At 50.1% G+C, this 56,623-nt stretch carries 61 protein-coding genes, 2 tRNA genes and 1 pseudogene (1 of these 64 cut by a window edge); 5 read left to right on the top strand and 59 right to left on the bottom strand.

What is annotated here, in order from left to right:
- The 13 genes from WC592_04125 to der form a co-directional block, all read right to left on the bottom strand.
- Positions 1-398 carry the 5' portion of a tetratricopeptide repeat protein gene (locus WC592_04125; protein MFA4981638.1) on the bottom strand. The gene continues 454 nt to the left of window position 1, outside the view, so 398 of the gene's 852 nt are visible here — the first part of the coding sequence; it begins with the start codon at positions 396-398; the stop codon falls past the left edge of the window.
- Positions 399-462: 64 nt separating this feature from the next.
- A complete protein-coding gene (locus WC592_04120; GenBank protein ID MFA4981637.1) occupies positions 463-1,791 on the bottom strand; it encodes a DNA polymerase IV in 1,329 nt (442 codons plus the stop codon).
- Complete coding sequence (gene lexA / locus WC592_04115; GenBank protein MFA4981636.1) at positions 1,772-2,353, bottom strand: transcriptional repressor LexA; 582 nt, start codon at positions 2,351-2,353, stop codon at positions 1,772-1,774. The genes WC592_04120 and lexA overlap by 20 nt, the downstream gene beginning before the upstream one ends.
- 173 nt (positions 2,354-2,526) lie before the next feature.
- A complete protein-coding gene (locus WC592_04110; GenBank protein ID MFA4981635.1) occupies positions 2,527-2,784 on the bottom strand; it encodes a hypothetical protein in 258 nt (85 codons plus the stop codon).
- Positions 2,785-2,860: 76 nt separating this feature from the next.
- A complete protein-coding gene (locus tag WC592_04105; GenBank protein MFA4981634.1) occupies positions 2,861-3,466 on the bottom strand; it encodes a GNAT family N-acetyltransferase in 606 nt (201 codons plus the stop codon).
- Between the two features lie 9 nt (positions 3,467-3,475).
- Positions 3,476-3,622 (bottom strand): hypothetical protein, encoded by a 147-nt coding sequence (locus WC592_04100; protein MFA4981633.1) that lies wholly within the window; start codon positions 3,620-3,622, stop codon positions 3,476-3,478.
- Between the two features lie 8 nt (positions 3,623-3,630).
- Positions 3,631-3,786 carry a hypothetical protein gene (locus WC592_04095; protein ID MFA4981632.1) on the bottom strand — a complete coding sequence of 52 codons (156 nt, stop codon included), beginning with the start codon at positions 3,784-3,786 and terminating at the stop codon, positions 3,631-3,633.
- A gap of 134 nt (positions 3,787-3,920) precedes the next feature.
- Positions 3,921-4,592: a hypothetical protein gene (locus WC592_04090; protein ID MFA4981631.1), complete on the bottom strand. Its 672-nt coding sequence runs from the start codon at positions 4,590-4,592 to the stop codon at positions 3,921-3,923.
- Entirely contained in the window at positions 4,589-4,954 is a 366-nt protein-coding gene (locus WC592_04085; GenBank protein MFA4981630.1) for a hypothetical protein, read from the bottom strand. The genes WC592_04090 and WC592_04085 overlap by 4 nt, the downstream gene beginning before the upstream one ends.
- A gap of 15 nt (positions 4,955-4,969) precedes the next feature.
- Entirely contained in the window at positions 4,970-5,632 is a 663-nt protein-coding gene (locus tag WC592_04080; GenBank protein MFA4981629.1) for an archaemetzincin family Zn-dependent metalloprotease, read from the bottom strand.
- Between the two features lie 25 nt (positions 5,633-5,657).
- The gene (locus WC592_04075) at positions 5,658-5,918 is read right to left on the bottom strand and encodes a hypothetical protein (protein ID MFA4981628.1); all 261 of its coding nucleotides are present in this window, start codon (positions 5,916-5,918) and stop codon (positions 5,658-5,660) included.
- 13 nt (positions 5,919-5,931) lie between these two features.
- The gene (locus tag WC592_04070) at positions 5,932-6,387 is read right to left on the bottom strand and encodes a hypothetical protein (protein ID MFA4981627.1); all 456 of its coding nucleotides are present in this window, start codon (positions 6,385-6,387) and stop codon (positions 5,932-5,934) included.
- Between the two features lie 75 nt (positions 6,388-6,462).
- Entirely contained in the window at positions 6,463-7,779 is a 1,317-nt protein-coding gene (gene der, locus WC592_04065) for a ribosome biogenesis GTPase Der (protein ID MFA4981626.1), read from the bottom strand.
- Between the two features lie 158 nt (positions 7,780-7,937).
- On the opposite strand from der, the gene WC592_04060 reads away from it, so the two are divergent.
- Positions 7,938-8,138, top strand: a complete 201-nt coding sequence (locus WC592_04060) for a cold-shock protein (protein MFA4981625.1) — start codon at positions 7,938-7,940, stop codon at positions 8,136-8,138.
- 43 nt (positions 8,139-8,181) lie between these two features.
- Here WC592_04060 and WC592_04055 read toward each other — a convergent pair whose 3' ends face one another.
- The 8 genes from WC592_04055 to WC592_04020 all read right to left on the bottom strand — a co-directional run bounded on the left by WC592_04055 (position 8,182) and on the right by WC592_04020 (position 16,824).
- The gene (locus WC592_04055) at positions 8,182-9,867 is read right to left on the bottom strand and encodes an AsmA-like C-terminal region-containing protein (protein ID MFA4981624.1); all 1,686 of its coding nucleotides are present in this window, start codon (positions 9,865-9,867) and stop codon (positions 8,182-8,184) included.
- A gap of 26 nt (positions 9,868-9,893) precedes the next feature.
- Positions 9,894-10,730, bottom strand: coding sequence for a hypothetical protein (locus WC592_04050; GenBank protein ID MFA4981623.1), 837 nt, complete (start codon positions 10,728-10,730; stop codon positions 9,894-9,896).
- Positions 10,731-11,176: 446 nt separating this feature from the next.
- Positions 11,177-11,252: transfer RNA gene (locus tag WC592_04045), tRNA-Lys, on the bottom strand.
- A gap of 110 nt (positions 11,253-11,362) precedes the next feature.
- Positions 11,363-11,920 (bottom strand): ribosome recycling factor, encoded by a 558-nt coding sequence (frr, locus tag WC592_04040; GenBank protein ID MFA4981622.1) that lies wholly within the window; start codon positions 11,918-11,920, stop codon positions 11,363-11,365.
- A gap of 17 nt (positions 11,921-11,937) precedes the next feature.
- Positions 11,938-12,654: a UMP kinase gene (gene pyrH / locus WC592_04035; protein MFA4981621.1), complete on the bottom strand. Its 717-nt coding sequence runs from the start codon at positions 12,652-12,654 to the stop codon at positions 11,938-11,940.
- 74 nt (positions 12,655-12,728) lie between these two features.
- Complete coding sequence (tsf, locus tag WC592_04030; GenBank protein MFA4981620.1) at positions 12,729-13,313, bottom strand: translation elongation factor Ts; 585 nt, start codon at positions 13,311-13,313, stop codon at positions 12,729-12,731.
- A 131-nt stretch (positions 13,314-13,444) separates the two neighbouring features.
- Positions 13,445-14,299, bottom strand: a complete 855-nt coding sequence (rpsB, locus tag WC592_04025; protein ID MFA4981619.1) for a 30S ribosomal protein S2 — start codon at positions 14,297-14,299, stop codon at positions 13,445-13,447.
- 701 nt (positions 14,300-15,000) lie between these two features.
- A complete protein-coding gene (locus WC592_04020; protein MFA4981618.1) occupies positions 15,001-16,824 on the bottom strand; it encodes an ABC transporter transmembrane domain-containing protein in 1,824 nt (607 codons plus the stop codon).
- 356 nt (positions 16,825-17,180) lie between these two features.
- Here WC592_04020 and WC592_04015 point away from each other — a divergent pair, with 356 nt between their 5' ends.
- The 3 genes from WC592_04015 (at position 17,181) to glnA (ending at position 21,554) form a co-directional block, all read left to right on the top strand.
- Positions 17,181-18,107 carry a Gfo/Idh/MocA family oxidoreductase gene (locus WC592_04015; protein MFA4981617.1) on the top strand — a complete coding sequence of 309 codons (927 nt, stop codon included), beginning with the start codon at positions 17,181-17,183 and terminating at the stop codon, positions 18,105-18,107.
- Entirely contained in the window at positions 18,104-19,231 is a 1,128-nt protein-coding gene (gene lpxB / locus WC592_04010) for a lipid-A-disaccharide synthase (GenBank protein MFA4981616.1), read from the top strand. The genes WC592_04015 and lpxB overlap by 4 nt, the downstream gene beginning before the upstream one ends.
- 988 nt (positions 19,232-20,219) lie before the next feature.
- Positions 20,220-21,554, top strand: coding sequence for a type I glutamate--ammonia ligase (gene glnA, locus WC592_04005; GenBank protein MFA4981615.1), 1,335 nt, complete (start codon positions 20,220-20,222; stop codon positions 21,552-21,554).
- On the opposite strand, the gene lpxI is transcribed toward glnA, so the two are convergent.
- The 24 genes from lpxI to hisG form a co-directional block, all read right to left on the bottom strand.
- Positions 21,551-22,354: a UDP-2,3-diacylglucosamine diphosphatase LpxI gene (gene lpxI, locus WC592_04000; GenBank protein MFA4981614.1), complete on the bottom strand. Its 804-nt coding sequence runs from the start codon at positions 22,352-22,354 to the stop codon at positions 21,551-21,553. The two genes, glnA and lpxI, sit on opposite strands and share 4 nt — an antisense overlap.
- A gap of 6 nt (positions 22,355-22,360) precedes the next feature.
- Positions 22,361-22,837 carry a 3-hydroxyacyl-ACP dehydratase FabZ gene (gene fabZ / locus WC592_03995; protein MFA4981613.1) on the bottom strand — a complete coding sequence of 159 codons (477 nt, stop codon included), beginning with the start codon at positions 22,835-22,837 and terminating at the stop codon, positions 22,361-22,363.
- 7 nt (positions 22,838-22,844) lie between these two features.
- On the bottom strand, positions 22,845-23,759 hold the full coding sequence (gene lpxC, locus WC592_03990; protein MFA4981612.1) for a UDP-3-O-acyl-N-acetylglucosamine deacetylase: 915 nt from the start codon (positions 23,757-23,759) through the stop codon (positions 22,845-22,847).
- Positions 23,756-24,784: a UDP-3-O-(3-hydroxymyristoyl)glucosamine N-acyltransferase gene (lpxD, locus tag WC592_03985; protein MFA4981611.1), complete on the bottom strand. Its 1,029-nt coding sequence runs from the start codon at positions 24,782-24,784 to the stop codon at positions 23,756-23,758. The genes lpxC and lpxD overlap by 4 nt, the downstream gene beginning before the upstream one ends.
- A 17-nt stretch (positions 24,785-24,801) precedes the next feature.
- Positions 24,802-25,308, bottom strand: coding sequence for an OmpH family outer membrane protein (locus WC592_03980; GenBank protein ID MFA4981610.1), 507 nt, complete (start codon positions 25,306-25,308; stop codon positions 24,802-24,804).
- Between the two features lie 75 nt (positions 25,309-25,383).
- Positions 25,384-27,702: an outer membrane protein assembly factor BamA gene (bamA, locus tag WC592_03975; protein MFA4981609.1), complete on the bottom strand. Its 2,319-nt coding sequence runs from the start codon at positions 27,700-27,702 to the stop codon at positions 25,384-25,386.
- Positions 27,699-29,075 carry a replicative DNA helicase gene (gene dnaB, locus WC592_03970; GenBank protein MFA4981608.1) on the bottom strand — a complete coding sequence of 459 codons (1,377 nt, stop codon included), beginning with the start codon at positions 29,073-29,075 and terminating at the stop codon, positions 27,699-27,701. Before dnaB ends, bamA begins: the two co-directional genes overlap by 4 nt.
- A gap of 164 nt (positions 29,076-29,239) precedes the next feature.
- Positions 29,240-29,683, bottom strand: a complete 444-nt coding sequence (gene rplI, locus WC592_03965; GenBank protein ID MFA4981607.1) for a 50S ribosomal protein L9 — start codon at positions 29,681-29,683, stop codon at positions 29,240-29,242.
- A 32-nt stretch (positions 29,684-29,715) separates the two neighbouring features.
- Complete coding sequence (gene rpsR, locus WC592_03960; protein MFA4981606.1) at positions 29,716-30,000, bottom strand: 30S ribosomal protein S18; 285 nt, start codon at positions 29,998-30,000, stop codon at positions 29,716-29,718.
- Between the two features lie 111 nt (positions 30,001-30,111).
- A complete protein-coding gene (locus tag WC592_03955) occupies positions 30,112-30,591 on the bottom strand; it encodes a single-stranded DNA-binding protein (GenBank protein MFA4981605.1) in 480 nt (159 codons plus the stop codon).
- 2 nt (positions 30,592-30,593) lie between these two features.
- Positions 30,594-30,875 carry a 30S ribosomal protein S6 gene (rpsF, locus tag WC592_03950; protein ID MFA4981604.1) on the bottom strand — a complete coding sequence of 94 codons (282 nt, stop codon included), beginning with the start codon at positions 30,873-30,875 and terminating at the stop codon, positions 30,594-30,596.
- 86 nt (positions 30,876-30,961) lie between these two features.
- On the bottom strand, positions 30,962-31,540 hold the full coding sequence (gene pth / locus WC592_03945) for an aminoacyl-tRNA hydrolase (protein ID MFA4981603.1): 579 nt from the start codon (positions 31,538-31,540) through the stop codon (positions 30,962-30,964).
- Between the two features lie 11 nt (positions 31,541-31,551).
- Positions 31,552-32,271: a 50S ribosomal protein L25 gene (locus WC592_03940; protein ID MFA4981602.1), complete on the bottom strand. Its 720-nt coding sequence runs from the start codon at positions 32,269-32,271 to the stop codon at positions 31,552-31,554.
- A 36-nt stretch (positions 32,272-32,307) separates the two neighbouring features.
- Complete coding sequence (locus WC592_03935; GenBank protein ID MFA4981601.1) at positions 32,308-33,249, bottom strand: ribose-phosphate pyrophosphokinase; 942 nt, start codon at positions 33,247-33,249, stop codon at positions 32,308-32,310.
- Positions 33,250-33,348: 99 nt separating this feature from the next.
- The gene (locus tag WC592_03930; GenBank protein ID MFA4981600.1) at positions 33,349-34,617 is read right to left on the bottom strand and encodes a sugar phosphate nucleotidyltransferase; all 1,269 of its coding nucleotides are present in this window, start codon (positions 34,615-34,617) and stop codon (positions 33,349-33,351) included.
- Positions 34,618-34,739: 122 nt separating this feature from the next.
- Positions 34,740-34,813: transfer RNA gene (locus WC592_03925), tRNA-Gln, on the bottom strand.
- 508 nt (positions 34,814-35,321) lie between these two features.
- Positions 35,322-35,816, bottom strand: coding sequence for a septation protein SpoVG family protein (locus tag WC592_03920; protein ID MFA4981599.1), 495 nt, complete (start codon positions 35,814-35,816; stop codon positions 35,322-35,324).
- Positions 35,817-35,911: 95 nt separating this feature from the next.
- Positions 35,912-36,850: a 4-(cytidine 5'-diphospho)-2-C-methyl-D-erythritol kinase gene (gene ispE / locus WC592_03915; protein MFA4981598.1), complete on the bottom strand. Its 939-nt coding sequence runs from the start codon at positions 36,848-36,850 to the stop codon at positions 35,912-35,914.
- A 10-nt stretch (positions 36,851-36,860) separates the two neighbouring features.
- Positions 36,861-37,814, bottom strand: a complete 954-nt coding sequence (locus WC592_03910; GenBank protein ID MFA4981597.1) for a transketolase family protein — start codon at positions 37,812-37,814, stop codon at positions 36,861-36,863.
- 20 nt (positions 37,815-37,834) lie between these two features.
- A complete protein-coding gene (locus WC592_03905; protein MFA4981596.1) occupies positions 37,835-38,839 on the bottom strand; it encodes a hypothetical protein in 1,005 nt (334 codons plus the stop codon).
- A gap of 18 nt (positions 38,840-38,857) precedes the next feature.
- On the bottom strand, positions 38,858-40,510 hold the full coding sequence (locus WC592_03900; GenBank protein ID MFA4981595.1) for an AAA family ATPase: 1,653 nt from the start codon (positions 40,508-40,510) through the stop codon (positions 38,858-38,860).
- A 95-nt stretch (positions 40,511-40,605) separates the two neighbouring features.
- Positions 40,606-41,439, bottom strand: coding sequence for a transketolase (locus tag WC592_03895; protein ID MFA4981594.1), 834 nt, complete (start codon positions 41,437-41,439; stop codon positions 40,606-40,608).
- Between the two features lie 118 nt (positions 41,440-41,557).
- Positions 41,558-43,093, bottom strand: coding sequence for a tetratricopeptide repeat protein (locus tag WC592_03890; GenBank protein ID MFA4981593.1), 1,536 nt, complete (start codon positions 43,091-43,093; stop codon positions 41,558-41,560).
- Between the two features lie 339 nt (positions 43,094-43,432).
- The gene (gene hisG / locus WC592_03885; GenBank protein MFA4981592.1) at positions 43,433-44,317 is read right to left on the bottom strand and encodes an ATP phosphoribosyltransferase; all 885 of its coding nucleotides are present in this window, start codon (positions 44,315-44,317) and stop codon (positions 43,433-43,435) included.
- A gap of 156 nt (positions 44,318-44,473) precedes the next feature.
- Between hisG and WC592_03880 the strand changes: the two genes are divergently transcribed.
- On the top strand, positions 44,474-45,679 hold the full coding sequence (locus WC592_03880) for a peptidylprolyl isomerase (GenBank protein MFA4981591.1): 1,206 nt from the start codon (positions 44,474-44,476) through the stop codon (positions 45,677-45,679).
- Positions 45,680-45,685: 6 nt separating this feature from the next.
- Here WC592_03880 and amrS read toward each other — a convergent pair whose 3' ends face one another.
- The 14 genes and pseudogenes from amrS to purB form a co-directional block, all read right to left on the bottom strand.
- Positions 45,686-46,537 carry an AmmeMemoRadiSam system radical SAM enzyme gene (gene amrS / locus WC592_03875; protein ID MFA4981590.1) on the bottom strand — a complete coding sequence of 284 codons (852 nt, stop codon included), beginning with the start codon at positions 46,535-46,537 and terminating at the stop codon, positions 45,686-45,688.
- 12 nt (positions 46,538-46,549) lie between these two features.
- Positions 46,550-46,999, bottom strand: a complete 450-nt coding sequence (gene nrdR, locus WC592_03870) for a transcriptional regulator NrdR (protein MFA4981589.1) — start codon at positions 46,997-46,999, stop codon at positions 46,550-46,552.
- Between the two features lie 11 nt (positions 47,000-47,010).
- Complete coding sequence (locus WC592_03865; protein MFA4981588.1) at positions 47,011-47,553, bottom strand: peptidylprolyl isomerase; 543 nt, start codon at positions 47,551-47,553, stop codon at positions 47,011-47,013.
- A gap of 14 nt (positions 47,554-47,567) precedes the next feature.
- On the bottom strand, positions 47,568-47,717 hold the full coding sequence (locus tag WC592_03860; GenBank protein ID MFA4981587.1) for a hypothetical protein: 150 nt from the start codon (positions 47,715-47,717) through the stop codon (positions 47,568-47,570).
- Between the two features lie 389 nt (positions 47,718-48,106).
- A pseudogene (locus tag WC592_03855) lies at positions 48,107-48,544 on the bottom strand (cytidine/deoxycytidylate deaminase family protein).
- Positions 48,545-48,547: 3 nt separating this feature from the next.
- Positions 48,548-49,810 carry a serine hydroxymethyltransferase gene (glyA, locus tag WC592_03850; GenBank protein ID MFA4981586.1) on the bottom strand — a complete coding sequence of 421 codons (1,263 nt, stop codon included), beginning with the start codon at positions 49,808-49,810 and terminating at the stop codon, positions 48,548-48,550.
- A 102-nt stretch (positions 49,811-49,912) separates the two neighbouring features.
- Positions 49,913-50,386: a ribose 5-phosphate isomerase B gene (rpiB, locus tag WC592_03845; GenBank protein MFA4981585.1), complete on the bottom strand. Its 474-nt coding sequence runs from the start codon at positions 50,384-50,386 to the stop codon at positions 49,913-49,915.
- Positions 50,383-50,859, bottom strand: a complete 477-nt coding sequence (locus tag WC592_03840) for a low molecular weight protein arginine phosphatase (protein ID MFA4981584.1) — start codon at positions 50,857-50,859, stop codon at positions 50,383-50,385. Before WC592_03840 ends, rpiB begins: the two co-directional genes overlap by 4 nt.
- On the bottom strand, positions 50,856-51,452 hold the full coding sequence (locus WC592_03835) for an L-threonylcarbamoyladenylate synthase (GenBank protein MFA4981583.1): 597 nt from the start codon (positions 51,450-51,452) through the stop codon (positions 50,856-50,858). Before WC592_03835 ends, WC592_03840 begins: the two co-directional genes overlap by 4 nt.
- A gap of 7 nt (positions 51,453-51,459) precedes the next feature.
- Positions 51,460-51,951 carry a 5-(carboxyamino)imidazole ribonucleotide mutase gene (gene purE / locus WC592_03830; protein ID MFA4981582.1) on the bottom strand — a complete coding sequence of 164 codons (492 nt, stop codon included), beginning with the start codon at positions 51,949-51,951 and terminating at the stop codon, positions 51,460-51,462.
- A gap of 19 nt (positions 51,952-51,970) precedes the next feature.
- Complete coding sequence (purD, locus tag WC592_03825) at positions 51,971-53,266, bottom strand: phosphoribosylamine--glycine ligase (GenBank protein ID MFA4981581.1); 1,296 nt, start codon at positions 53,264-53,266, stop codon at positions 51,971-51,973.
- Positions 53,263-54,261, bottom strand: coding sequence for a phosphoribosylformylglycinamidine cyclo-ligase (purM, locus tag WC592_03820; protein ID MFA4981580.1), 999 nt, complete (start codon positions 54,259-54,261; stop codon positions 53,263-53,265). Before purM ends, purD begins: the two co-directional genes overlap by 4 nt.
- A 311-nt stretch (positions 54,262-54,572) precedes the next feature.
- The gene (purC, locus tag WC592_03815) at positions 54,573-55,277 is read right to left on the bottom strand and encodes a phosphoribosylaminoimidazolesuccinocarboxamide synthase (GenBank protein ID MFA4981579.1); all 705 of its coding nucleotides are present in this window, start codon (positions 55,275-55,277) and stop codon (positions 54,573-54,575) included.
- A 106-nt stretch (positions 55,278-55,383) separates the two neighbouring features.
- On the bottom strand, positions 55,384-56,623 hold a 1,240-nt coding region (purB, locus tag WC592_03810; protein ID MFA4981578.1), incomplete at its 5' end, for an adenylosuccinate lyase.

Genomic DNA, 56,623 nt, shown 5'->3' with positions numbered 1-56,623 from the left:
TAAGGTATGAAAAATCCGGGATTTATGCTTATTGCTTTTTCAAACGACGCAATCGCGAGTTCCCTGTTTCCCATGGAATAGTATGCCTCGCCCATGGCCTGGTACGCGGCCGAAAAACCCGGATTTAATTCGATCGCCTTCTTAAAATAGTCGACCGCCTCCTGGAACCGGTTCAGTATCACATATACGCATCCCGTCTTAAAGTAAGCGGGGGCATAGCCCGGATCCTGTTTTATGGCCTTTTCGAACTCTGTCAGGGCGTCTCCGAACCTGTTATGATCATACAACTCTACTCCTGACTTGTAATAATCTTCGGGGGTTTCGCAATACGCTTTGTTTGTCAAGACCGTTGCAACGGCCAATAGAAAAACAGCCGCACATATCATAGTCTTTTTCATGCTACACCTCCTGGCAAGGATTATACCTCTTAAAAGCGCAAATCTAAAGCAAAATGTGCGCGGGTCACACAGCCGTTTTCAGAAGAGGGAGCCTGAGCCTGCGGCGGAATGTCTCGCCTTTTAGGAGCGTTGTCTTGCGCCACGCGGTATCGTTCCGTGAATGCGGACGTTTTACAGAGAGCGCCTGATCGGAAGACGCGAGATGAACGGCGTATTTTCCGTATTGCCCGTTTATTTCGTCGACAGCTTTCGATAGGCCCGATATCCTGGCTATCTTAACAGGATCGTCAAAGAGCGTCATCGAGTCTGCGCCCTCAAGGACTATATCTGACAGAACAACTCCTGTGGCTCTATAAACGACCCCTTCCTCAAAGACCTTGTCGAACATGCGGCCGCACAACTGGGTAAAATCGAGCGTCGAAAACGAATGCCTGTCGAGCTCGCCGCTTAAGCCCATACCTTTAAAATCCCTCGTCCTCAGATATATCGACAGCGCCTTGGCGCTCAACTTATGCCGTCTCAATTTTATGAACGCGGATTCGAGGTTGCGCATGAGGTGCGCCTTTACAAGGGCTCTGTCGCTTGAGGCGGGGCTGAAAGTCTTCGTCTTGCTTATGGAGAGATACTTCTCCTTCTTCTCTGCCGATATGCCGTATACCTGTATGCCGCGCAGTTCCTGCCAGAGCTCGCGGCCGACCTTGCCGAGCAGCCTGTCCGCGAAATCGAACGATTTTTCCGCGTAACCAAAGACATCGCATATACCGCATTTATTAAGGAGACTGACCGTGTTCGGCCCGAATCCGCAGACACGGTCCAGCGGTATGCCCTTAAGGAAGCTGTGGAGCTCGCAGCCGGGCGCTGGCGTAAAGCCATCCGGCTTCTTATGCCTGGAGCATATCTTGGCGAGAGTCTTAGTGAGACTAAGACCTACGGAAACCGTTATATCGAGCTCTTTATGTATGGCGTCCTTTATCCGCAGGGCTATCTCCTGATATGACGTTCTGTATAGCCGCCTCAAGCCCGTCAGGTCGCAGAACGCTTCGTCTATGGAAAATTCTTCCACGGTTGGCGTAAAACGCCTTATTATCTCGAACATCCTTTCGGAATATACGCTATACATCTCGTAGTCGCCGGGCAATATCACGAGCTCCGGGCATAAGAGCTTAGCGTCGCGCAGACTCACCCCCCGTTTTATCCCCAGGGCCTTGGCCTTGTAATTCGCGCACGCTATTATTCCCCGCTCTTTGCCTGTAACGACAGGCCTCCCGCGGAGAGACGGGTCGCGCGCCTCTTCACATGAAGCAAAGAAGGCGTCGCAATCTATATGGGCTATGGCTTTGGGATATGAGTGGAGAGTAAAGAATTCTTCCGCCTTATCTGTATTTCCTGACATTGGCTATGACCACTCCGGCTATCGTAAGTTCCTGTTTAGGCGTTATTACAGGATATTTCTTATTGGCCGCTTTCAAAACGACCCGGCCGCCTTTTTTTTCAAAATATTTTAACGTCCATTCATTATCTACATGCGCCACGACTATATCCCCTGTTTTCGGAGTCAGGTTCCTCTGGACCAGGACCAGATCTCCCGGATGCACGCCGGCGTCGATCATAGAGTCGCCGTCCACCTTCAACAGGTAAGTGGCCTGGGGATTCGATATCAGGTACTCGTCAAGGCTCATCGTGTCCGCGAGCTCCTCCTCCGCGGGGCTCGGGAACCCGGCGGCTACGGTTCCTAAAAGGCGCGCGGGCTTGACAAGGCTTCTCGGGATGAGGCGGCCCTTAGCGTCTTTATCGATAAATCCGTTCTTCATAAGCGCCTGGACTCTTTTAAATACCGCGTTCTTCGAGGCGAACCCGAAGATGGACTGCATCTCGGAGTAAGACGGCATCCTCCTGTTCTTCATATAAAAATTATTTATCTTATGCGCGTAGAGTTCCGCGTCTCTTTTAATCATGATAGAGCCCCTTGTTTATGTTACGTAATGTTAGGGAAGGTTAATTAAGGTTACGTAACCTTTTATACATACTATTATAGTGAACAATCGTTCACTATGCAAGTAAAAAAACGGATCCTGGGCAAAATGCGCCCGGGATCCGCATAACAGGTTACTATTATTTTATGATTTCTCTATTTCGTCTTTGCGGTCCTCAAAGACTGGGTACGCGCTTTGGCTGAACCCTCTTCGATCCTGGTTGCCATGTCCTGAAACATACTAACTTTAATCGGCGGAATCTTTACCCTGTTCTTTTCCTTTGCCGGGGGGAACTTAATCGTGCCCTGGATTATCTTAAACAGGTTTTGTTCTTTCTGCGGCTGTTCGGCAAACGCCAGCGTCACGCTTGACGCGAATAACACAGCCATCGCCATTATCGCTATACGCTTCATGCCCGCCTCCTTTTTTATTAAAACCCGTCTTTTAATTATATCATACATTGAAAAAAATGCAAATTCCGGGAACACCTTAAATAATATCCTTCACCAGCTGCAGATGCTTAAAAACACCGTTCTCAAGATCGAGCGGCGGCAGTTCCATCTCCACTTTATAGCCGAGCTTCTTGCGTAAAGAGAGCGCGGCGATATTGTCGTACTTCACGCTCACGACTATCCTCCTGAAGCCTTCGCGCCTGGCCTTCTCCTCGGCTATCCCGAAAAGCCTTTCGCCTAAGCCCTGAGCTCTGAACTTCGGATAGAGGGCGCTGTTGCTGGAATGCAGGTCCCCTTCTCTTGAACCGTTCAATACGCGGCCGGCCCTAAGCAGCGGAATAATATAGCGGAAGAAACTTAATTTCATATATTTAAATATTAAAAATCCGAAACGGAAGAACTCGGTTTTTGTAGTTTTATAATCGTATAACAACGTCATTCCCGCAACCTCGCCGTCCATCTCCATGAAATACGAGTGTTCGTAGCTGAAGTAATTCCTTTTTTCCTTAAATAACCTGCCCAGGACGATCCCGGCATCCTTACCCAGGATCCCTGTATATAGGTCTTCTCCCGTCAACAGCATAAGCCGCGAAAAATCTTCCGAATCTTCGGGGGCGCCGCGGCGTATTACCACGTTATGCATTGCTTAACATCACCTTTTGAGCCGGCCTACTATGGACTCTTTTATTAAATGAAGCGGATACCCGATAACTATCGAAAGCAAACTGAGGATGAGGAGCGGAGTCACGACGATCAGCGTCAGGATCAATAACACCCTGTCATAAATATACGCGGCCATACTATACCTCAGGACTGTTTCATCAGGATAATCAATACAGCGGAAATCATTATGGCTATATTTATGTATAAAAGCCATCTCACATTCGACACCTGCCTGTCCGTATGGGCAAGCGAGCTATGCATCTCCTTTAACTGATGTATTATATGTTCTTCGTGACTCATCGCACACCCCCGATTTGTTGTAGCCTGACTCTGACAAATCGTCCCGTGATTTGCCGTTATTTTGCTCAGGCAAATCATCCCGAGACGCTGTTATCTCACTCCCCCGGCGAGGGAATACCTTAATATATCTAACTCTAAATTTTTGCTACTTCACCCCTCATCTTTAATATCTTTTCGCCTTCCGGATATTTCTCTATTAATAATTCAAATATCTCCGGAATGTAATCCAGGTATTTTCCCCCGATCTCTATGATGGCCTCCTTGAAACTCGTCTCCCTGAACATCTCACTGTATTGATAATCCGACCTTGTGCCTTCTTCTACCATATTGATCCACAATAGCTCGGAGACCTTCCGGTTCGCCTCAAAAGCGGTCTTCCTGTTCTTCTTCAAAGCGGCTATCTGGTCAACGGTCACGCGGCCTTTCATGCGCGCCCATGCCGTATCGGCGCCGGCGCCGTCCTTTTCGGGAAAATCGAATCCGAGGTTTATCTGGTTATCATAAGTCTCATCGTCTACCTTGACTATATCCACCTCGAAGACTATGGAACCCAGGACCTGCTTATTTTCCGGCTTGCTGAACGCGCTCTTCCTGCTGGCATAGGTGATATCTCCCTTGTTTATGAGCGCCAGTTTCAGTTTGCCGGTCTCGTATAATCTGCCGTCGGGCCTCTGGATCAACTCCGAAGCTCCGCGCATATCTCCGGTCAGCCCTTCGATCTCATAGCGGTCCCTTTCCTCCGGCAATGCCGCGGCGCAGGATACGATAACGCAGGATATTGCGATACTGATGAGGGCGCGTATCATGCCGAATACAGTATGGCCGCGCCGATAGCCGCCGGCGCAAGGCCGAGGAGGCGTACAAATAACGGCGGCTTCTGTTCCCACCATCCTAATATAGCCTTTATCCTGGCCGGCCCAAGCGCGAAGACTAGAGCGGCGCCTATGATCATCAATATACCCAGTGCGGTAATGACGACCGGATGCCTGCAGCTCGAGGCGGCCATAAGGAATATGACCCCAAAGATAAGCCTCGCGGCGCCTGCGCCGTATATCCTGTTACCCTCCTTCCAGAAGTTTATCACTATATTTAACACACGCGGATCCGCCGTAATGGTAAGCCCCATCCCTAAAACTATCAGCCCTATAGCCCTTACAAGTGTCAACATCTTCGATACCTCCTTTCACCACCTCTGCATTAACGCCTTCGTATCGACCAATGCCTTTTCATACCTGAGGCGCAGTTTATCCCGGCAGGCATGGCAAAACTCATCTCTCTGTTTATCGATGTCGGCAAGAGTATTTGAAAGGCACATTACACATTTCGGGTTCGTGCAATGCCCGAGGTCCCAGGAATGGCCAAGTTCATGCGCTGCCTCTTTCAGGGCCCTGTTATAATATGCTCTTTTATTCGGTTTCAGGCCGTAGAATTCGTCCTTAAGACGGGCCGAAGATATTACGCAGATCCCTCTTTTCGCGTCGGCGAGCCCGAAGACGAAGTCCGTCTCCGGCATATACAGGTCTACGTCCGTAATAAGGAGCACCCTTTCATTCGCGGTATCGACGGTCACGCGCCGCGAGATCTCTTTTAAAAGGACCCGGGCGTTATACTGCTTTCTCGAGGAATCGTAAGCGGACTCGGGCAGATCCTTCCCGGGGTCCACCAGCGTATTTGAACTCATGGAAAGGAATGAGGGAAGTTTGTCCTTAATCTCGGCTACGACTTTGCTGTCCGCGTCCCCGACAGGGACGATATATATATGTTCGGCTACGGCCTTAGCATGGCCTTCGCACGCGAAATACGCCGACAATGCGATAAGAGCGATCGTTAGCGCCGGTTTAAACATAGGATCGACTTTCAAGAGGTCCTCGTTACCTTCCGCCCGCCTTCATCTTATTTATCTCGTCGGCCGTGGCCTGCAATATTCCCACCTTTTTGAGCGGCTTGCCGTTGACGTCGTAATCTCCGGTTATGAAATCCCCTACCTTCTGGAATATCGTATCCGGCTTCATAGTCATCTGCTCCCTGGACTCGACCCTGTCTTCTTTCACGCTTCCGCATCCAGGGCCTCCGGCAAAAACCGATATTGAGGTAAAGATCAGGAATACCGCCAGCAACAACGCTTTTTTCATCTCACGCCTCCTCTTATTTTTCCTTTAATGGCGCTATGGTCAGGGATATATCTTTCCCCGGCTTAAATGTCATCCCGCGTATCTTTTCGCCGTCACGGTCCCAATCCCCGGCGCGCCCCCACCCGGCGAATTTACCGTCGACAAAATAGAACCAGTAATTATCCCTGTCCCCCGATGAAAGAAGTATCGGCGCCCCGGCGCCTGCTGTCATCGCCGTGAAGAACGATTCCGTCGTCACCTGTTCGAAAGACTTGGCCTTCCCGACCCTATACTCCCAGACTTCGATATTTTCGCCTGCGGTGTTCTTAATATACCCCTTTACAAGCGCGGGGGGGCCTACCCTTTTTATAACATCCGCTTTCGACATGCCTATCGAAGCGCTCTCAAACGCCTTCTCCGACTTCATGGTCGCGCATCCTCCCGCGGCAAGACAACCTATAAGTAAGAATAATACCGTCTTTCTAAGCATAACCGGCTCCTTTGCTAAAATTATACATCCTAAAGCGTCAAATCCCAAGCAAAAAGCACATGATGAACGGCGGTATCAATGTTTCGACGGTTTCTCGATCGCCAGCCTCAAGGGGACGCCTTCGAAATCATAAGCCATCCTTAAAAAATTCTCCGCGAAGCGTTTCAGGTTAGCGTTCATCATCCTGAAATCTTTGGGCCGCGTCATCAGAACGAACGCCGGCGGACGCTGTCCTGTCTGAGCGAGAAAGATAAATTTGACCCGCCTGTTCCTTATCTCCGGCGCGCTGTTCAGCGATTCCAGGATGCCGTGAAGCATACCGGGCCTGATGGTCATACCTGCCTTCTCGTAGATCGGCCATATGAGATCGAGGCTCGATCTGACATTCCTGCCGGATTTGCATGAGATGAATGTCACCGGATAGTTCCTGATGGCGCTCATCTTTTTTATCAGCATATTTTTATATTCCGGCATACCGGCGCCGCGGACCAGGTCCCATTTATTCACCGCGATTATGAGCCCTTTGCCCTCTTCTATTATGAACTCTAATATACGCGCGTCGTCCTCCCTTAAGCCGTCGCAACCGTCTATTATAGCTATGGCCACATCGGAACGCCTTATCGCCTCTTTCGAACGGACGCTCCCGTAGAAATCCGCCGCCTCATTCAGCTTGGTGTTGTGCCTGATGCCCGCGGTATCTATGAGCACATAATCGCGGTCCTTATAATTGAAATCCGTGTCAACGGCGTCCCTGGTGGTCCCTGCTGTAGGATGGACGATTACCCTATCCTCGCTCAGGATGAAATTGATATATGAAGACTTGCCGACGTTAGGCCTCCCGACAATGGCGACCTTCACTCCTTTAGCCGCGCTGACAGCGTCGCTTTTCTCCGTATAACCCGAAAGCTCTTCGAGAAATCTGTCTACACCTGCGCCATTCGCCGCGGAAACGGCGTAAGGCTCGCCCAACCCCAGCTCAAAGAATTCGAGCGCGGATGACATTTTCGAATCATCGTCTATCTTATTCACGACAAGGTATATCTTTTTTGAGGTCTTCCTCAAAGCGGCCGCAAGATCCCTGTCCTGAGGCAATATGCCGGCTGCGCCGTCGGTAACAAAGGCTATTATGTCGGCCTCCTGGATCGCTTTTTCAAGCTGTTTCAGGATGAGCCCGGCCATCTCTCCGGGCTTCGCCTTCTCAAACCCGCCCGTATCTATAAGCGTAAAGGACCTGTCCTTCAACCTGATATCCGCATACAGCCTGTCGCGCGTCGTTCCGCTCTTAGACTCGACTATGGCGGTCCTGGCGCCGACTATCCTGTTAAAGAGAGAGGATTTCCCGACATTAGGCCTGCCGACTATCGCTATTTTCGGTAATTTTGCTTTGACCATAGGGTATATTCTACCACAATACGTCAAATTGGCCTACTTCCATATTTTTTAACATATTACTGGACAACGAATTAAAAAAAGGATATAATATCCGACGATAGTAAATTAGGTAGCACCTGTTATTTACTATTAGTTCGATGGAAGGGAGGTAGTAAATAATGGTAAAAGGGAAAGTGAAATGGTTCAATGACGCCAAAGGCTATGGTTTCATCACGCCTGAGAATGGTAAGGATGTCTTCGTACATCACAGCGCTATTCAGGGTGATGGATTTAAGTCTTTAAAAGAAGGTCAGGATGTCGAGTTCGAGATAACCCAGGGACCTAAGGGCGAACAGGCCACAAACGTAGTGAAGCTGTAAGAAGTATAGCTGCAAAAAAATAAGACCCGGTATAAACCGGGTCTTATTTTTTCATCATCTTGCCGAGGGCTTCGGTCACAACCTCCCGGGCCTTTGCCGCCGCGTACTTTTTGGCTACATACTGCAGATCCGGGATGATATTCACCTCGGGAAGATACCCTTTTACTTTTATCGGTATCTCCAACTGCCCTGATCTATTCATAAGATACTGGAGATCGTTTATGCTCCTCATGAACGCGTTCGAAAGGTCGCTGTTTATCTGCAAGATAACATTTGCGCCTATCGACCGGTCAAATCCGGCCTCGCCGACACCGAAGATATTAAAATGGTCGGTCTTTAGCGACAGTTTTGGGAATTTCAAGAACCTTCCCTCGCATATAAACGGCACTTCAATAGGATATAGGACGGTGTCTTTGGATCGTATCTTAGCGTTATAGGCGTCCGACATCCTGTCCTCGAACAGCTCGACAAGGCCCGGTATCATCGAAATCTGCCGGAAAACGTCACGCACAACATTCATATTAACGATAACTCCGTCGTTGACCGACAGGCTGCCCCGGCCGGTGAGAGAGTCCTGCAGCTCCTCAGCGGTAAACCCACGCGAGCCTCCTTCAAAGACTAGATTCACATGGCCCGACAGGAACGGCTGTCCCTGTGTAGGCTGCGGCAGCATTTTGGCGAGGGCAAGGTCTTTGAGTGACAGCTTTAAAGCCGACCTCTTGGCCCCGGACAGGTCCGAGACGTTGCTCGACCCGGAAATGGCGCCGTCCGCAAATCCCGCTGAGAAGCTATCGACCTTAAGCGTGTCGTTCTTAAGGGCGCCTTTTACCGTAATATTGTTCAGCGCGTCCGGCAGATGGGAAACAGCGATCCTGCCGTTCTTATATTGAAAGGTGAGATCCGATCTTTTAAGAGGCGATGTGAAAGAAAACTTTTTTACATCTAAGCCTATAATGCCTTTCGGGTTCTCCCTGAACCCGGCATTTTTGGCCTCCGGAAAAGCTTTTACGACTTCATAGATATCGATCGCGCCCATATCGATCTTTACATTCCCGTTTATCATATCTATGGGCGACCCTGCCTGCGAGAAATTTACCGACCCTCTTATCTCTACATTCTGCCGCCGGGCGAACAACGCCATTGCGGCGCTAAAAGGGGCCGAGGCGCCCAGGGATACTCCATTTACACGGACATCAATGTGCCGTACGGATACAACTGAAAGCGGCGTTTTCGACATATCGGTAAATATAACCTCACCGTCTTTCAACTCTATCGTCTTTACGAAGAATAGCGGTATGGCCGCCTCACTGCCTCCGGCCTTCTTGGCTGCGGCATCGATCTGCGGTTTCATGCCGGCTATGACTATCGCGCCGTCTGGATTTCGCTGTATCTCGATATGAGGCTTTGAGAGCGCCACAACTCCGAATCTGAACTCTTTTTTCAAGAGCGGCATGAGCTCAACCGAAAAAGACCCTGATTTCGCGCGCGCGCCGGCCTTCTCCTGCTTACCAACGGCGGAATAGATGACAAAGTCTTCAGCCTTGATCGATATCCCGTCTTTCCAGACAAGAGATAGTTTTCCTATTTCCACCCGCGCGCCAATTGCCTTACCTATAGCCTTTGCAAGTGCGGCCCTGTATGAGTCAATATTAAATGTCGCAATAAACAGCGTAACTCCGGCAACAAGCAGGATTATAATAATAAGACTCGCCGCAATGATCCGCTTCATTTTTACTATGCCGATCATGTTGGATCTTACTCACCGAAAGGATTCTTAAAGACGTTCTTTACCGTATCCGCGGTCTGCTTTGCGACATCCTGCGCCTTCGCCGCGGCTTCGGTCGCCGCTTTAGCGGCCTGTTTTGCCGTTTCCTGTGAGGCAGCGACATTCTCCATAACGTTGGCGGCCATCTTATGCGCGGAAGCCAGCGTATCTCCTATAGTGCCCTGCATCCCCCTTAGGTCAAAATTCGTTAGAGACGCTATAGACGTGTTCATCAGGGCCTTTACGACGATCAGGCTTGCCAGCGAATATGGATCATCGACGTTGGTATAACTCTCATTGATATTGACATTGAACTCTTTTACTATCGGCGCGCCGCCTTTTGAGTAATCCCTGTATACGACTTTACCTATACTGAGATTAAGGGAGTCTATCTGTATTTCGGGGGCCTTGCCGGGCGTTTCTTCGGAGGGTGCCTTGCCTTCTTTCTGCGCCCGGACCATCCTTAAGGAATCGAGATTAAGTTTACCGTTGGCGTTCTTCACTACGACAAATTCTCTTAACGCCAGACGGACCTCGGGAAGGTGTATCTTGCCTCCCATAATTGCGGGAAGGTCATAATTTACATATATCTCCGGCATATCTATCATAGTCCTGTCATGGAAACCCGGGGGGTTCAGTAATTTGAGGTTTTTGATATGGACTATTGGCCTGAGGATCCCTACGCTAAGGCCTCCGATATTAAGTTTAAGGCCCATCACGAGCTCAACGCCCTTTTCGACAGACATCTTTATTACAGCGTCTTTGGTAAACGCCGCGACAAAGACCACGACTAAAACAACTGCAGCGATGGTGATAATTTTCTTCATTGTGCCGCCTCCATTTCTTGTACCTTATTATTTACCGTAAATCCATAGGTTTGTCAATTGTTAATAGCTGGATTTTTAAAAAGATAAGCCACGAGGACCCTCACGTCGCGCTTACAGTGAAAAGAAAAATCGATTAAGGTCGCCGAAGGCGACACAACTTTTGGAGGATATGGGTTAGTAAGGGAAAAGGAGGACATTCTCCTCCTTTTCCCTTCTATAGGTTAAGTTTGGTTGTGGCGAGATATTCCTATAAGGAAAAGGGATACAGAGAGCGAGCTATAGATATTGGGTCGGCGAGCGAACGTCATAAGGGGAAAACTACGTTTTCCCCTTTGAACATTTTTTGCCCGGGCTGGCGTCCTTTAGTAGGTAGTCCCTCGTCGCCTCAGTTTAACTACATCTCCTCGGGATCATTTTTTGCCATGACGAAGGTTACAGGCAAAAAATGGTGGGCCACGTTGGACTCGAACCAACCGCAACCACATTAAAAGTGTGGTGCTCTGCCAGATGAGCTAGTGGCCCTAGTGAGTCAAATTGAGTCAGTAATTAAGCGATTATATACTTAAATTGACTTTGGCGATTAAGTTATTAAGTTTAAGGATAAGCTACTTAATCACTTAATTGCTTAATCGCTATCCTTGGATTTCCTTCTCTTTACCGGCGAGGAGGTTATCTATATCTTTAATGTACTTATCGGTGAGCTTCTGGATGTCTTCCTGCCCCTTAAACTTCTCGTCTTCGGTGATCAACTTGTCTTTTTCCGCTTTCCTCACGTGCTCTACCGCGCTGTGCCTTCCGGTGCGGAGCGATACCCTGCCGTCCTCGGCTATCTTCTTCAATATCTTATCCAATTCCTGCTTACGCTCCTGTGTAAGCGACGGGACCGTGAGCCTTAAGACCTTGCCGTCATTTGTTGGAACGATGCCTATTTCCGATTTAAGTATGGCCTTTTCGATCTCCCCCAGCGCGTTCTTGTCCCAGGCCTGTATGACTATATTCTTGGCGTCGGGTGTCGATATCGCGGCCAGCTGTCTTATAGGCGTCAACGTGCCGTAATAATCCACCCTTATGCCTTCTACAAGAGCTGTTGACGCCCTGCCTGTCCTTATTACAGAGAATTCTCTCTGCGTGGCCTCAACGGTCTTCTTCATCTTCATTTCCGTATCGTGAACAATCTCTTTAAGCGTCATATCTTCACCCCGTTAGTTCATCCTTTTACTACAGTCCCTATTTTTTCCCCGAGTAAAACCCTTTTTATGTTCCCTTCCCTGAGAAGATTGAAGACTATTATGGGAAGTTTGTTGTCCATGCACAGGCTTGTGGCCGTCGCGTCCATGACCTTCAATCCTTTTTTCAGGACATCGATATACCTTAAGCTCTCGAATTTCCGGGCCTTCTTGTTCTTGACCGGGTCGGACGAATATATCCCGTCTACTTTAGTGGCTTTCAATATGACATCAGCGCCTATCTCTATCGCTCGCAGCGCCGCCGTAGTATCGGTAGTGAAATAAGGGTTACCGGTGCCGCCGACAAATATCACTACCCTGTTCTTTTCGAGATGTCTTATGGCGCGCCGTCTTATATACGGCTCAGCGAGGGCCTGCATCGCTATAGCGGTCTGTACCCTCGTAAATACCCCGACTTTTTCGAGCGCGTCCTGCAGGGCGAGGCCGTTTATCACCGTCGCGAGCATACCCATATAATCGGCGCTGACCCTGTCTATGCCTTTAACGTTGCCGGAGACCCCGCGGAATATATTGCCGCCGCCGATAACTATAGCTATGTCTACGCCGAGCTTCCTGGCCTCTTTGATCTGGCTGGCGATCGAGGCGATGACTTCGTAATCGATGCCGGAACCCATGCGTCCCTGAAGCGCCTCGCCCGAAAGTTTCAGAACTACACGTTTAAATACTGGCTTGGACATAGTTAGTTGTAAGTCGTAAGTTTTAAGTTGTAAGACAAAAATTTATGACTTACAACTTATAGCTTACAACTGTTTTATAGCTCTTCCCCAACCTGAAATCTCGTGAACCTGCGCACTATGATATTCTCGCCTATCTTGGCGATCATCGACGTCAAGACATCCTTGACCTTCAGGCTTGGGTCCTTTATGAAAGGCTGCTCAAGAAGGCAGACCTCTTCGTAGAATTTAGTCAGCTTGCCGTCTATTATCTTATCCGCGGCGGCGGCCGGTTTACCCACCAGCTGCGCCTTTATTATCTCTGTTTCTTTCTTTATGGCGGCGTCCGACACATCCTCTCTCTTCACATATATCGGATTGGACGCGGCGACCTGCATGGCCAGGTTCTTCACGAATGTCTTGAAGTCGTCGTTCCTCGCTACGAAGTCCGATTCGCAATCTACTTCGACCAGGACCCCTATCTTACCGCCGAGGTGGATATAGCTCTCTATCCGTCCCTCTTTAGCCGCGCGCCCGATCTTCTTGGATGCCAGGGCCACTCCCTGCTTTCTCAATACCTCAACCGCTTTATCGATATCCCCGCCCGATTCGCGGAGCGCCTTTTTGCAATCCACAACGCCGGCGTTCGTCTTTTCCCTGAGTTTCTTTATCGCGTCTATCATCGTTTCTCCTCGTAAAGTTGACTTGGTAATTAAGCGATTCTATGCTTTATATCCTCTCAGCGATTAAGTGATTAAGTAAAACTTAATCGCTTAATAACTTAATTGCTTAATCACTACCTCAGTCATCACGCTTATTTAACTTTCTTCTTCTTCTTTATGGGAACGTCTTTAGGCAGAGACTCGTCTTCTTTTAATTTGAGGTCTCCTTCGACAAGTTCCTCTATCTTCTCATCAACGACCTTTATCCCATCTTCAGCCTCTTCTTCAGCCTCTTCCTTTGCCTTGGCCTCGCTCGCCGCAAAAGCCCGTTTACCTTCCATAAGGCTGTCGGCTATGATGCCGGTGACAAGCTTTATCGAGCGGATCGCGTCGTCATTGCCGGGTATGATGTAATTGACCATATCCGGATCGGAGTTCGTATCGACGAGCGCTATTATAGGGATCTTCAATAACTTCGCCTCTTTTACCGCTATGTCCTCTTTTTTAGAGTCCACGACAAATACGGCCTTTGGCAATTTATCCATGGCCCTGACGCCCTCGAGGTTCTTATTCAGTTTGAACATCTCTTTATTCAGCTTGGAAGCCTCTTTCTTCGACAGCTTGGCAAGGGTGCCATCCTCTTTGAGCCTTTCAATCTCAGTCAGACGCTTGATGCTCTTCTTTATCGTCTGGAAATTGGTCAGCATACCGCCGAGCCACCTCTGGTTCACAAAGAACATGCCGCATCTCGACGCGTCCTCTTTGATTATATCCTGGGCCTGTTTCTTCGTTCCGATAAACAGGACGTAGCCGCCGCTCGTGGCGATGGATCTCAGGAAATCGCATGCCTTCCTTATGCATTCTTCGGTCTTGGAAAGGTCTATGATGTAGATGCCGTTCTTTTCGCCGAATATATACTTCTTCATCTTGGGGTTCCACCTCTTCGTCTCATGACCGAAGTGCACCCCCGCCTCTAATAAGTTCTTCATCAACGCAGATTCTACCATATTTTACTTTCTTTCTCCTTCCTTCTCATTGTGTTATGTCCATTGTATATACTACTTTATGCGATTTTAAGTCTCGATATTATACGCTGTCCGACCCTATTTTGCAAGGATATTTGTGAATGAAATTTTTACAGATACTGCTCTAACCTAAGCCTAGTTATGTGAGCACTGAAAATATTCCCCCTTCAGTATAGCTATAGGGTCGGTCTTTGTTCAGTCGAAAAACGGGAGCCTGCGGCAACTCGGCCGGCGTCCCGCTTTCGGCGGGACGATGATCCGGCCTCGAACAGCCTTGGCTCTTTTAATATGCAAAAATGCTTATATATAACCGTTTTTCTCCATCACAAAGACCTAATATTTTCAATGTGCTCATCATAACGTCGGCTTAGGTTTTAATCTGTTCCCAAGCTAAAATTTTTCGCTACTCAGGTGGCAGAACTTTTGGGCGATTGCCGGAGCGGCTTTTAACCTGCCCCCTCAGCAAAATTTCTTCGCTCTTAACTGCAAGGGCAGATAACGGCAGGTTGCCCTTGAGGCGTTATATTTTGTCGACACCGCACTACACCCAAATTCCTTAAAGCCGTTGTCTGCATAACAGCAAAATAAAAATTAATTACAAACATTGACCTATATACTCTTGACGGCAAAATTAGCCGAAAGGGCGCCTGCCGTTAAGCTGCCCTGTGGCGAGGCGAAAAATTTTACCTCAACACATTATCCCTGAACTGCATGTCATAAAGGCGCTTATAGAGGCCCTCTTTCGCGATAAGCTCCTCATGCGAGCCCTTGTCGACCACCCTGCCGGCGTCCAATACATATATTGATGTGGCGTGTTTTATCGTGCTCAGGCGGTGGGCGATGACGAAGACCGTCCTGCCCTTCATCATCCTGTCTATGGCCTCCTGGACCAGTATCTCGGACTCCGTATCGAGCTGGGAGGTCGCCTCATCGAGTATCAGGATCGGCGGGTCTTTGAAGACGGCCCTGGCTATGGCAAGCCTCTGCTTCTCGCCGCCTGAAAGCCTGAACCCGCGCTCGCCGATCATCGTCTCGTAACCCTTTGGCATCCTCATTATAAAATCGTGGGCGTTAGCTATCTTGGCGGCCCTCATCACGCCGTCCTTATCGAAACTCCTGGTGCCGTAGGCTATGTTCGAGGCGACCGTATCATTAAATAATATCGTCTCCTGCGTAACGATGCCTATCTGGCCCATGAGCGATTTCAGCGTACAATCCCGGACATCTATGCCGTCGACCAGGATTTGCCCCTCAGTAACATCATAAAAACGCGGGACCAGATTGACCAGCGTAGTCTTGCCGACGCCGCTTGGGCCCACAAACGCCGCGATCTCGCCGACCTTCACCTCAATATTTATATCTTTTAATATATCCTTATCCTCGTACCTGAAATAGACGTGTCTCAATGCCACGCGCTCTCTTATCCTTGGCAATTCTACGGCCCCGGGCTTCTCCATTACTGAAGGGTTCGCGTCGAGAGTCTCGAATATCCTGTCGGCGGCCGCAAGCGCTTGCTGGTTTATATTGTATACGTTCGTGAGACGCTTGATTGGCTTCAATATGGAGAGCATGCATGCGAGGAACGTGACAAAAGCGCCCGCAGACAACGCACCCGAGACTATCTCCTTACCCGCTATCCACAGGATCACCGCAACGCAGATCATCCCGACGAATTCCGTCAACGGGCTGACAACGGCCATCCTCTTCACCGATTTCATTTCAAGCTTATAGAAGTAGTTATTCTGGTCGGCGAATTTTTTCGCTTCATAATCTTCCATGGAGAAGGCCTTTACGACACGCACGCCCGATATCGTCTCGTGCAGGGTCGTGGTTATATCCCCCATCTTCTCCTGAGATTTCTTGGATATGGCTTTAAGTTTCTTGCCTATCAGCATCACCGGGTATACCACCAGCAGGAATATCCCTATGCTTATGACTATAAGCACCCAGGATATGGAGAAGTATACCTTTATCCCTATCAACATCGACATGTAGATGATGAGCTGGATAGGCTGGTAAAAAAGGTCCGTGAGGCCCGAGGATATGGAATCCCTTATTATAGCGGCGTCGTATGTCACTCTGGACATCAATTTGCCGGTAGAGTTCCTTGAATAAAAATCCATGGAAAGGGTGAGAAATTTCTTGTATATGGTGTTCTTGACATCCCTTATGACGCGCTGGGATACGTCGTTCATCAGATATGTCTGGTAGAATCCGAAGAAGTTCTTTAATAGCCACAGCACCGTGACAATTATCATCATGCTGTTCAACAACTCCATGGCTGACATAGAGTTAGCTGCATCTAAAAGGTACTGGATCGGGGCAGGCAAAGGCACGTTTCCCGGCACCATTATCTTCTTGCCGGCTATTACCTTATCCACAAGCGGTATTATCATGCTTATGGATACGCCGCCGAATGCGGATGTGATGACCATGCAGACAGCGGCCAGCACAAGCTCCCATGCGTGCGGTATAACGAACCTTACGAGCCTCGCGTATTTATTCATATTTTATCCAATCAGGGGATTCATCCCGCCAATTCAGACCGCAGTCTTTAGGATGCAGGTATTAGGGGCGGGATTTCGCCAGTGCGAATGAAAATTCCAAACTTAGACCACAACGGCTTCATATATTAACACAATGGCACCGGGTTGTCGAGGCAAATTTGAAGATGACCTATCACCTACGAGGTGTGACGAGCCTAAGTAATCCCCGCCCGGAATAAGACTCGGGGCGGGATCCCGCCCCGAGTGAAAGAATCGGCGGGGCACTCCTCGTAGGTCTAACATAGATTATTGGTTAACTTCTTGCAAAAGCGGTACATTAGTGATATAATCCACCCTTGTGTACCTGAGGAAATAGCATGGAAAAGATAAAAATCGGAGTAGTAGGTGTCGGCCGTCTGGGCACATTCCACACCAAGGTCTATTCGAGGCTCGACAACGTAAAACTGGTAGGCATATGCGACTGCAACCTGGAGCAGGCCCTGGAGGCCGGTAAGAAGTACCATACTTCCAGTTATGCCGATTATGAAGAGCTTTTTGATAAGGTCCAAGCCGTAAGTATAGCCGTCCCCACGAGTCTGCATTACAACATAGCCAAAGAGTTCCTGAACCACGACATTCACGTCTTAATAGAAAAACCGATCACAAAGACCCTTTCGGAAGCTGAAGAGCTGGTCCAGATAGCCAGGGACAGGAACCTCATAATCCAGGTGGGCCATATCGAAAGGTTCAATTCGGCGGTCCTCGCGATAGAGCCTTATCTCAAGAAACCGAAATTCATAGAATGCCAGAGGCTTGGGCCGTTTCACAAGAGGGTGAAGGACGTGGGCGTGGTCCTGGACCTCATGATACACGATATAGACATAGTCCTGGGACTGATGGAGCAGGATGTAGTCAATATAGAGGCTGTGGGGCTTAGCACAATATCGGACCATGAAGACGTCGCGAACGTCCGACTGACATTCGAAGACGGGACGATCGCCGACATAACGGCGAGCCGCGTCACAAAAGACGTCGTCAGGAAGATGCGCATATTCCAGGAAGACTCCTACGTTTCGCTGGACTACGTCACCCAGGACGCCGCGATATTCAAAAAGACCGATGATAGGATAATAAAAGAGAAGATAAAGATAAAGAAGAAAGAGGCGTTGAAGCGGGAGTTGAAGTCGTTCATCGAATGCGTAAGGACCGGCAAGCGGCCTAAGGTTTCCGGCGTAGAAGGAAAGCGCGCCCTTCAGGTAGCGCTTCAAATAACGGAAAAGATACTACCTTCCAAGAAACCATGAATATCCTCATAGTGGCCGGAGAACCGTCCGGCGACCTACATGCTTCCAATCTCGTAAAAGACTTAAGATCTATGCGGCAGGGCTTGCGTTTTTTCGGGCCCGGCGGCGAACTCTCCAAAGAGGCCGGCGTTGAAGTCATCTTCGACATATCGAAACTGGCGTTGGTCGGCGCGGTCGAGGTGGTAAAGAACATAGCTACCGTCGGAAAAGCCTATAAGGCGGTCATGTCGAAGATAGAAGCCCAAAAGCCGGACCTGGCCATACTGGTCGACTACCCCGGCTTTAACCTGAGACTGGCAAAAGCCCTGAAGAAGAGGTCGATACCCGTCGTATACTACATAAGCCCGCAGATATGGGCGTGGGGGCTCGACAGGATCGAGATAATTAAGAGATGCGTAAAGAAGATGATCGTATTTTTCAAGTTCGAGGAGGAGCTGTACAAGAGATACGGAGTGGACGCGGAATTTGTGGGCCATCCCCTAGTCGATATAGTTAAGATGACTCTGCCCAAGGATGACGTAATGAAGGCGTACGATCTTTTAAAAGGAAAGAAGACGATCGCCCTCCTGCCCGGCTCGCGCTCTCTCGAGGTAAGGTCTTTCCTTCCGGTGATGCTGTCCGCCGCAGGCATCCTGAACGACAAACTGAAAGGCGCGCAATTCATAATAGCGCGCCATCCCGGCCTTCCCTTACGTTTCTACGAAGAAGCGGTCGGCAATTCAGGCCTCGACGTCAGGATCGCTACAAGCGATACATATAATATCGTGGGCGCCTCCGACTTCGCAATAGTAGCGTCGGGGACGGCAACTCTTGAGACCGCCATAATAGGGACGCCTTTTGTCATGATGTATAAGACAAGCTTCCTGACATATATATTATATAAGGCCGTCATGAAGTCTCCCTTCGTGGGTCTCGTCAATGTCATCGCCGGAAAAGAAGTGGTGCCGGAACTCTTGCAGTACGACGCAACGCCGGCTAATATAGCCGCCAAGTCCGTCGAGATAATGGAAAACGCCGGCAAGATGGCCGCCATGCTAAGCGACCTGCAGGCCGTCAAGGTTTCTTTAGGCGGACCCGGCGCGCGCCTCCGCGCCGCCAAATCCATCCTTCCTCTGCTTCAATAATTCGCTACTATGAAATTTTTACGTATTTAGCTCAAACCTAAGCCTCGTTATGTGAGCACTGAAAATATTCGCTCCTTATGAAATTTTTACACCCTATCCCCAATGGCCATCTCGGCCGTGGGCTTCGCCTAATTTTGCTTTCAAGAATGATCAGTTTTGTAGAAATTAATCCGCTTTATTCAGTTCTTATGGGTGCCCTGCTTCAATATGCTTTGGGTAATAGCTATAATCTTAGCAAAATTTACGGCTCAACCCACATGGCCTCGTGGCCATACAGCATTACCCAGCTGTAAAAATTTCCAACTCGCTCCACCTGGAAAATTTTTCGCTCCCCAGGTGGCAGTGCTTTCGGGCGCTAGCCGAAGCAACTTTTAACCTGCCCCCCAGTAAAATTTCTTCACCCCTGTCTCAGATGGCGCCCGCCTGCCCGACTTAGATTCATGCCGGCGGGCAGGGAACTTTTGGGCGATTGCCGAAGATGCTTCTAACCTGCCACCTCAATAAAATTTCTTCGCTCCGACTGCAGGGGCAGATAACGGCAGGTAGCCCTTGAGGCGTTATATTTTGCCGAGGCCGCACCGCAACACAAACTCTTTTTAAGCCGCTGTCTCCATAACAGCAAGGTGAAAAATTTATTATTAATACTAAACCCAAATACTCTTGACGGCAAAATTAGCCGAAAGGGCGCCTGCCGTTAAGCTGCCCTGTGGTGGAGCAGAAAAATTTTCCCCACTTTACACTTGACAAGTGACAAGCTGTATGATAGACTTGACAATTGTCAAGCAAAGGAGATATTATGGCACAAGGATACATAAGCCCTACACAATTGGCCAAGGTGATGGGTATATCGAGACAGGCCGTCATAGACAGGATAAATAAGGGCACGATAAAAGCTACCAGGGCGGGCAGGCAATATATCATCGACAACGATGAGGCAGCAAAACTTAAAAAGGGCGAAAGCCACCATAAAGAGGCTGATATGAAGAAGATGCTGCGCGGAAAAGGAAGCGAAGCCAAAGTCCTTAAGATGGTAAAGGACAATAACATCAACACCATACAATTATGGTTCGTCGATATCCTCGGCATATTGAAGTGCGTTTCTATAACGCCGAGGGACCTCGAGGAGGCGCTCTACCACGGCAAGGGATTCGACGGCTCTTCGGTGACGGGCTTTGCCGAGGCGCAGGAATCCGATATCATAGCGATGCCTGACCCGGCGACGTTCCAGATACTGCCGTGGGAGGGATCGGCCGAACCGGTAGCAAGGTTATTCTGCGACATACTGAACCCCGATAGGACGCCTTATGCCGGCGACTCCAGATACGCGCTGAAAAGGCAGCTTGATAGGGCCGAAAAGATGGGGCTGACCCTTTACATAGGCCCGGAGCTTGAATATTTCTACTTTAAATCCGAGAAAGCTCCTGAGACCCTGGACGAAGGGACATATTTTGAGCTCATCCCTAATGATATCGCGGACGTCTTGAGGAACAAGACCGTCGGGATACTGGAAAAGATGGGCATACCCATGGAGGCGAGCCACCACGAAGTCGCCCCGTCCCAGCACGAGATAGACTTAAGGTACAGCAAGGCTTTAACTATGGCCGATAATATCATAACGGCCAGATACTGCATAAAGGAAGTGGCAAAGGCTCATGGCGTCTACGCTACCTTCATGCCTAAGCCCATATACGGCGTGGCCGGGAGCGGTATGCACGTCCATCAATCCTTGTTCAAAGGCGACAAGAACGCTTTTTATGACAGAGACGACAAGCACCACCTGTCGGCCATCGCGAAACATTTCATAGCCGGGCAGATAAAACACTCCAGAGAGATATGCGCCCTTACCGCGCAATGGGTCAATTCTTATAAGAGGCTTGTCGCGGGATATGAGGCGCCGGTATACTCGTCATGGGCGCAAAAGAACAGGACGGCGCTTATAAGGGTGCCGGTATACAGGCCCGGGAACGAGAAGGCAACGAGGGCTGAGCTGCGGTGCCCGGACCCGTCAGCCAATCCGTATCTGGCCTTCGCCGTCATGCTGGCCGCCGGACTCGACGGCATAGAGAAACAATATAAGGCGCCTGAGCCGGTCGAGCCGAACATATACAAGATGGAGATGTCCGAGCGGGAACACAGGGGCCTCGTAGCGTTGCCGGGGAATCTCTATCAAGCCATAGCGGAGACTGAAAAGAGCGCCCTGGTAAAAGAGGCGCTCGGAGAGCATATATTCACAAGGTTCCTGATAAATAAGAAGAAGGAGTGGGAGGACTACAGGACGCAGATAACGGGCTACGAGATCAAGAAGTACCTGCCGCTGCTCTAAATTATTACGACGGATATTCCGTTTTCGTCGGCGAGCTTTACAAGACCATCCTTATCCATAAGGATGGTCTTTTTTTCCTCAAGGGCGAGAACGCTGCCGCCTGCCTTTATAAGAGTCATAAGAGTATCCGGCCCGATAAGCGGCACATCGAGCCGCATATCCTGGTTAGGACGCGCGACTTTCACTACGACGAATCCGCCCTTGACAAGGGAGCCGGAGCGGAGGATCGTCTCATCCGTCCCCTCAGCGGCTTCCACGGCGATGACAGACCTGTCTTTCACGGCGATCGTCTGGCCTATATCGAACATGGACATCGTTCTTGCGACAGAACTACCGTATTCTATATCTTCCAGCTCCTTTTTTGTAGGCTCTCTCCTGGTAAGAAGGCCCTTAGAGGGTATAAGGTCTTTAAGATATGTGGTGGAATCGAGGACCTCAACGCCGAATTTACCCAGAAAATCGGCTATCCCGTTAAGTATCTGGTAGTCCTGCTTTCCGTCGATCTTATTCAGGATCGACTTTGCGTCGGCGTCAAGATTCTTGTCGTCTTTAAAGACCGTCTCTTTCTTTACCTTGCCCAGCATTACGATCTTCCTTATCCTCTCGGCAGCCAGCAATAGGACAGCCTTCTTGAGATCGCCCCATTCGAACCAGTGTATCTTGTGGACGTGCTCTTCCAGACCCGAATCGGTCACCCCTTTAAGGGCGAACGCTATCACAATATCCCCTTTGTCTTTCGCCACGCGGGCAAAAACAGAAGGAAGCTTACCTGAACCTGCGACCAGACCTATTCTTGTCATTTTATATTATTTCTTCTCTTCTTCAGACGACCTGATGAACGCGAACATGAGGTCTGCCTCGGCAACCACATCATCACCGACCTTTGCCACCGCATGTACCTGCATGACGCTAAGCTTTGTCTTCAGGAGATCGACCTCTATCCTCAAGACGTCTCCGGGCAGCACCGGCTTCCGAAATCTGGCGTTATTTATGCTTAAAAAATACGCAAGCTTTCCCAGGTTATCTCTCATATTGAGCGCGCCGACGCCGCCTACCTGGGCCATCGCCTCTATGATAAGGACTCCCGGCATTATCGGATGCCCCGGAAAGTGGCCCTGAAAGAAAGGTTCGTTTATAGTGACATTCTTAATGCCGACGACCTTTTTTTCGCTTACTTCGACTATCTTGTCGACGAACAGGAACGGATACCTGTGGGGCAATATCTGCTGTATCTGGTTTATATCCAGCGTCTTCCCTAATATATCAAGCGCTTTTTCACCCATCTATAGCTCACTCCTTTTTAAGTTTCTTCACAAGTTCCATATTCAATTTATGGCCGCTCTTTACAGCTACTACATGACCGATAAGCGGCATACCCAGTATATAGAGGTCTCCTATGAGATCGAGCACTTTATGCCTGACAGGTTCATCGGCGAACCTCAGTTTATTCTTCACCGGGCCCTCTTTACTTATTACAAGGGTGTTATCGTAATTGGCTCCCTTGCCCAACCCCATCTTCAAAAGTATGAGGGCCTCTTCTTTCAGGCAGAACGTCCTTGCCGGCGCTATCTCCTTTTCAAAGGACTTTTCGTTCACGGCTATCTCAAAAAAATGGGTCCCGAGAGACGGGTTCTTGTAAGACATCGTGTACGAGATCTTGAATTCATCGCTCGGAAAGACAGCCAATATATTGTCATCGCCCCTGACCCAAACAGCGTTCTCCGCTTTCAATACCTTCCGGGGCTCGTCCTGCTCCCGCATCCCGGCCTTCTTCAACGCCTCGACAAAGCCTAATGCGCTTCCGTCCAGGCCGGGCAGTTCTACATTATCCAATTCGGCGGTTATATTATCTATACCGAGGCCTGAAAGAGCGGCGAGAAAATGTTCCGTTGTCTGTATCTGGAGTGGGCCTGTGCCCAGAGTAGTCCTGCGTTCCGGGGCCTTGCCATGAACCAGAACTTCGTTCGGTTCATGGCAACTATGAACCGAACCCCCGGAGTGTTTGGGGAGAATGTTCTGGTTCATAGTTGGGCCTAAAGATCGTATGTTTAAAAGGGGTTTATTTGGAAGATCGGTCCTTATGAAATTTACGCCTGAATTTGCGGGGGCGCTGTTAAGCTTTAATGTTATCGGCTTGCCTGTCTGGAGGCCGACGCCTTCCACCACAACCTGATCTTTTATCGTCCTTTGTCTAATAGGGATCACTTCTCTAATTCTTTTATCCTGGATTCCAGCGCGCGGACGCGTTCATAGAGTTTGGGCAAGAGCCCGATAGACGCTATGATATCTCTCGCCTTATCTACCGGTTTTGCCGGATACCAGAACAAAGTAGTGTTGGCGGGAAAAGATTTAGATATGCCGGTCTTGGCGCCGGCGCGGACAAAGTCACCTATCTTAAGATGGTCCGCCACTCCTACCTGGCCCCCGAATATCACGTTCCTGCCAAGTTCGGTGCTCCCGGATATACCTGTTTGAGCCGCTATAACGCAATTCGGGCCCAGGATGACATTGTGCGCTATCTGGACCAGATTGTCTATCTTGGACCCCTTACCTATTACAGTCTTATTAAATCTGGCGCGGTCTATCGTTACGCAGGCGCCCAATTCGACGTCATCTTCCAGGACGACGGTTCCTACCTGCGGTATCTTAAAAAAGGTCCCATCCGGCTGGACATCGTAACCGAACCCGTCGCTTCCGACTATCGTGCCGGAATGTATTATGACTCTATTCCCGATGATCACCTCTTCCCTGACGGTGACATTGGGATATATAATACAGTCTTTACCTACTTTGGCATTTTTGCCTACATAGCAGAATGGATAAATCGCGGTATTATCGCCTATCTCGGCGCCGTCCTCGATGACAGCATACGGCCCCACAGCGGCGTTGCGGGAGAGCCTGGCGCTCTTCGATATCACCGCCGTAGGATGGACACCTTTCGGATGCGGGATCCTTTCCGGGAACAGGACATCGATTATCTTAGAGAAAGCGGTCGACGGGTCATCGACCTTGATAAGAGGTTTCTGACAACTCTTCTTTATGGTCTTCGGCACCACTACGCAGCTGGCGCACGTCTTCTCCAGCAGACCGTCGCATTTAATGTTCAGCAGGAAAGAGAGGTCCCCTTCGCGCGCCTCATTAATGCCGTTTATGCCTTTTATCAAAATCTCGCCGTCGCCGACGACTTCGCCGCCGATGAACCGCGCTATTTCCTTTACTTTTTTAGACATATATTTATCGATGCGGTTTACTTATTCAGCCTTTTGAGTACCTCAGCCGTCACGTCGTACTGTTCTCCGCCGTATAACAGCATGCGCGAATTGAGCACTATGTCGTAACCCGCTTCTTTAGCGTAGTCGCCGATGACCTTTTCTATGTCCTTCATGATGCCGCCAAGAAGATCGTTCCTCTCCTTCATGAGCTCGGCCTGGGCCTTACTATCGAATGCCTGCAGAACTTTTATCTTCTCATCTATGACCTTCTGCTTATCGGCCTTGCCTTTTTCCGAAAGAAGAGCCTGCTCATCCTTGAGTTTCCTCAATTCATCTACCATCTTATTCCGTTCGGCCTCTTTCGCCTTGCCTTTTTCTTCTAGGTTTTTTTCCGAATCCTTAGTCTTCTTATATTCATCAAATACTTTCGCCAGGTCTACATAAGCGAGCTTGTATTCCTTAGCGTAAACCTCTCCCGCCACGCCGGTGAAAAGGCCAAATGCAAAAACTGCCGCTACCGCTAAAACCATCAGCTTCTTCATCTTCTCCCCCTTTTTTAAATTTCGCATCTATTTTTTTATCTTACAACTTAAAACTTACGACTTATAACTACGCCCCTAAAACCCCCTCGACATACTGAAATAGAACTCTCCGGTCCTTTCGTCCTGATAATTCTTATTCAGCGGATAACCGTAATCCACCTTCACGGGACCGACCGGGGTCTTAACCCTTAAGCCGACTCCCGCGCCGGAACGAAATTCCCCGCCTCTGACAAAATCTCCCATCTTACCCCATACATTACCTACGTCATAGAATACCGCCCCTTTTATCACCCTCTCGTATATAGGGAAGGTAAGTTCCGCGTTGCCTATAAGCATGCTCTCGCCTCCTATGGGCTCATTGGACCCGGTATCTCTCGGGCCCACGCGTCTTTCCTTATATCCGCGTATTGTATTCGCTCCGCCGGCGTAGAACCGTTCGTATATGGGCACCTTTGCCGTATCGCTATACGCGCTCTCGAGACCGAGCCTTCCCTTTACCTCGAGGACTATTTTTTGGAAGAATGTATGGTAATACGCCGCCGAGGCGCCGCCTTTTACGAAATCCTTATCGCCCATTATGATGCCGCCGGCGTTCTCTACGTAACCGTTGGCTACGTAACCTCTCATAGGATTGAATATGTTATCCCGGGTATCTACTGTAAGGTCGAACGTCAATTTCGATATCCAATTCTTTCCCGCTTCGTCTTTGAAGTCCTGGGACGCGTTATCGATGACATCCGATATCTGTACTTCCTCTATCCTGTAGTTAAGATCGGCCCTGATATAATCCGTAAACTCTTTTCCCAGCCTCATGTTGAATCCCGTCCTGGACTCATCATACGCCCATCCCAGCTCGCCTTTCTGGTAATGGGTCGTCCTGTAAACGTCGAACCCGAAAAGGTAGGGATATCCGAATATCCACGGCTCTGTCCATGCCAGATCGAAATTATTCCTGACCATGCCTATCTCGGCCTTGATCGACAGGTTCTGTCCGGCGCCGGTAAATGAAGGGAAATTCAAGAGATCGAAATTCCTCTGCGTTATCTCCACGAAGCCCAATAACATATCCACCGAACTATACCCGCCGCCGAAGGAGAATTCGCCGGTCTTCGTCTCTTTGACGTTCACTACGAGATCCTGGACATTCGGATTCCCGGTCGCCTCGGTATCGAAACCGACGTTCTCGAAAAATCCGAGGTTATATATCCTCTCCTTCGAACGCCTTATCTTGTCTCCGTCGAACTTATCTCCGGGGTACAGCCTGACTTCCCTCCTGACCACGACATCCCTGGTCTTCGTATTGCCCTTAACCTCTATCTTGCCGACATACACGATCTCTTTGGCGTCGACATTATATACGATATCGATATCACCCGTATCCTGGTTCAGCTGCCGATCCACATCGACAATGACGTTCATATACCCATATTTATAATAATATTGCCTTACGGCCGAGGAATCATCGCGCAGCATCCTGGTAGAAAAAGGTTTCCCCTTCTTCATCGTTATCCTGCCGTTAACGTCTTTTTCGGGCAGGACGAGGTTGCCTTTTACCGATATGTCGCCGACCTTATACTGCTTGCCTTCTATCACATCCACATTGATGTTGAGTTTAGTGCCGTTCTCTATGTAATCCAATCTCGGCACGGCGTCAACGTCAAGATACCCTATATCGTCGTACATAGCCCTTATCTTGTCGAGGTCCTCCTGTAAAACTTCTTCTTTAAATACTCCCGGGTTGAAGAGCCATGCGGGCTTCGTCCCCAATATCTTCTTTATCTTGTTTGTAGGTACGGCCTTATTGCCGGAGATGTTGATGCTCGCCACCTTTATATGCGTCTTTTCGTCTACCGCGATGTTAATGGTCGCCTTATTGGTCTCTTTATCCACACCAAGCGTATACGCGACCTCCGCGAGCGGATAACCTTTCTTTATATATTGTTCTTTTATTTCGGCTATATCCTGGGCCAGCAAAGTGAGATTAAGCATTTCATTGGGTTTCGATTTCATCGTCGATTTAAGCTTCTGGCTCCGCAGGGCCGTATTGCCCTTAAAAACGATATCTTCGATGACCGGTTTCTCTTCCACAAGGAACGTCACGGCCACGCCGTCGTCGCGCTCTTCCACGTCTATTGATATATCGGTAAAGAACTGCATCGCATAAAGTCTTTTTATATCGTCGTTAACGACATCCTGACTGAATTTTTCCTGCGCCCTCGTCTTTATCTTGGCTAATATGGTCTCGGTGCTGATGACCCTGTTATTCTTTACATTTACGCTTGCAATGGTCCTTCCCTCGTTCCCGGCGGCGCCTTGTGAATAAGAAACGGCCGTAAAAACGCCGCACAGCATCACAGGCAATATAAGGATCGCGATTATTTTGTAGCGTCTCACACTCTCTCCATCTTTTCCATATCCACGTCGACAAAATCTTCCGACTTCTGGGCAATGTTCTCAAAACGCATATACTCTCCGAGAAACGCGAGGTTCAGGCTCCCTACTGGGCCGTTCCTCTGCTTAGCTATTATGACCTCCGCAATACCCTTGTTCTCATCGGTCGGGTTGTAATACTCCTCTCTCAAGAGAAGCAGCACCAGGTCGGCATCCTGTTCAATAGCGCCCGACTCCCTCAAGTCGGAAAGCTGGGGCCTGTGGTCGGACCTTTGCTCCACAGCGCGCGACAACTGGCTTATAGCGATGAGCGGCACCTTCAACTCTTTGGCTATAGCCTTCAGCGACCTGGATATCTCGGATATCTCCTGCTGCCTCGATTCGGATCTAGCGGGCCCCTGCATAAGCTGGAGATAATCGAGCACTATCAATTTAATATCGAACTGGGCCTTTAGCCGCCGTGCCTTAGCCCTCAGCTCCAGGACCGTTATGCCCGGTGAATCATCTATGTAGATAGGCGCTTCCGATAACTTTCCGGCCGCGCTGACGAGCCTCGGCCAATCCGCCTGGGACAGAAAACCCGTCCTGACCTTATGCGCGTCGACTCTCGCGTGCGAACATAGCATCCTCTGGACGAGCTGTTCTTTGGACATTTCAAGGCTGAAGAACGCGACCGGCTCTTTTTCGATAACGCCCGCATGCTCCACTATGCATGAAGCCAGCGCGCTTTTACCCATCGAAGGACGGCCCGCTATAACCACCAGGTCAGAGGGCTGCAGCCCGGCGGTCCTCATATCGAGTTCCCTGTAGCCGGTAGCTATGCCGGTAATATTCTCTTTTCTCTGGTAAAGGTTGTCTATGGTCTCTATGGAATCTTTTATGACTTCTCTAAGGGAGACGAACCTGGATTCCACTTTCTTGGATGTAACGTCGAATATGCGCTGTTCCGCCTTGTCCACAAGCGTATCGGCGTCCATGGTGGTATCATAACATTCGGTGACTATCTGGGTGGCTGTATTAATGAGGTTTCTGAGAAGGGCCTTTTCCTTGACTATCTTAGCGTAATGGACAAAATTTGCTGTGGTAGGGACGGCCGACGCGAGGCTCGATATGTAGGCCGGGCCGCCTGCGTCATCAAGTGAGTTTGTCTTCTTGAGCTCTTCCATGACCGTTATGATGTCGACGGCCTTGTTCTCGTCGAAGAGCCTTAACATCGCGGAGTATAATTTCCTGTGGGATTCTTTATAGAAATAATCCGAATTCAATATCTCTACGGCCTGCGAAATAGCGTCGTGATCTAAGAGCATGGATCCGATGACCGCTATCTCGGCTTCTACGTTTTGCGGCGGGACCTTTTCTATCGACTCTTGAGCCATAGCACTCTCTAACAATTTTGTGTAATGTTAAATGTGTAATGTGTAAAGCGAGTTTAATGGGTTATTGTTTAATGTAAAAAGATTAGACAGAGCGAATTTTCCATTACACATAGCTACATTACACCAACATTACACATTACACATAAAACTTTACACAAAGCTGTCTACTTTTTAACTACCCACACTCTAAGGTTCGCCTTCACTTCCGGATGGACCTTGACTATGACCTGATATACTCCAAGCTTCTTTATGGGCTCTTCCAGCTGGATGCCCCTCTTATCCACCTCTATGCCTTCTCCGGCGAGAGCGGAGGCGATATCGTCATTCGACACAGATCCGAATAATTTTTCTTCTTCGCCCGCCTGCGCGGCTATAGTAAGCGAGAGGTTGGAGATCTTATCGGCTATCTTTTTGGCCGCGTCTATTATCTTAGCCTCTTCCGAGGCTTTCTTCTTCTTCAAAAGATCGAGTATCTTCATGTTCCCCGGAGTGGCTTCTTTTGCCTTGTTACTTGGGATTAGAAAGTTCCTGGCGAAGCCCTCTTTAACCGTAACGACGTCCCCTATAGAACCGATCCTATCGACGTTCTGTGTAAGTATAACTTTCATGTTCTCCTCATTGTATCTATGCTCTAACTCTACTATTCAGCCACAAAAGGCAGCAGCGCCATGATGCGGGCTTTCCTGATGGCCTTCGCAAGCTGTCTCTGGTGTTTTGCGCAGTTTCCCGAGATCCTCGAAGGCATGATCTTGCCTCTCTCAGTCAGGAATTTCTGGAACCTCATATATTCGAGATAATCGAGGTTCTCTACCTTATCATTGCAGAATCTGCACGGCCTCTTCTTAAATATCTTTTTCTTCTTAGGGTCCTTCTTGACGCGCTTACCGTCCCTACCCGTTTTCGGCTTATTGAAAGGTTTAAACATTTTTTCTCCTCGTTATATCCTTGTTAGTTTATTGTGTTCGTTGCGTTTTTTGCGTTCATTGCGTTAACCCAACAAACCCAATAAACGCAATTAACTAAACTCGGTCTGACTCTAAAACGGCACTTCATCGCTTGGGCTTGAATTAGCCTGGCTGGAGGGTTTCCCGTTCGCCTGCGGTTCAGCCTCTTCGCTGAGGTTGATGGTGGCGATATCCTCCGGCATAGGTCCGGGCGCCTCTGAAGTCCCCTGACCCGCGGTTTTGCCCATCCTTAAGAATTGTATATTATCTGCGACGACCTCAACGGTATTCCGCTTCTGGCCGTCCTGCGTTTGCCAATCCCTCGACTGCAGCCGCCCCTCCACGAATACGGGGCTTCCTTTCGACAGATACTCGCCGCACACCTCCGCGCGGCGCCCCCATACTACGACCCTGAGAAAAGAGGTCTGCTCTTTCTTTTCGCCTGTCTGGCTTTTGAATACCCTATTTACGGCTACGGTAAACGTAGCTACGGCCGATCCGCTGGGTATGTAGCGGAGCTCCGGATCCCTTGTTAAATTCCCTATCAGAAAGACCTTATTGAGATTTGCCATAACTATCTCCGCGTTATCATCGTCCTTAATATATCGTCGTTAAGCTTACATACGCCTTCCAGCTTTGAGACAGCGCTTGCGGGAGCCTCAAAATCGAGCTTGTAATAGTAGCCTTCCTTGAGTTTTTTAACCGGATAGACGAGCTGCCGCTTGCCCCAGCTTTCTTCTTTCTTTACATTGCCGCCGTTCTTTACCACGGCGTCGCCTATTGCCTTAAATACGTTCTTGACGTCTTCTTCTTTAAGCTCGGGTTTTATTATGAAAAGCCCTTCGTAATTATTCATTACCTATCCTCTCCTTATTGATCATTCAATGATACTACCACAACATAAACAAGAAATCAAAGACATTCTGCTTCGCTCTTCAACTTCTATGACGTGCCGACTTTCCTTTTATTGAACTTATTCATAGCTATATCGATACCCTTCCCGACAAGGCAGGTAATGGCGTCGGATGCCAACGATATCACATGCGTCACATTACGCATCTCCTTGCGTTTGAAAGGACTAAGGACGTAGTTCGTTATATCGCCTTTGTGAACTTCCGTGGCTATTCCTACGCGCAGGCGCGGAAAATCGTCGCGGCGCAGAGTGGCCACTATCGATTCCAGTCCTTTATGCCCTCCGGAGGATCCGTGCGTCTTAAGCCTTATCTTACCCAACTCCAGGTTTATGTCGTCGCATATGATAATGAGGTCGTTCACGTCTTTTACCTCGCATCTGAAGAGCTCGCCGACAGCATGGCCCGATAGGTTCATGTATGTCTCGGGAAGGACCAGCACTGCATCCTCTCCGGATATTTTTCCTCTGCCCACAAGCGAAAAGTGGAGTTTCTGGTTTATCCTGATATGGTTCTCTTTCGCCAGGGCCTTTACTACCGCAGAACCCATATTGTGTTTTGTGGAACGGTACTCCATCCCCGGATTACCGAGGCCGACTATGAATTTCATACACTTAACCTCTATTTCTTCTCTTCTTTAGCCGGGCCTTTTTCGCCTTCTTTCGGAGCGGCCCCTTCCTCGCCTTCACCGGCTTCTTCCTCTTTCTTCTTGCGGATAAGCTCCGGTTCCGCCGCGCCTTCAGCGGCGACTTCCTCTTTCGGAGCCTCTACCTTAGGAGGCTTCACTATCATGACTATCAATTCCGGATCATTAAGGACCTTGACGCCATCAGGCACCTTTACGCTCTTCACGTACACGGCGTCCCCTATCTTCAACGACGAGATCTCCACCTCTATCTTCTCGGGTATATCTGTAGGCAGACATTCCACCTGCAGTTCTCTCATAACGTGTTCCAGGATACCGCCGTCCACTTTTACGCCGACAGGCTCGCCATGGGCGGTAATGGGAACGTCAACCTTCAACGTCTCTGTCAACGATATCTCATTGAAATCGACATGAAGGACACTGTCCTTTATAGGCTCACGCTGTATCTCCTTTATCAACACGGTCTTATCCTTAATAGTGACCGCGCCTCCGGATATCTTCAGCGTTATGATAACGTTCTCTCCGGCCGACGTATGCAGGACATCCTTCAACTCGACGTTGGCGACCTGGAGGCTCAGCGCCGCCTTGCCTTGCCTGTAAACATTTGCCGGTATAAGGCCTTTTGCCCTAAGGTCTTTCGCTATTCTCTTGCCTGTTTCAGTCCTGACTTCCGCTTTCAGTATCACCTTTTCCATGTGTAACTCTCTCCTTTTTACCCATCAGTGGTAATTTCAGTTAAACAACACGCTTATCGATTCTTCTTCATGTATCCTCTTTATCGCCTCCCCCAGAAGCGGGGCGACAGACAGGACTTTAATGTTCTTAATCGCCTTCTCTTTGCCTATAGGTATGGTATCGGTAACGATCAATTCTTTAAGCGCCGATCTCTTAAGTCTCTCTATTGCCGGGCCGCAAAGGACCGGATGGGTAATAGCCGCGTAAACATCATTGGCCCCTTCCTTCTTCAGCGCTTCGACGGCCTCAACGAGAGAACCTGCGGTAGCCACCATGTCATCCACAAGCACAACGTCCTTACCCTTGACGTCTCCCATTATATGCATCACTTCCGCCTCTTTATCATTGACGCGCCTTTTATCGACGATGGCGAGGTTGCGTTTAAGCCCTTTGGCGTAGGCCCTGGCAGTCTTTATGCCGCCGACGTCGGGCGAGACTACTACGATATTCTTATCCAATTTCATCTTTTTAATATGGTCGGTCATTAATTTAAAAGCGAAGAGGTGGTCGAGCGGTATGTCAAAGAAGCCCTGGATCTGCCCGGCGTGCAGGTCTATCGTAAGCACCCTGTCGGCGCCGGCCTGGGTGAGCAGGTTAGCGACGAGCTTCGCCGTTATCGGGACGCGCGGCTGGTCTTTCCTGTCCTGTCTGGCGTAACCGAAATACGGCAATACCGCGGTTATGCGCCGGGCCGAAGACCGTTTGAGCGCGTCTATCATGATTAGGAGCTCCATGAGATAATCATTCGTCGGGGAACACGTCGACTGGACCACGAATACATCATGTCCGCGGACGTTCTCGTTTATCTTGAATCGGATCTCTCCGTCGGAGAAAGTGTCGAGCGACGCGTCGCCCAGCTCCACCCCCAGATATTTACAGATGTCGACGGTAAGCTTCTTGTTTGAATTACCGCTGAATATTAGCAGGTGATTTTTCATGGTCAAACCCCTTTTTATGTTACGTAATGGTAGTGAAAGTTAATTAAGGTTATGTAAGGTTGCTTGAGTTTTATTAACGTTACGTAACCTTCGCTAACCTTACGTAACGTTATGTAACCTTTTTTTTAATATCCTCGCCGGCACGCCCAACACCGTCGCGCCTTTCGGGACATCGTGGTTCTTAGGCACGACTGCCCCTGCTCCGACGACTGCGCCTTTGCCGATCGACAGGGGCGCTATCAGCCTGGCCCCGACGCCTATGAAAGCTCCGTCTTCTATAATGGTCCTATTCTTATTCTTCCCGTCGTAGTTTGCCGTAATGACGCCGGCGCCGATATTGGCTGACTTCCCTAACTTAGTATCTCCAAGATAAGTATGATGTTTTACCTTTGTATCGTCGCCCACTTCTGTCCTGACAAGCTCCACAAAATTCCCCACCTCAACACGGTTGCCTATACGCACGCCTTTTCTTAGCCGCGTAAAAGGGCCTATAAGGCAGGAGGCGCCTATCTCCACATCCGATTCTATATATGTATTTGCGTAAATGACCGTATCGCGGCCGATCTTCGCGCCCGGATATATTACGGTCGATAGCGGGTCTTCTATCGTAACGCCTGCGTCCATAAGCTCGTTCAATATCCTGCTCTTGACTGTAGCCGTAGCAACAGCCAGGTCTTTTCTCGTATTTATGCCTATCATCTCGCTCGCGTCTTTGGCCGAAACCGCTTCTACCGGCAAACCTTTTTTACCCAGAATTTCTATTACGTCGGTCAGGAAAAATTCTTTCTTCCTGTTATTGGGCCTTATACCGGATAGCGCTTCAAAAAGGTCTTTTGCCTTAAAACAATAAGTGCCGACGTTAATTTCGTTAACAACTTCGCCGTAAGAATGGGCGTCTTCCTCTTCCATGATCTTTACTATCTTGCCGGCGTTCGACCGTATTATCCTGCCGTAGCCTGCGGGATCTTTTAACCTGACCGTCAGAAGGGTGGCGCTTGCCCCGGCGGCCTTATGCCTTTCGATGATATCCTTTATCGTCCGGGGCTTGATAAGCGGCGTATCTCCGCAGATAACGAGGATATCGCCGGGATGTTTCCCAAGGACCCTCTTTGCCGTCTTGACCGCGTCGCCGCTGCCGAGGAGCTTCCTCTGGATAACGACTTTAGTCTCTTCCCCTAACAACTCTTTAAGTCTGTCGATACCGAATCCGGCGACGGTCACCGTCTTGGAAATACCGGCGTCCCCGACAGCGTCAAGCACATAAGAGATGATAGGACGCCCCAGTATCTTATGAAGGACCTTAGGTACGTCGGACTTCATCCTCGTCCCTCTTCCCGCCGCAAGTATAATCGCTGTTATGTTTTTCATAAAATGTTCTTTATTGTTCTTCGACTTCAACAGTTACTCATGAACTGATCAGGTCCTTCGAACGCTCCTATTCGTCGCGTTCTCAGGATCAAATTTCGTCGTAGTCTAACTCAGGCGAAATTTGGTTGCCCAGCCTGGATTCGAACCAGGACCCACAGCTCCAAAGGCTGGTGTGCTACCATTACACCACCGGGCAATCCCATCCAACTTGTTCCTCCGATATAATTTTTCGGCCCGTCAGATGGCAGAACTTTTGGGTCGTTGCTGGAGCGAAATTTTCCTTGTCCTCCCAGACAAAATTTTTTCGCTCTATTATGGCGACGACGGCAACCGGCCACGTGGGTTGCCTGCCCGCCTGAAGCAGTCTCTCGCTGGCAGGCGGGAGCCGTAAATTTTGATAACGTCTTACCAGCCGCCCCGCCTCTCCAGTAAAATTTCTTCACTCTGACTGCAAGGGCAGATAACGGCAGGTAGCCCTTGAGGCGTCATATTTTGCCGAGGCTGCACCATAATCTAAACTCTTTAAACCGTTGTATCCATAACGGCAAGATAAAAAAATATATAACTACTATCAAACTCAAATACTCTTGACGGCAAAATTAGCCGAAAGGGCGCCTGCCGTTAAGCTGCCCTGTGGTGGAGCGAAAAATTTTATCCCTCGGCCATAGGCCTCGGGATGTTGCAAACTGACTTGCTGAACTGTCTTATAACTCTATATCGTTATCCTCCTCGACGTCTCCGATAGCGTGAGGGCCCCTGTGCTGCGGGGCGCTCTGTGGAACGGTTGACGGAGCGCTCGGTCGAGTCGAAGGACCTTTCGTTTTTTCATTCTCGTAAGCATCCAGGACTTTCTTCTGTATGTAGTCCCTGCATTCCGCGGTTATCGGATGCGCGATATCCTTGTGCTCCGACTGTCTTGCCATATCTTCTCCCGGCTGAACCGGCCTGGGCTCGTGGCTCTGCGGGAGGCTACCGCCGCACTGGTTGCAGTATTTGCTCCTCACCGCATTCCTGAAACCGCACTTAGGGCAAGGCTCTTTTATCTTCCTGGAAGGCATAGCGACGAAGAGGCCTTTTGTGCCTTCTATGACCTTCACGTTCCTGACGACGAACGCGTTATCGAGCGTAAGCGTCGCGTAAGCCTTTAGCTTCTTGTCCTGCCCTTCTTTCATAAAAATCTTTATCTCCGTGATCTCCATGGTGTATAAGCTCCTAAATTTTTCGAAGAAAAATTTATGCCGAGGCAATATTTTGATTGCCGAGGCGCAAATTCCTCAAATTAACATTACTTACCTTATTTCTCTGTTTTCGCGACAAATACCTGCCAGCTTGCCCGTTCAGGCGCCGGCAGGCTACCCAAAAGCCTTCTTTTAGCGGCGAGCGCCTCCTTTCCGTCCCTATAGAGACAAAATACGCTTGGCCCGCTTCCCGATACAATCGCTTTCTTGTTTAGAGAAGAAGCCAAGCGTTCTATTACCTTACCGATCGTCTCTTTTTTAGCTATAACCGTCTCTTCAAGGTCGTTGTAAAGCATAGATTCGATCTCGCCAAAGTCCATAGAACCCGCCGATTGACGGATTATTCTATCACCGCAATGGCGTGTTGTCAAGGCCTTCGGCAAATGCTCAGGCCTTGATCCCGAGCCCCGGCGAGGGACCAAGGCCTCTTGATGGGCGTCAAAAGCCTCGTAAACATCCTTTGTGGATACCTTGAAACCGGGATAGATTATCAAGTGCCAGAGGCGTTTTCTTACATCAGCCTTCTCCAGACGCTCTCCCCGGCCCCTGCCGACGGCAAACGGTACGTCCAGGATAAAGAACGGGACGTCGGAACCCAGCCTGGCGGCAAGACTTAACAATCCGGCTCTGCCTATCTTCAACCCGAACAGCCTGTCCATTCCCATAAGGACACTTGCGGCGTCCGAACTGCCTCCGCCAAGGCCGCCCGCTATCGGTATCTTCTTCTTAATGTCTATCTTTACGCCGTATTTCAGCTTATGGCGCCCCAGAAACAGCTTGGCGGCTTTATACACCAGGTTATCTTTAGGGCTACGCGTAATAAATCTATCCGAAGAGACGATAATGCCTTCCCGAATCTTTGTTATCCGTATACGGTCGCAAAGGGATATCTTCTCAAATAGAGTATAGATATTGTGATAGGAGTCTTTTCGCTTGCCGAGGATCTTTAGGACGAGGTTTACTTTAGCAGGCGCAGTTAATTCTATGGATGTCATATCGATCTGTCTACCGCTTTTTTGCGAGGACCTCTCTCGCGGATGATACAATATGTTTCGCCGTAAGGCCGAAGTATTCGAACAGCTCGTCCGGCTCGCCGGATGTGCCGAATTTATCCTTAACGCCGACCATCTTCATCGGTACAGGGCATTCCTGGACCACGATCTCCGCTATGGCGCTGCCCATACCGCCGGCGATCAAATGCTCTTCCGCCGTGACTATGGCCCCCGTATCGCGTGCTGCCTTAATGACGGCGTCCTTGTCTATCGGTTTCGGGGTGTGCAGATTTATAAGCCGCGCGCCTATGCCGTCTTTTTCCAGCATATCGCACGCCAGCATCGACTCGTATACCATCTGGCCGCAGGCAAATATGGTCAGGTCTTTGCCATCCCTCATCATGACCGACTTGCCTATCTTGAATACATCGTCGGGACGCGTAATGACGGGCATCCCGCTTCTGCCCAGCCTTATATATACAGGCCCCCTGGTCCCGGCGGCTTCTATCGTCGCCTTCTTAGCTTCAAGCGCGTCGCACGGGACGATCACGGTCATATTAGGCAGGATCCGCATAAGCGCTATCTCCTCAAGCGCCTGGTGAGTGGCGCCGTCCGGTCCGACGGAGATGCCGCCGTGGGTGCCGGCTATCTTCACGTTAATGTTCATATAAGCGGCCGATATCCTTATCTGGTCCCACGCCCTGCCCGACGCGAAAACCCCGAATGTGCACGCGAACGGGATCTTTCCCATTAGCGCTAATCCGGCCGCGGTTCCGATCATGTCCTGTTCGGCAACACCCATACCGAAGAACCTCTCCGGGAACTGTTTTTTGAACCAGGCCGCCCTTGTCGAATCGGTCAGGTCGGCCGACAGGACGACGACATCCTTATTCCGTTTCCCCAGTTCTATCAGGCCCTCGCCGAAACCGTCTCTCGTCGGGACCATCTTAAAGTTGCCTGCGCTCACATTAGACTCCCCTGTATGCCCTACGCGATACCTTCTATAAGTATATCCTTGAATTTTATCTTTTTCGTCCTGAATCTCTCCGCGTCTTCCCGGGAAACCCTTATCATCTTCTTATCGGCCTGATTGACTATCTCTATGTAATCATAATCTTCGAAGAAGTAACCGCGGAGCACGTTTACGGCGATCTTAAGGGCTTCCTCGAGTATCCTGCCCGGGTAATTTTCATCCACCAACGCTTCGGGCGAACCGGGCCCTATCGACAGGTCGAACTGGAAATAACGTTTGCCGTTTTTGTCCAGATACCGCCCCTTGGACGACTTGACCGAAAACGCGTCCGATAATTTCTTGTCCTCCCTGAAATCTATTTTGATCCTGGAGGCTACCTGTTCCGCCAGGAATTCGGTCATCGCGATATCTTTAACATAAAACCTGTTATTCCAGTACCCGATATCGCTAAGCGCCGTCGGCTCGGCCCTGAAGAAGTCGTTCATCACGTCTTCCTGCCACTTCTTATCGAGGTTCATCTTCTGGAATATCTCTTTTACGGCGCGTTCTTTCTGCGCCTGGGGATTCATGCGCAGGTCTATGAGCATCCTCTTGCCGTATTCTCCCCTGGATATATCGTTCAACATGAACCTCTTCACATCGTCCACGGACTTGATAATAACTATCTGTATCTCCGGGATACGGATATCATGGGCGATGATAACATAAAAGTCATAGTCCGCGTCCGTCGACAACGAGACGCGCGATACGCTAAGCAGCACGTCGTTTATATGCTCGCTCGCCTCTTTTGTTATGGCGAATGTGAAATCGAGCAGATTCTCAAGCGGCAGGTATATCGCCACCGTCTTGCCGGCCGCGCCGACCTTGACGTCTACCTTATATTCCTTTTTACATACCTCAAGTATGCATTCCTTAAATTTCTCTTTAGGGTATGTCGGGGTGCAACCGTTTAAAAAAGTAACCAGTAACCAGTAACCAGTAACCAGTAAAATTAAAGAACAGGTCCGCTTTGTTTTCATTCCCAAGATGCCCGCCTCTTATTTCTTCTGCCATTCGCTGTTCGTGTGCGTCTTGCCGTATTCCTTGAAGATCGCCTCTATATCGTCGTAATCCAGCTCATCTTTCGCGAGGAGTTCTTTGGCAAATCTCTCCGCGATGGTCCATTCGTTCTTCAGCAGCTCTTCGACGCTCTTTACGCATGCCTGCATAATCTTGTCGGTCTCTTTATTCAGGGCGTCTTTCGTATTTTCGGACAATTGTGTTTCCGGGATGAGCGTGTAATCGCCGACGAGGCCGGCGTCGTTCATGCCCCATCTCCAGACCATATTATGGGCTATAGTCATGGCCTGTTTGAAATCCATGTCCACACCGTTCGAGGTCGTATTGAACTTCATCTTCTCTATCACATAACTCGCCAGGCATATCTTGATATCGGCGATAAGCACTTCTCTGGTGTCCACATGCCATTCTTCCCTTAAATTCGAGTGGACGACGCCAAGCGACGATTTCCGCCCTATGATCGAAGCTTTGAAGACATCCTTAGTCGGATGCAGGAGATACGTAGTGACGAGGTGCCCGGTCTCGTGCCAGGCTACCATCTCGCGCTCCCGCGGGGGCATGGTCCGCTTATGTTTCATGCCCATGTCGACCCTCTCGATCGCCTCCGAGATGTCTTCCAGCTTTATGACGTCGCGATTATCTCTTGTGGCGATGAGCGCCGCTTCCTTGATTATATTTTCAATATCTGCCGGAGATTTATATACGGCTTTTCGAGCAAGCCGCGCTACGTCTATCGAAGGATCATGCTGTATCTTATCGAGATAAAACTTGAAGAGCTTCTCCCTATCCTCCAGCCCCGGCTTATCTATATAAAGTTTTCTGTCGAACCTGCCGGGCCTCAAGAGCGCCCGGTCGAGGTTGTCTTCAGGGGCGTTGGTAGCGCCGATGATGATGACGTTCTGCTCAGACGACGGATTTCCGTCTTTATCCTTTATCTCCTGCAGGCCGTCCATCTCGGCGAGAAGCTGGTTCTGCGTGGAGTTCGTCTCTTCCGTCCCGCCGAATACCGAGAATACTCTTTTTCTCGCGATGGCATCGAGTTCGTCTATAAAAACAATGCAGCCGCCGTAACCGTACGCGAGCTCCCTGGCTTTTTTGAACAGCCTTCTCACCCTGGAGGCTCCGACCCCGACAAATATCTCGACGAATTCGCTGCCCGACATCGCCAGGAACGGCAGGCCCGTCTCGGTCGCTATCGCCTTGGCCATATAGGTCTTTCCGCACCCCGGAGGCCCTATCATAAGGATGCCGCGCAGTATCTTCCCGCCTATCTTCTTCAGGCGCGCCCTGTCCGATATGAGCTGGACGACTTCCCTGGCCTCCACCTTTACATCTTCCATGCCGACGACGTCGTCCCATTTCACATTGACGCGCTCGCCCTTTATCGTCGACTTCGACACCTTGGCAAGCCCGCCCTGCATGAACATCATGTACATGAACACGAATATGGTGGCGTTCAGCGCTACCATTATAAGGTTGATCGGCATCGTCGCGAGCGTGATCTTCCTGTAGAAAGACTCGAGCGACATGAGCCCCCACACCGCCAGGAATCCCACCAGGACCACGGCAAGTATGATGACGATCCTCACCCAATACATCTTGATATACATCTTCATTTTTCTGGATAACATAATTAACTCCTTGTAAATTGACTATGGTTTATTGCGTTCATTGAGTTCATTGCGTTTATTGCGTTGAACGCAACAAACGCAAATAACTCAAGAAACTAGAGCCCTTTTAACTGCTTATCCAACTCTTCAATGGCCCGTTCATACTGATCCCTCGACGGGGCTACGCCGTGCCATTCCGCCTTGTTCTCTACAAATGAAACGCCTTTACCTTTTATGGTATGGGCTATGATTATAGTCGGTTTGCCTTTTACGCCGGAGGCCTCATCGAGCGCGTCCATCAGCTTGGCAATATCATGGCCGTCTGTTTCGATGGCATGCCAGCCGAAGTCTTTCCATTTATGGATATACGGCCCCATGTCCATCACGTCGCAGCAAAAACCGTCTATCTGCAGCTTGTTGAAATCTATTATAGCGCATACGTTATCGAGCTTGTAGTGGGCTGACGTCATGGCCGCTTCCCATACCTGGCCCTCGTTCGTCTCGCCGTCGCCCATCAGGCAATACACCCTCATGCCTGTCTTGTCGAGGCGGGAGGCGAGCGCCATACCGTTCGCTATCGACAGCCCCTGCCCCAGAGAACCACTCGACACTTCCACTCCCGGCAGGCCTATCTGGGGGTGGCCCTGCAGTTTACTGCCGAATTTGCGAAGCGTCCAGAGCATATCTTTAGGGAAATATCCTAGATCGGCCAGGACGGCGTAGTGCGCCGGGCATCCGTGCCCTTTTGACAAAAGAAATCTGTCCCGCCCTTGCCAGCCGGGATCTTTTGGATTATGTTTTAATTTATAATAGTATAACGAGATCAATATCTCGACGATGGAAAGGCTGCCGCCAGTATGACCCGAACCGGCAATCATCAACATCTTCAGGATGTCTTTGCGTATATCTACTGCTTTCTTTTTCAGAGTTAATATGTTGGGTTTATTCATGTGGTCTCGCTATTAAAAGGTTACATAAGGCTAGTGAAGGTTAATTAAGGTTACGTAAGGTTAGTAGACTTTTGTAACCTTACGTAACATTCACTAACTTTACGTAACATTACGTAACCTACCTTGCCTTTCTCAGCTTCTCTCTAATTTTATCCTGCATATCCTTGCTGGGTTTAAGTTCGAGCGCCTTCTTCCACTCTTCCCTTGCCCTACCCTTCATACCTTTCTTAAGGTACGCCTCACCGAGATGGTCCCTTATTTCGGGATCGCCCGGTTCCAGCTTTAACGCCTTCTCCAATTCCGTAAGCGCCTCATCCGTCATGCCATTCTTAAAATACGCCCATCCGAGAGAATCTATATAAGCGGCATTATCGGGATCTGTCTCCAGCGCCTTCTTTATAAGGAGGATGGCCTCGTCCAAGGCTCCCCCCTTTTCTACCAGCATGTACCCAAGGTAATTACAGGCGTCCGCGAAATCCGGGTCTAATCTTATCGCTTCCCTGAGTTCTCCGGCGGCCAATTCTTTGTCGCCTCTCTTTTCATAAAGGACTCCGAGATAAAAATGGACTTTCGGGTCATCTCTATCTATCTCAAGCGCCGTGTTATAGAACTTCAGCGCCTCATCGTATCTCTCCAGGACAGTATACGTAAATCCCAGGGCTATATACAGGCTCGCTTCCTTCGAACCCCTCTCCAACGCGGCGTCGAGCGCCTTTATCGCGTCCTGCGGCCTCTTTTCGCCCAGATATATATTCGAAAGCTCTATGTAAGCGTCGAGATCGTTGGGATTATTCTTCAGCAAGAGCTCGTATTTCTTTATCGCCCTGTCTACCTTCTTATCTTTATAGTATAAGATGCCGATGTGGTGATATAGCTTCGTATTCAGAGGATCTTTCTCAAGAGCCGTTTCGAAATTACGGATGGCGCCGGGGAGGTCTTTTTTCATCTCATATAATATGCCGAGCCCTATATACGCCTCGACGTATTCGCCGTCTACCGAGACCGCCTCTTTAAGCATCTCTATGGCCTCGTCGGTCCTCTCCATCCTCGAGTAGATGACCGCAAGGTTGAAATACAGGACGGCGGAGTCTTTCTTATCCTCGAGAAGCTTCTCGTATACAGCGGCAGCCTCAGCCATCTTCTTCTGTAATACAAATATGTCCGCCAAAGAACTTAGCGCCCATATGGAGTTCGGGTCGAGCCGCGCTATCTCTTCGTACTCTCTGCGCGCCTCTTCAAGCATACCCAGCGACGTATATGTCAACGCCAGGAGGAACTTCGGCCTCACGTCGGAGGGGTCAAGCGATTTGGCCGTCTTCAATTCTTCGACGGCGTCGTCTTCTTTCTTAAGAAGTATATAATCTATGGCGAGCCTCGTATGCAGGTAGCTTACGCCGGGCTCGGACTCTATCGCCTCTTTGTATTCCCGGATAGCGTCTTCGGGCTTGGACTCGTTATCGTTGATAACGCCCATCGTGAAATGGGCTAGCGACCTGGAAAACGCATTCGTCGGGCGGACCTTCTGGACGACCGTTTCCCATAACGAGAGCGGATTTTTTTTGGCGGAAATGTCTATTACAGCATCTAAATCGACCGTGGATATTAGAAGTGTAATGAGAACTGCCAGGGAAAATATATATTTTGTCGCGCGCACTATAGTGACTCTTAAACAGAGGTTTAGTTATAAGCTGTAAGTCGTAAGTTGTAAGCTTTTAACTTAAAACTTACAACTTACAGCTTACGACTTATTTCTTTTTATGGCGGTCTCTTCTCATCCTTTTTTTTCTTTTATGCTTCGCCATCTTCGCTCTTTTACGCTTACGTCCGCAAGGCATTGGATATCACCTCCTAGTAAACTATAAATCCGAAATACGAATATCGAAATACGAAACAACATCAAATAACCAAAATTCAAACGACCAAAACAGCAGTTTTGAAAATTCGAAAGATTGAATTTGTTTCGAATTTCGGATTTCGTGCTTAGAATTTATGACTAATAAATCACCTTGTTTAAAGGGTACTCGATGATTCCCTCGGCGCCTGCTTTTTTCAATTTCGGTATCAGGTCCTTCACTACCTTCTCGTCTATTATCGTATCTATATCGACCCAGTCGGAGTCTACAAGGTTCGATATCGTCGGTTTCTTCATCGCCGGCAGAAGCCCCAGAACGACCTTCAGGTCTTTCTTCGCGACGTTCATCTTAAGCCCCACCTTCTCTTCGGCCAGTATCGCGCCCTTCAGGAGCATCGCCAGGTTCTCTATCTTGTCCCTCTTCCACGGTATCATCCAGCTCTTCCTGTTGACGATGAGCTGAGTCGTCGACTCGCACACCGTAGCGATCTCCCTTAATTTGTTCGCCCGAAGCGATGACCCCGTCTCCGTGACCTCTACGATAGCGTCCACTCCGACAATGGCCTTGACTTCGGTCGCGCCCCAGCTGAATTCGACATTCGCCTTCACTTTATTCTTCTTCAAATAGGATTTCGTCACATTGACAAGTTCTGTGGCGATAGATTTGCCCTTAAGGTCTTTTACGCTTTTTATTTTGGAATCCTGGGGGACCGCAAGCACCCATCTCACCGGCCTCATGCTCTGTTTCGCGTATATCAGTTCCGCGACCCTCACGACATTGGAAGAGTTCTCCAGTATCCAGTCGTTGCCCGTTATGCCTACGTCGAGTATGCCATCCTCGACATAGCGGGACATCTCCTGCGCCCTGAAGAGTATGCACTCTATCCGGTCGTCGTCTATTGACGGGAAATAAGACCGTTCGCTTATGCCGACATAGAAGCCGGCCTTGCGGAACATCCTTACGGTAGCCTCCTGGAGGCTACCCTTGGGCAGGCCCAATTTAAGTTTTAAGCTCTTCTCTTTCATATTGAATTATTTTACATAATATGGGTATAAAAGTCAAGGTAAGTTTGGGGACAGAACGGGCAGAAAAATTAGTTATTGAACAAAAAGGTATTATGCCATATAATCGGATGATGTAGATGTAGTTCTATCAAAAACTGTAGCAAATCGGGGGAAGCGATGCTTAAGATATTGAGACAAAAACACATATCGAAGATAGTATTCTGGGCGCTCGTGATACTGATAATGCCGGCATTCGTCCTGTGGGGAACGGGCAACCTTGGCGGCGGGAAAAGTAAAGGGCCGAAATACGCCGGCCTTGTAGACAATAAGAAAGTGACCTTTGATGAGTTCGCCCAAAGTCTCAACTGCGTAAAGGCGCAGATACTTATGAATTACTTCAACCAGCCGCAGGCTCTTGATATGTTCATGAAGGACAAGGATCTGATGGGAAGGCTGGCATGGGACAGGATATTGATGGCCGGGGAAGCGCGGAAGAATAAGATAAAGGTAACAGACGCGGAGGTGATAAAGGCCATAAAGACGCATCCCATGTTCGTCAGGAACGGCAAGTTTGACGACAGGCTGTACGAATATGTCCTGCGTAATAATCTGGGCCTTTACCCTAGGAATTTCGAAGAGGTCATGCGGGAGAACCTCACCATACAGAAGATGCACGACATCGTCGCGAAAGATATTAAGGTGGCCGACGCGGAAGCGCTGGATGACTACCGGAAAAATAACGAAAAATACGCGCTTGTTTACGTCATCATTCCCGCGGAGAATTTCATGGACAAGTCAAAGGTAGAAGACAGCGAGATAAACGATTACTATGAAAAACACGGATCTGAGTTCCTGATGCCGGCGAAGGATCCGGAGACGAAGCAGATCACGTTGAAGACCGCGGAACTCAAGGACGTATACGAAAGCGTAAAGACGCGCCTGGCGCTGGATCGGGCCAAACCTCTTGCGACGGATTACGCGTGGGAACTCCGCGAGAAGATAGTAGAAGAGATGAACATGGATTTTTTGAGCTTCGAGGACGCGGTATCCGAGCTTGGCTTTTCGCTCGAGCAGACGAAACTGTTTTCCAGACCGGACTATGTCGAAGGCATCGGAGAAGGCTCTGCCCTGGTAGACGCCGCGTTTAAATTGAAAAAGAATGAGATATCGGAGGTCGTCGACGCCAGGAAAGGCGCCGTAATATTCAAGATCCTCGAGATAGCACCGTATGACGCTGAAAAATTCGATAAGGAGAAGGAAGAGTATAAGAATAAGCTCATCAACGAAAAGAGGATAGAGGTTTTGGAGGGCTGGATAAATTCACTGAAAAAGAAGGCCAAATTGAATATAGACCTGAGCGATTACGAGAAGTACTACCGATAAAAAGCGTCAGACGTTCCCCACATACACATACTTCAATTTCTTCTTCGCTATCGATTCCGCCCTGCTCAGTGACGTTAAAGACGTCGGCGGCAGGTTCATCCTGTAGCACGGGAAATAACGGGACAGGTGAAGGGGCACATCGCTCCCCAGGTTTGTATATATCCAGTCGACCATCTTCGCGACATCCGCTTCGGAATCGTTAAGGGTAGGTATCAGAAGGTTGGTAAGTTCTACATGGCAACGTTTAGCCGAGGCCTTTATTACATCCAGGACCGGCTTGAGGCTCCCCCTGCATATCTTAGAATAGAACTTCTCGTCGATCGACTTCAGGTCTATGTTCATCGCGTCTATGACCGGAAGCATGCCCTCGAGAGGCCCCATATTGACATACCCGTTCGTCACAAGCACGTTCTTTAATCCGTCCTTCTTCGCCAGGCGCGCGGTGTCGAGGACAAATTCATACCATATGAACGGCTCATTATAGGTATAGGCTATGCCGAACGAGCCGAGGGCCTTAGCCTTCGCGATCACTTCTTCGGATGTGATATTCTGCGTGGGGCTGTCGACCTCCTGCGATATGTGCCAGTTCTGGCAGAAATCGCAGTGGAGATTGCAGCCTTTTGTGCCCAGCGATAGTATATGTTCGCCGGGATGGTAGCGGTACAGCGGTTTCTTTTCTATCGGGTCGAGGGCGACGCCCGTCGTCTTCCCGTATACTTCGGTATACAGCGCGCCTGACTTGTTCATCCTGACGCCGCATGCCCCTCTCCCACCCGGCGGGATCGCACACTCATTGGGGCACAGGTGGCAGTGGACGCGCCGCGCATCGAGCTTTTCGTAATAAAGGGCTTCGCGCATAGTGTCCGCCTCTCACCTCAAAAATTTCTTCAGCTCCTTGACGAACTGGCCCGCATCCCTGAACTGCCTGTACACGGAGGCGAACCTCACATAGGCTATCTCATCCAGCGTTCGCAGCGCCTTCATGACAAGCTCGCCGACCTCTTTAGATCCGGCTTCTCTGTCGTGGTTCTTCTCCAGGTCGCGCTCGATCTCATCCACAAGCTTTTCTATGCGTTTAATGCTTACGGGCCTCTTTTCGCAGGCGACGATGATGCCGTTCATCAGCTTTTCCCTGGAAAAAGGCTCGCGGCGGCCGTCTTTCTTTATTACCATGAGCGGGATATGCTCGACGTGTTCATACGTCGTGAACCGCCTTTTGCACTTAAGGCAATGCCTGCGGCGACGGACATTCAAGCCGTCCTTCGCGGTGCGCGAATCGATAACGCAGTCTCTCCTGCTCCCGCAGTACGGGCAACGCATATGCCCCTCGTCTATTTTAGGTAAGCTTTTATTATCTTCTGTTCGCTGACGGGCTTGTTTACGGCGCCGTTTGTGCGCGTATTCTCTATCTTCTGGACTACGTCATAACCCGAAACGACCTCGCCGAAGATCGTGTGGCGCATGTTAAGCCACGGGGTCTTCGCGGTGGTGATGAAGAACTGGCTGCCGTTCGTGTTAGGCCCGGAATTGGCCATCGCGACCAGCCCCGGCCTGTCGAAAACGACGTCCTTACGCACCTCATCCTGAAATGGTATGCCCCAGATAGACGCGCCGTTCCTGCCGGTCCCTGTAGGGTCGCCGCCCTGTATCATGAATTCCTTGATGACCCTGTGAAAGACCGTCCCGTTGTAATATCCTTTCTCCGCAAGGCCGGCGAAATTTTCACAGGCCTTCGGCGCTACCTCCGGCATAAGTTTTATCTCTATGTTCCCCTGGTTCGTCTCCAGGACGACTGTCTTGTTATCCACGGCAAAGGCTCCTCCTATAAAAAGGTTGGTGACGCATAAGATAAGCATGATCTTGAATATCTTCATCCGTTCTTCCTTTCTCAAAAATGGTTCGTGACTCTGGCTACAGCGTCTCCATCCAGGGTGGCGGTGGTATTTTTATTTAACTCAAGTCCGCCTTCATTCAGCGGGATACCGGAGCATCCTGCCAGGAGCGCGCAAGCAATTAAGAGGAGGGCAAGCCTCTTCATATCGAGGTCACTTCTTTTCGTCTTTCTTTTTTTTCCACGATTTGGGTATCTTCCAGGTTCCCTGCGGCGTCGAATATCAGGTAGATCTTCATTCCGTCAAAAAAAGTGCCGGCAGCGTCCTTATATACCCATTTCTCCTTCCCGGCGTTCGCGTCATTAAATTCTATTACCGGATCCCCGTAAAGCTTGCGTATGCTGTCTTTAGGCATGCCTTTTTTCAGGGCGCCGCGTTCTATCGCGGCCTTAACGCTTTCGTAGTTCCTGGTCTCCTGGGCATGGGACCTGGCTATCTCCCCCTGGCTTTTCCCGACCGCTATAAGCGCGTCCAGGCCGTCCGCTGAGGTCGATTGGCAGAACGCCAGGAAAACTAACGCGGCCCCCAGCATCCTGACCTTTATCTTCGCTTCGCGTAAAAGGCGTTTAGACATCTTATCGGGGTAATCGCCTTTTATGGCTATCTCTTTTATGCCGGCGTTTATTATCATCTTCGCGCATATCACGCACGGCTGGGTGGTGCAATAAAGGGTCGAATCCTTCAGGCTCGTCCCGTGCAGGGCCGCCTGCAGAAACGCGTTTTGCTCCGCGTGGAGCCCGCGGCACAGTTCGTGGCGCTCGCCCGACGGTACCTTCAGTTTCTCCCTGATACATCCAGTCTTATCGCAATGCTCTATCGAACTTGGCGCACCGTTATAGCCGGTCGCGAGTATCCTCTTGTCCTTGACGAGGACCGCGCCTACCCTGCGGCGCAGGCACGTCGATCGTTTTGATACAAGCTCCGCGATGCTCAGAAAATATTCATCCCAGGAAGGCCGTAAATTTTTAGCCATAGGTCATTCCTTCTCCAGTTTTTTTATGAGATCACTATAGAGCGGGAATCTTTTTACGAGCGAGGCCACTTCATCCCTGACGCCCTGCAGTTTCTTCCCGTCTTCCGGAGCCTTCAGGACGGTATCTATAAGGCGCGCTATCTGCCTCATCTCGTCCTCTTTCATGCCGCGCGCCGTAACGGCGGGCGTGCCTATCCTGATCCCGCTCGCCACTGCCGCAGGTTTAGGATCGTACGGTATGAGGTTCTTATTTACGGTGATGCGCGCGCGATCCAGCGCGCCGGCGGCGTCCTTACCGGTCATATCCTTATCCGTAAGATCGACCAGGAAGAGGTGTGTATCGGTACCGCCTGTGCATATCCTGTATCCGAGCTTCGCCATCTCGCCGGCGAAAACCCTGGCATTGGCGACGATCTGTTTTTGATAGACCTTGAATTCCGGCCGCATCGCCTCTTTAAAACATACGGCCTTGGCGGCTATTATATGCATGAGCGGCCCGCCCTGCGCGCCGGGGAAGACCCCGATATCTATGGCCCTGGCGAACTTCTCTTTGCACATTATAAAAGCGCCTCTTGGGCCGCGCAGTGTCTTGTGCGTCGTGGAGGTGACGAACTCCGCGTACGGGACCGGGCTCTGGTGGACGCCTCCGGCGACGAGCCCGGCTATGTGGGCGATGTCGACGAAGAGGAGCGCGCCGACGGAATCGGCTATTGCCCTGAACTTCTTGAAATCTATCTCCCTGGCGTAAGCCGACGCGCCCGCGACTATCATCTTCGGCTTGTGCTCTTTGGCCAGTTCCGCGATCCGGTCGTAATCGAGCATCTCGGTCTTCTTATCGACGCCGTACGGCACGATATTGTAGAGCTTGCCTGAGAAATTGTGCGGGTTGCCGTGCGAAAGGTGCCCGCCGCAGGCCAGATCCATGGCAAGCACGGTATCGCCTACATTAAGCGCAGCGAAATAGACAACCATGTTGGCCGGCGTGCCGGCGTGCGGCTGGACATTGACATGCTCCGCGCCGAAGAGCGACTTCGCCCTCGCTATCGCCAGGTCTTCGACCGTGTCCGCGTTAACGCATCCGTTGTACCATCTCGCGCGCGGATAACCCTCGGCGTATTTATTGGTGAGGACCGAACCTTGCGCCTCCAGCACCTCCTCGCTTACAAAATTCTCGCTCGCGATGAGCTCGAGGTTGCCCGCCTCGCGCCTGGCTTCCTCCAGTATCGCGTCGTATATCTCTTTATCGGACTTCTTTAAATTACCCATTTCAGCGTTCCTTTATTTTTGATGCTTCAACTTCGTCCTTCGACAAACTCAGGGCTAGCCCCGAGCGAAGCCGAGGGACGCTCAGCATCAACCCTGAGCGAATCACCGAATTTTAGGCCGGCGCAGCCGAAGGGTTGATTCGATCTCCCTGATCTGCTTGACCCGCCTGGCGTGGCGGTCCCCCGCGTGATCGGTCTTAAGCCATATCTTCAGTATCTCTTTCGCCTTTTTAAAATCGGTGTAACTGGCGGCGAGGACTATGATGTTGCAGTCGTTGTGCTCTCTCGATGATTTAGCTATATCCGTATCGTAACACGCCGCGGCCCGCACGCCGTGGACCTTGTTCGCTATTATCACCATGCCGACGCCCGTCTTGCATATGAGGATGCCGCGGCCCGCCTTGCCGTCCCCGACGGCTTTCGCCACCTCAAACCCTATCATCGGATAATCGCAGGATTCCTTGGAGTGGGTCCCAATATCTTCCACGCCGTACCCTTCCTCCTTCAGGAAATCCGATATCTTCTGTTTTAATTCATAACCGCCGTGGTCGCTTCCTATCGCTATCTTTTTCATCATAACATCTCCGCAATTTTGTTTATCTCTTTATTGATCACGTCCAGGCACTTTTTATAATAGTCTATCGTATTGCCTATCGGATCGGGCACGCCGGACTCTTTTTCATGCTTGCCGGACTTACCTTTATCGGCGAATTCCTGCAGGATATAGGTCTTGGACGCAGCATCCGGTACGCGTCTTATCACATCGAATTTATGCAGCGGTTCCATGACCAGTATAATGTCGGAGGCCTTTATCATCTCGTCTGTCAGGTTCTTCGACTTGTGGCCGGATACATCCGCGCCCGATTCCTTCATGACGCTGATCGTTTCGTCGGTCGGAGGGAATCCGGCGATCGCCCTTACGCCGGCGGACTTCACCTCTATCCCGGTTTTCCCAAGTTCCTTTAAACGTTTTTTCAGGAGCCCTTCCGCCATTACGGACCTGCATGAGTTTCCGGTGCAGACGAAGAGGACCGATTTAATATTGCTCATGATACCGCTTTCAAAATATCTTCTTTTTTTATCGCTCCTTCGCGCAATATCGTAGGAGGCGTCACTGTCATATCTATCACTGTCGATTCTATCCCTATATCGGCAGGACCTGCGTCGAGTACCATATCGATCTTGCCGCCGAGAGAGCGCAAGACATCTTCCGCGTTGACAGGGGCGCGTCTGCCGCTTATATTGGCGCTGGGCGCAACGACCGGCACACCGGACTTTTTTATCAGCTCGAGCGCCACCCGATGGTCCGGCATCCTGAAGCCGATTTTTTTACCCCGGCGCGATCGCAATATTATAGTAAGAGGGCCGGGCCAGAATTCCTTAATGAGGCGCCGCGCCTCTTTCGTTATCTTGTAACCGGCGTCCCTGACGCAAGCCGGATCCGAAATGTGGACCGTGAACGGCTTGCCGCGCGGACGCTTCTTTACTCTGTAAAGCCGATCGAGCGCTTTTTCATCCAGGAGACTTGCCGCCAGGCCGTAAACTGTCTCCGTAGGGAACGCGACCAGGCCGCCTGACCGTATCACCTTTGCGGCGGCGGCTATCGCCTTCTTATCCGGATGGACCGGATCGATCTTAAGCACTACCGTCTTAAAGTTTTTTATTCTTATTCCTTATATCTTCGACCAGCCGCTTTTTCAGCGCATCGAGCCTCTTCTCCGCGCCCTTGTCGGACAGGCTCAATATCTGCAGAGCGAGTATCGCGGCGTTCTTCGCTCCCGTCTTTCCTATAGTGACTGTAGCGACAGGGATGCCGGACGGCATCTGCACAGTCGAGAGAAGCGAATCTATGCCTTTAAGCTCCCTCGTCTCCATCGGAACGCCTATGACCGGCAGCGTAGTGTGGCTGGCGACGACGCCCGCCAGGTGCGCGGCCCCGCCGGCGCCCGCTATTATGACTTTGATGCCGCGTTTACGCGCTGACTTCGCGAATTTCGCGGCGTCGTCCGGCGAACGGTGAGCCGAGAGTATCTTCAGCTCAAAACCGGCCTTATTCTCTTCCAGTATCTTCGCCGCTTCGGTCATCACCGGTAAATCCGAGTCGCTTCCCATTATGATCGCTACTTTAGTCTTGTTGGACATATCGTTTCCTTTTTTGCTTTTATGCTTTATTAAGCGCCCGATGCCCTATGTCCGTCCTGAAATGCATCTTATCAAAATTGATCTTCCTTACGGCGTTATATACGGTCTCTATAGCGCCTGACATATCCTTGCCCAGCGCTGTTACGTTCAGAACCCTCCCGCCGTTCGTGATGAAGAGGTTCTTGCCGTCGGTAGAGCGGCTTCCCATCTTCGTGCCTGCATGGAAGACGGCCACATCTTTAAGCTTCCTGGCGTCGTTCAGCCCGCGTATCTCTACGCCTTTATCATAATTCCCGGGATAGCCGCCCGACGCCATCACTACGGAGACGCAGGGTCTCGGGTCCCATTCCATCTTATAGCCGCCGAGAGAGCCTGTAACGGCTTTGTCCAGCGCGTCAAGCAGGTCGGACTTCAACCTGGGCATGATCGCCTGCGTTTCAGGATCGCCGAAACGCGCGTTGAACTCCAGGACATACGGTCCGCTCTTCGTCAGCATGATGCCGGCGTAGAGCGCCCCGACATACGGCTTCCCTTCTCTGGAAAGGCCGTTTATTACGGGATGTATCACTGTGTCGAGTATCTTCTTAAAAAGTTCACCGGTGACCACCGGCGCGGGAGAATAAGCGCCCATCCCTCCGGTATTGGCTCCCCTGTCGCTGTTGAACACCCTCTTATGGTCCTGGCTCGAAGCGAGCGGCACAATATTTTTCCCGTCGGAGATGACTATTATCGAAGCCTCTTCGCCGACAAGGCAATCTTCGACGATCACCCTGTCGCCCGACGCGCCGAAGGCCCTGTCGACCATTATGCTCTTTAGCGCGAACCTTGCTTCCTCGATCGTCCCGCAGACCATGACGCCTTTGCCTGCGGCCAGTCCGTCCGCCTTGATCACTACAGGCGGCTCTTTCACCTCCGTCACGTACTTTAAGGCCTCGTCGAATTTACTGAATACCCTGAAATCCGCAGTCGGCACGCCCAGTTTCTTCATCAGCTCTTTCGCGAATACCTTAGAGCCTTCCAGGGCCGCCAGGTCTTTCGAGGGGCCGAATATCTTAAGCCCTTCCTTTTTGAACGCGTCTACTATGCCCTTGACGAGCGGCGCTTCGGGGCCTACAACCGTAAGGTCGATATGTTTATCTTTTGCGAATTTTAGCAGCGCGTCTATGTCATCGACTTTTATATTTACGCACTCGGCGACTTCGGATATGCCGCCGCTACCGGGAGCGCAGTATAGTTTTGCGCATTGGAGGCTCTGGGCTATCTTCCAGCAGAGCGCGTGCTCTCTTCCGCCTGAACCGACAACTAACACTCTCATTTTATTATAACTTCTTTCTTACCCTTGATAACCCTGCCTATTACATACGACTTGAGGCCAGACTTCGATAGAATATCTATTGCCTTGTCGACATCCCGTTTATCCAATACCAGGACCATCCCTATCCCCATATTGAATGTCCTGTACATCTCATGGTCATCGATATTGCCCTTCTTCTTCATTATGGAAAATATAAGAGGCGCTCGCCATGAATATTTATCTATCTCGATCGACATGCCTTTGGGGATTATGCGGGGTATCTTATCGTAAAAGGCCCCGCCCGTTATGTGGGCGATGCCTTTAATCTTAATCTTCTTTTTTAATGCCAGAACAGGCCTCGCGTAAAGACGGGTGGGTTTTAAAAACTCATCCGCGTGGGCTTTAAGTTCCGCCCCACTGAAGACCTTGCGGACCAGGGAATATCCGTTCGAATGGATACCGCTAGACTCCAGGCCGAGCACGATGTCGCCGGGTTTTATCTCTTTTCCGTTTATTACGGACTGCCTGTCGACTATGCCGACGCCGAATCCCGCCAGATCGTACTCGCCCTCTTTGTATATGCCCGGCATCTCCGCCGTCTCTCCGCCGACGAGAGCGAAACCCGCTTCGCGGCAGCCCTCGGCTATCCCTTTAACTACATCCCTCAGGACGCGCGGCTTGACTTTGCCCGTAGCTATGTAATCGAGGAAAAATAATCCCTCGGCGCCCGAGCACAATATATCGTTCGCGCTCATAGCGACCAGGTCTATCCCGATCGTATCGTGTTTGTCCGCCAGGAACGCAACTTTAAGTTTTGTGCCGACGCCGTCTGTGGAGGAGACTAATACGGGGTCCTTGAACGATTTAAAGTCAGGCCTGAAGAGCGCGCCGAAACTCCCCACGTCGCTCACTACGCCTTTTATCTTCGTCGCGCTCGCGAAACGCTTATAGTCCCTCACGAGCGCGTTCGCTTTATTTATATCGACACCGGCTGATTTGTAAGTAACATGTTTCATATCTTTTAACCTGTTTCTCAAGTAAAATCTTTTCGCTTTATTGTGGCGACGATGGCAAATCGGCCATGTGGGTTGAGCCGTAAATTTTGATAACGTCTAGCTAATACCCAAAGCGCTTTAGCGCCATAGTTACCATAAGAATAAAGCTAACCGATATAACCTAGATAATACCTAAATACCCTTGATATCATCCCGCCGTCGTTTCACTTTGGCGGGACCCCGCCCCCTGTTATGCTCCGGGCGGGGAAATTAGGCGAAGCCCACTGGCCGGTTCGGCCATTGGCGCAAGGATTAAGCGAAAAATTTTCCATCTACTCCATCACTCTTCGCAGCACTTCCTGATAAGCCTCTTCCACGTTGCCGAGGTCCCTGCGGAAACGGTCCTTATCGAGCTTCTCTTTCGTCGTCTTGTCCCAGAGCCTGCAGGTATCGGGCGATATCTCGTCGGCAAGGATAATCTTATTCTTAAATCTGCCGAACTCCAGCTTGAAATCGACCAGGATGAGGCCTTTCGAGTCGAAGAAATCCTTCAGCACGTCGTTTATCTTGAACGAATATTTACTAATATCATCCAGCTCTTTTGCCGTGGCGATATCGAGCGCTTTTATGTGGTAATCGTTTATGAGCGGGTCGTGCAGTTTGTCCTCTTTATAATGGTACTCCAGGACCGGCTCTTTCAGGACGATCCCCTCTTCCAGCCCCAGGAGCTTTGCCATTCCGCCGGCGACGATGTTGCGTATCGTCACCTCGATCGGGACGATCTTCACTTTCTTTATGAGCATGTCCCTGTCGTTAAGGCGCTTCACGAGATGGGTGGGCACGCCCTTCTTCTCCAGCATCGTGAATATCTTCTCGGAGAGTTTATTGTTTATCACCCCTTTGTTCAGGATGGTGCCTCTCTTGGTCGCGTCGAACGCCGTCGCGTCGTCTTTGAATTCCTGGATCAACAGGTCCGCGTCCTCGGTTTCATATAGCTTTTTCGCCTTGCCTTCGTAGATCTGTTTCAGTTTCTGCATGGATTCTCCATTTATTCAATAGTTACCAGTAACCAGAAAGAAAGTAACCAGAAAAAGAAAAAATCGACAGTCTGACCATTCTGGTAACTGGTTTCTGGTTACTTCTTCAAATCCCGACCCGCCCGAATATCCTGTCTACATTCTTCAGATGATATTTGAAATCGAACACGTCCTCTATCTCCTTCGCGCTCAATATCGACCTCATCCCGTCGTTCTTCAATAGCGCTTCCTTAAAATCGAGTTTCTCCTGCTTCGCGAGGAACGCCGCCTTCTGTATCTTATCGTAGGCCTCGTTGCGGGTAAGCCCCTTGTCGATCAGGTCGAGTAGCAGTTTCCCGGAAAATACTATCCCCTGCGACCTGTTAAGATTATCACGCATCCTGTCCTCATGGACGACGAGGTGGGCAACGACCATCATGAATTTGTCCAGCATGTAATCGAGAAGTATGGTCGAATCCGGCAGGACGACGCGTTCGACGGACGAGTGGGAGATATCGCGCTCATGCCATAATACGATGTCTTCCATCGACGCCATGGCGTTGGCCCTCAATATCCTGGCCATCCCGCATATGCGCTCGCATATGATGGGGTTCTTCTTGTGGGGCATGGCACTCGAGCCTTTTTGCGTCGGGGAAAAATATTCCTCGACCTCGCCGATCTCCGTGTGCTGGAGGTTCCTGAATTCCGTAGCGAATTTTTCCAGGGAACTTCCTGTAATGGCGATAGCGTTCAGGAATTCCGCGTGCCGGTCGCGCTGGAGTATCTGGGTCGATATGTGAGCGCTCTTCAGGCCGAGTTTCTTACATGTATATGTCTCGACAAAAGGGTCTATATTGGCATATGTACCGACGGCGCCGGATATCTTTCCGACCGATATCGCTTCGCGGGCGCGTTTTAACCGGTCGAGGTTACGCCTCGTCTCATCGTAATAGAGCGCCATCTTAAGGCCGAATGTCATCGGCTCGGCATGGACCGAATGCGTCCTGCCGATCATGAGGGTCTTTTTATAACGGTTTGCCTTCCTCTTGAGCTGGCCCATCAGCTTCTTTACGTCGTCGATCAGGATGTCGCAGGCCTCCTGCATCTGGACGGATAGAGCCGTATCGAGGACATCACTCGAGGTAAGTCCTTTGTGTATGTATTTCGCGTCGTCGCCGATATTTTCGGAGAGGTTCTTCAGGAAAGCTATTACATCGTGGTTCGTCTCGGCCTCGATCTCTCTGATCCTGTCGACGTCGAATCTGGCCTTTTTCTGTATCTGGAAGAGCGCCCCTTTGGGGATCTTCCCAAGCTTAGCCAGCGCTTCGCACGCGAATAGCTCCACGTCGAGCATCTTCCTGAAGCGG

The sequence above is a fragment of the Candidatus Omnitrophota bacterium genome (assembly GCA_041648975.1).
Classification (GTDB): Bacteria; Omnitrophota; Gorgyraeia; order 2-01-FULL-45-10; family 2-01-FULL-45-10; genus JAQUSE01.
Note: the sequence above shows the minus strand (reverse complement) of the source record. Positions and strands in the feature narration are given on the sequence as shown.

Excerpts from the sequence above, each read along its gene's own strand:
- WC592_04120 (MFA4981637.1), bottom strand. The coding sequence starts at position 1,791 with ATGTCAGGAAATACAGATAAGGCGGAAGAATTCTTTACTCTCCACTCA.
- lexA (MFA4981636.1), bottom strand. The coding sequence starts at position 2,353 with ATGATTAAAAGAGACGCGGAACTCTACGCGCATAAGATAAATAATTTT.
- WC592_04110 (MFA4981635.1), bottom strand. The coding sequence starts at position 2,784 with ATGAAGCGTATAGCGATAATGGCGATGGCTGTGTTATTCGCGTCAAGC.
- WC592_04105 (MFA4981634.1), bottom strand. The coding sequence starts at position 3,466 with ATGCATAACGTGGTAATACGCCGCGGCGCCCCCGAAGATTCGGAAGAT.
- WC592_04100 (MFA4981633.1), bottom strand. The coding sequence starts at position 3,622 with ATGGCCGCGTATATTTATGACAGGGTGTTATTGATCCTGACGCTGATC.
- WC592_04095 (MFA4981632.1), bottom strand. The coding sequence starts at position 3,786 with ATGAGTCACGAAGAACATATAATACATCAGTTAAAGGAGATGCATAGC.
- WC592_04090 (MFA4981631.1), bottom strand. The coding sequence starts at position 4,592 with ATGATACGCGCCCTCATCAGTATCGCAATATCCTGCGTTATCGTATCC.
- WC592_04085 (MFA4981630.1), bottom strand. The coding sequence starts at position 4,954 with ATGTTGACACTTGTAAGGGCTATAGGGCTGATAGTTTTAGGGATGGGG.
- WC592_04080 (MFA4981629.1), bottom strand. The coding sequence starts at position 5,632 with ATGTTTAAACCGGCGCTAACGATCGCTCTTATCGCATTGTCGGCGTAT.
- WC592_04075 (MFA4981628.1), bottom strand. The coding sequence starts at position 5,918 with ATGAAAAAAGCGTTGTTGCTGGCGGTATTCCTGATCTTTACCTCAATA.
- WC592_04070 (MFA4981627.1), bottom strand. The coding sequence starts at position 6,387 with ATGCTTAGAAAGACGGTATTATTCTTACTTATAGGTTGTCTTGCCGCG.
- der (MFA4981626.1), bottom strand. The coding sequence starts at position 7,779 with ATGGTCAAAGCAAAATTACCGAAAATAGCGATAGTCGGCAGGCCTAAT.
- WC592_04060 (MFA4981625.1), top strand. The coding sequence starts at position 7,938 with ATGGTAAAAGGGAAAGTGAAATGGTTCAATGACGCCAAAGGCTATGGT.
- WC592_04055 (MFA4981624.1), bottom strand. The coding sequence starts at position 9,867 with ATGAAGCGGATCATTGCGGCGAGTCTTATTATTATAATCCTGCTTGTT.
- WC592_04050 (MFA4981623.1), bottom strand. The coding sequence starts at position 10,730 with ATGAAGAAAATTATCACCATCGCTGCAGTTGTTTTAGTCGTGGTCTTT.
- frr (MFA4981622.1), bottom strand. The coding sequence starts at position 11,920 with ATGACGCTTAAAGAGATTGTTCACGATACGGAAATGAAGATGAAGAAG.
- pyrH (MFA4981621.1), bottom strand. The coding sequence starts at position 12,654 with ATGTCCAAGCCAGTATTTAAACGTGTAGTTCTGAAACTTTCGGGCGAG.
- tsf (MFA4981620.1), bottom strand. The coding sequence starts at position 13,313 with ATGATAGACGCGATAAAGAAACTCAGGGAAAAGACGAACGCCGGCGTT.
- rpsB (MFA4981619.1), bottom strand. The coding sequence starts at position 14,299 with ATGGTAGAATCTGCGTTGATGAAGAACTTATTAGAGGCGGGGGTGCAC.
- WC592_04020 (MFA4981618.1), bottom strand. The coding sequence starts at position 16,824 with ATGAATAAATACGCGAGGCTCGTAAGGTTCGTTATACCGCACGCATGG.
- WC592_04015 (MFA4981617.1), top strand. The coding sequence starts at position 17,181 with ATGGAAAAGATAAAAATCGGAGTAGTAGGTGTCGGCCGTCTGGGCACA.
- lpxB (MFA4981616.1), top strand. The coding sequence starts at position 18,104 with ATGAATATCCTCATAGTGGCCGGAGAACCGTCCGGCGACCTACATGCT.
- glnA (MFA4981615.1), top strand. The coding sequence starts at position 20,220 with ATGCTGCGCGGAAAAGGAAGCGAAGCCAAAGTCCTTAAGATGGTAAAG.
- lpxI (MFA4981614.1), bottom strand. The coding sequence starts at position 22,354 with ATGACAAGAATAGGTCTGGTCGCAGGTTCAGGTAAGCTTCCTTCTGTT.
- fabZ (MFA4981613.1), bottom strand. The coding sequence starts at position 22,837 with ATGGGTGAAAAAGCGCTTGATATATTAGGGAAGACGCTGGATATAAAC.
- lpxD (MFA4981611.1), bottom strand. The coding sequence starts at position 24,784 with ATGTCTAAAAAAGTAAAGGAAATAGCGCGGTTCATCGGCGGCGAAGTC.
- WC592_03980 (MFA4981610.1), bottom strand. The coding sequence starts at position 25,308 with ATGAAGAAGCTGATGGTTTTAGCGGTAGCGGCAGTTTTTGCATTTGGC.
- dnaB (MFA4981608.1), bottom strand. The coding sequence starts at position 29,075 with ATGGCTCAAGAGTCGATAGAAAAGGTCCCGCCGCAAAACGTAGAAGCC.
- rplI (MFA4981607.1), bottom strand. The coding sequence starts at position 29,683 with ATGAAAGTTATACTTACACAGAACGTCGATAGGATCGGTTCTATAGGG.
- rpsR (MFA4981606.1), bottom strand. The coding sequence starts at position 30,000 with ATGTTTAAACCTTTCAATAAGCCGAAAACGGGTAGGGACGGTAAGCGC.
- WC592_03955 (MFA4981605.1), bottom strand. The coding sequence starts at position 30,591 with ATGGCAAATCTCAATAAGGTCTTTCTGATAGGGAATTTAACAAGGGAT.
- rpsF (MFA4981604.1), bottom strand. The coding sequence starts at position 30,875 with ATGAATAATTACGAAGGGCTTTTCATAATAAAACCCGAGCTTAAAGAA.
- pth (MFA4981603.1), bottom strand. The coding sequence starts at position 31,540 with ATGAAATTCATAGTCGGCCTCGGTAATCCGGGGATGGAGTACCGTTCC.
- WC592_03940 (MFA4981602.1), bottom strand. The coding sequence starts at position 32,271 with ATGGAAAAGGTGATACTGAAAGCGGAAGTCAGGACTGAAACAGGCAAG.
- WC592_03935 (MFA4981601.1), bottom strand. The coding sequence starts at position 33,249 with ATGAAAAATCACCTGCTAATATTCAGCGGTAATTCAAACAAGAAGCTT.
- WC592_03930 (MFA4981600.1), bottom strand. The coding sequence starts at position 34,617 with ATGAAAAACATAACAGCGATTATACTTGCGGCGGGAAGAGGGACGAGG.
- WC592_03920 (MFA4981599.1), bottom strand. The coding sequence starts at position 35,816 with ATGGAGATCACGGAGATAAAGATTTTTATGAAAGAAGGGCAGGACAAG.
- ispE (MFA4981598.1), bottom strand. The coding sequence starts at position 36,850 with ATGACATCCATAGAATTAACTGCGCCTGCTAAAGTAAACCTCGTCCTA.
- WC592_03905 (MFA4981596.1), bottom strand. The coding sequence starts at position 38,839 with ATGAAAACAAAGCGGACCTGTTCTTTAATTTTACTGGTTACTGGTTAC.
- WC592_03900 (MFA4981595.1), bottom strand. The coding sequence starts at position 40,510 with ATGTTATCCAGAAAAATGAAGATGTATATCAAGATGTATTGGGTGAGG.
- WC592_03895 (MFA4981594.1), bottom strand. The coding sequence starts at position 41,439 with ATGAATAAACCCAACATATTAACTCTGAAAAAGAAAGCAGTAGATATA.
- hisG (MFA4981592.1), bottom strand. The coding sequence starts at position 44,317 with ATGAAAGAGAAGAGCTTAAAACTTAAATTGGGCCTGCCCAAGGGTAGC.
- WC592_03880 (MFA4981591.1), top strand. The coding sequence starts at position 44,474 with ATGCTTAAGATATTGAGACAAAAACACATATCGAAGATAGTATTCTGG.
- amrS (MFA4981590.1), bottom strand. The coding sequence starts at position 46,537 with ATGCGCGAAGCCCTTTATTACGAAAAGCTCGATGCGCGGCGCGTCCAC.
- nrdR (MFA4981589.1), bottom strand. The coding sequence starts at position 46,999 with ATGCGTTGCCCGTACTGCGGGAGCAGGAGAGACTGCGTTATCGATTCG.
- WC592_03865 (MFA4981588.1), bottom strand. The coding sequence starts at position 47,553 with ATGAAGATATTCAAGATCATGCTTATCTTATGCGTCACCAACCTTTTT.
- WC592_03860 (MFA4981587.1), bottom strand. The coding sequence starts at position 47,717 with ATGAAGAGGCTTGCCCTCCTCTTAATTGCTTGCGCGCTCCTGGCAGGA.
- glyA (MFA4981586.1), bottom strand. The coding sequence starts at position 49,810 with ATGGGTAATTTAAAGAAGTCCGATAAAGAGATATACGACGCGATACTG.
- rpiB (MFA4981585.1), bottom strand. The coding sequence starts at position 50,386 with ATGATGAAAAAGATAGCGATAGGAAGCGACCACGGCGGTTATGAATTA.
- WC592_03840 (MFA4981584.1), bottom strand. The coding sequence starts at position 50,859 with ATGAGCAATATTAAATCGGTCCTCTTCGTCTGCACCGGAAACTCATGC.
- purE (MFA4981582.1), bottom strand. The coding sequence starts at position 51,951 with ATGTCCAACAAGACTAAAGTAGCGATCATAATGGGAAGCGACTCGGAT.
- purD (MFA4981581.1), bottom strand. The coding sequence starts at position 53,266 with ATGAGAGTGTTAGTTGTCGGTTCAGGCGGAAGAGAGCACGCGCTCTGC.
- purM (MFA4981580.1), bottom strand. The coding sequence starts at position 54,261 with ATGAAACATGTTACTTACAAATCAGCCGGTGTCGATATAAATAAAGCG.
- purC (MFA4981579.1), bottom strand. The coding sequence starts at position 55,277 with ATGCAGAAACTGAAACAGATCTACGAAGGCAAGGCGAAAAAGCTATAT.